Source organism: Micromonospora polyrhachis (assembly GCF_014203835.1).
Taxonomy (GTDB): domain Bacteria; phylum Actinomycetota; class Actinomycetes; order Mycobacteriales; family Micromonosporaceae; genus Micromonospora_H; species Micromonospora_H polyrhachis.
Window position 1 is genome coordinate 4,918,331 of record NZ_JACHJW010000001.1, and the last position, 55,647, is coordinate 4,973,977.

The 55,647-nt window shown below is 68.5% G+C and carries 59 protein-coding genes (2 of these 59 only partly in view); 41 read left to right on the forward strand and 18 right to left on the reverse strand.

The annotated features are described in order from the left end of the window. Positions 1-168: the 3' end of a DUF6328 family protein gene (locus tag FHR38_RS21650; protein ID WP_184536385.1), read on the forward strand. It extends 342 nt beyond the left edge of the window; only the last 168 of its 510 coding nucleotides appear in the window; the start codon falls outside the window, past its left edge; its stop codon occupies positions 166-168. Positions 169-315: 147 nt separating this feature from the next. Further along, positions 316-2,310 (forward strand): acyl-CoA dehydrogenase family protein, encoded by a 1,995-nt coding sequence (locus FHR38_RS21655; RefSeq protein ID WP_184536386.1) that lies wholly within the window; start codon positions 316-318, stop codon positions 2,308-2,310. Between the two features lie 84 nt (positions 2,311-2,394). Here the strand turns inward: FHR38_RS21655 and FHR38_RS21660 are convergent, their stop codons facing one another. Both FHR38_RS21660 and FHR38_RS21665 read right to left on the reverse strand, forming a co-directional pair. After that, positions 2,395-2,997 (reverse strand): hypothetical protein, encoded by a 603-nt coding sequence (locus tag FHR38_RS21660; RefSeq protein ID WP_184536387.1) that lies wholly within the window; start codon positions 2,995-2,997, stop codon positions 2,395-2,397. A gap of 61 nt (positions 2,998-3,058) precedes the next feature. Further along, a complete protein-coding gene (locus FHR38_RS21665) occupies positions 3,059-3,670 on the reverse strand; it encodes a CGNR zinc finger domain-containing protein (protein ID WP_184536388.1) in 612 nt (203 codons plus the stop codon). Positions 3,671-3,756: 86 nt separating this feature from the next. On the opposite strand from FHR38_RS21665, the gene FHR38_RS21670 reads away from it, so the two are divergent. From FHR38_RS21670 to FHR38_RS32920, 5 genes are read left to right on the forward strand one after another with little or no spacing between them, the layout of a single operon-like run. Beyond that, positions 3,757-4,380, forward strand: coding sequence for a hypothetical protein (locus FHR38_RS21670; protein ID WP_184536389.1), 624 nt, complete (start codon positions 3,757-3,759; stop codon positions 4,378-4,380). A 23-nt stretch (positions 4,381-4,403) separates the two neighbouring features. Then, positions 4,404-5,195: an AfsR/SARP family transcriptional regulator gene (locus FHR38_RS21675; protein ID WP_184536390.1), complete on the forward strand. Its 792-nt coding sequence runs from the start codon at positions 4,404-4,406 to the stop codon at positions 5,193-5,195. An 11-nt stretch (positions 5,196-5,206) separates the two neighbouring features. Continuing rightward, positions 5,207-5,401 carry a hypothetical protein gene (locus tag FHR38_RS21680; protein ID WP_184536391.1) on the forward strand — a complete coding sequence of 65 codons (195 nt, stop codon included), beginning with the start codon at positions 5,207-5,209 and terminating at the stop codon, positions 5,399-5,401. After that, positions 5,398-6,075, forward strand: coding sequence for a cupin-like domain-containing protein (locus FHR38_RS33295; RefSeq protein WP_221449112.1), 678 nt, complete (start codon positions 5,398-5,400; stop codon positions 6,073-6,075). Before FHR38_RS21680 ends, FHR38_RS33295 begins: the two co-directional genes overlap by 4 nt. Beyond that, positions 6,072-6,506, forward strand: a complete 435-nt coding sequence (locus FHR38_RS32920; protein ID WP_221449113.1) for a cupin-like domain-containing protein — start codon at positions 6,072-6,074, stop codon at positions 6,504-6,506. Before FHR38_RS33295 ends, FHR38_RS32920 begins: the two co-directional genes overlap by 4 nt. A 280-nt stretch (positions 6,507-6,786) precedes the next feature. Here FHR38_RS32920 and FHR38_RS21690 read toward each other — a convergent pair whose 3' ends face one another. The 6 genes from FHR38_RS21690 to FHR38_RS21715 all read right to left on the reverse strand — a co-directional run bounded on the left by FHR38_RS21690 (position 6,787) and on the right by FHR38_RS21715 (position 10,810). Further along, entirely contained in the window at positions 6,787-7,194 is a 408-nt protein-coding gene (locus FHR38_RS21690) for a Fur family transcriptional regulator (RefSeq protein WP_184536392.1), read from the reverse strand. Then, positions 7,191-7,490 (reverse strand): ArsR/SmtB family transcription factor, encoded by a 300-nt coding sequence (locus FHR38_RS21695; protein WP_184536393.1) that lies wholly within the window; start codon positions 7,488-7,490, stop codon positions 7,191-7,193. The genes FHR38_RS21690 and FHR38_RS21695 overlap by 4 nt, the downstream gene beginning before the upstream one ends. Positions 7,491-7,716: 226 nt before the next feature. Next, a complete protein-coding gene (locus tag FHR38_RS21700) occupies positions 7,717-8,592 on the reverse strand; it encodes a metal ABC transporter permease (protein WP_184536394.1) in 876 nt (291 codons plus the stop codon). Positions 8,593-8,594: 2 nt separating this feature from the next. Further along, entirely contained in the window at positions 8,595-9,380 is a 786-nt protein-coding gene (locus FHR38_RS21705; protein ID WP_184536395.1) for a metal ABC transporter ATP-binding protein, read from the reverse strand. Beyond that, on the reverse strand, positions 9,377-10,435 hold the full coding sequence (locus tag FHR38_RS21710) for a metal ABC transporter substrate-binding protein (protein ID WP_184536396.1): 1,059 nt from the start codon (positions 10,433-10,435) through the stop codon (positions 9,377-9,379). Before FHR38_RS21710 ends, FHR38_RS21705 begins: the two co-directional genes overlap by 4 nt. 117 nt (positions 10,436-10,552) lie before the next feature. Continuing rightward, the gene (locus tag FHR38_RS21715; protein ID WP_184536397.1) at positions 10,553-10,810 is read right to left on the reverse strand and encodes a hypothetical protein; all 258 of its coding nucleotides are present in this window, start codon (positions 10,808-10,810) and stop codon (positions 10,553-10,555) included. Between the two features lie 26 nt (positions 10,811-10,836). Between FHR38_RS21715 and FHR38_RS21720 the strand changes: the two genes are divergently transcribed. The 10 genes from FHR38_RS21720 to FHR38_RS21765 all read left to right on the forward strand — a co-directional run bounded on the left by FHR38_RS21720 (position 10,837) and on the right by FHR38_RS21765 (position 22,303). Then, positions 10,837-11,178 (forward strand): antibiotic biosynthesis monooxygenase family protein, encoded by a 342-nt coding sequence (locus tag FHR38_RS21720; protein ID WP_184536398.1) that lies wholly within the window; start codon positions 10,837-10,839, stop codon positions 11,176-11,178. A gap of 67 nt (positions 11,179-11,245) precedes the next feature. Further along, positions 11,246-11,746 (forward strand): Rv0361 family membrane protein, encoded by a 501-nt coding sequence (locus FHR38_RS21725; protein ID WP_184536399.1) that lies wholly within the window; start codon positions 11,246-11,248, stop codon positions 11,744-11,746. Positions 11,747-11,923: 177 nt separating this feature from the next. Then, positions 11,924-13,303, forward strand: a complete 1,380-nt coding sequence (locus FHR38_RS21730) for a glycine--tRNA ligase (RefSeq protein WP_184536400.1) — start codon at positions 11,924-11,926, stop codon at positions 13,301-13,303. A gap of 172 nt (positions 13,304-13,475) precedes the next feature. Then, positions 13,476-14,393, forward strand: coding sequence for a hypothetical protein (locus FHR38_RS21735; protein ID WP_184536401.1), 918 nt, complete (start codon positions 13,476-13,478; stop codon positions 14,391-14,393). 36 nt (positions 14,394-14,429) lie between these two features. Continuing rightward, on the forward strand, positions 14,430-15,341 hold the full coding sequence (locus FHR38_RS21740; protein ID WP_184536402.1) for a hypothetical protein: 912 nt from the start codon (positions 14,430-14,432) through the stop codon (positions 15,339-15,341). A 29-nt stretch (positions 15,342-15,370) separates the two neighbouring features. Continuing rightward, positions 15,371-16,180: a hypothetical protein gene (locus tag FHR38_RS21745; RefSeq protein WP_184536403.1), complete on the forward strand. Its 810-nt coding sequence runs from the start codon at positions 15,371-15,373 to the stop codon at positions 16,178-16,180. Positions 16,181-16,355: 175 nt separating this feature from the next. After that, entirely contained in the window at positions 16,356-17,492 is a 1,137-nt protein-coding gene (gene dusB, locus FHR38_RS21750; RefSeq protein WP_184540038.1) for a tRNA dihydrouridine synthase DusB, read from the forward strand. Between the two features lie 209 nt (positions 17,493-17,701). Next, positions 17,702-20,470: a pyruvate, phosphate dikinase gene (gene ppdK / locus FHR38_RS21755; protein ID WP_184536404.1), complete on the forward strand. Its 2,769-nt coding sequence runs from the start codon at positions 17,702-17,704 to the stop codon at positions 20,468-20,470. A 237-nt stretch (positions 20,471-20,707) separates the two neighbouring features. Continuing rightward, positions 20,708-21,064, forward strand: a complete 357-nt coding sequence (locus FHR38_RS21760; protein ID WP_184536405.1) for a VOC family protein — start codon at positions 20,708-20,710, stop codon at positions 21,062-21,064. A gap of 12 nt (positions 21,065-21,076) precedes the next feature. Continuing rightward, positions 21,077-22,303: a deoxyguanosinetriphosphate triphosphohydrolase gene (locus FHR38_RS21765; RefSeq protein ID WP_184536406.1), complete on the forward strand. Its 1,227-nt coding sequence runs from the start codon at positions 21,077-21,079 to the stop codon at positions 22,301-22,303. A gap of 201 nt (positions 22,304-22,504) precedes the next feature. Here FHR38_RS21765 and FHR38_RS21770 read toward each other — a convergent pair whose 3' ends face one another. Further along, positions 22,505-24,898: a M4 family metallopeptidase gene (locus FHR38_RS21770; RefSeq protein ID WP_312882326.1), complete on the reverse strand. Its 2,394-nt coding sequence runs from the start codon at positions 24,896-24,898 to the stop codon at positions 22,505-22,507. Between the two features lie 267 nt (positions 24,899-25,165). On the opposite strand from FHR38_RS21770, the gene FHR38_RS21775 reads away from it, so the two are divergent. From FHR38_RS21775 to FHR38_RS21825, 11 genes are all read left to right on the forward strand, one after another. Then, positions 25,166-25,468: an urease subunit gamma gene (locus tag FHR38_RS21775; protein WP_184536408.1), complete on the forward strand. Its 303-nt coding sequence runs from the start codon at positions 25,166-25,168 to the stop codon at positions 25,466-25,468. A gap of 81 nt (positions 25,469-25,549) precedes the next feature. Then, entirely contained in the window at positions 25,550-26,062 is a 513-nt protein-coding gene (locus FHR38_RS21780; protein WP_184536409.1) for an urease subunit beta, read from the forward strand. A 51-nt stretch (positions 26,063-26,113) separates the two neighbouring features. Next, positions 26,114-27,832: an urease subunit alpha gene (locus FHR38_RS21785; RefSeq protein ID WP_184536410.1), complete on the forward strand. Its 1,719-nt coding sequence runs from the start codon at positions 26,114-26,116 to the stop codon at positions 27,830-27,832. A gap of 153 nt (positions 27,833-27,985) precedes the next feature. Continuing rightward, entirely contained in the window at positions 27,986-28,552 is a 567-nt protein-coding gene (locus FHR38_RS21790; protein ID WP_184536411.1) for an urease accessory protein UreE, read from the forward strand. A 23-nt stretch (positions 28,553-28,575) separates the two neighbouring features. Then, entirely contained in the window at positions 28,576-29,256 is a 681-nt protein-coding gene (locus FHR38_RS21795) for an urease accessory protein UreF (RefSeq protein ID WP_221449115.1), read from the forward strand. Positions 29,257-29,277: 21 nt separating this feature from the next. Then, positions 29,278-29,943, forward strand: a complete 666-nt coding sequence (gene ureG / locus FHR38_RS21800; RefSeq protein ID WP_184536413.1) for an urease accessory protein UreG — start codon at positions 29,278-29,280, stop codon at positions 29,941-29,943. Then, positions 29,940-30,875 (forward strand): urease accessory protein UreD, encoded by a 936-nt coding sequence (locus FHR38_RS21805; RefSeq protein ID WP_184536414.1) that lies wholly within the window; start codon positions 29,940-29,942, stop codon positions 30,873-30,875. The genes ureG and FHR38_RS21805 overlap by 4 nt, the downstream gene beginning before the upstream one ends. Positions 30,876-30,902: 27 nt before the next feature. Further along, entirely contained in the window at positions 30,903-31,940 is a 1,038-nt protein-coding gene (gene yut, locus FHR38_RS21810; RefSeq protein WP_184536415.1) for an urea transporter, read from the forward strand. Between the two features lie 82 nt (positions 31,941-32,022). Further along, positions 32,023-33,774: an ammonium transporter gene (locus FHR38_RS21815; RefSeq protein ID WP_184536416.1), complete on the forward strand. Its 1,752-nt coding sequence runs from the start codon at positions 32,023-32,025 to the stop codon at positions 33,772-33,774. Between the two features lie 10 nt (positions 33,775-33,784). Next, on the forward strand, positions 33,785-34,558 hold the full coding sequence (locus FHR38_RS21820) for a YoaK family protein (protein ID WP_184536417.1): 774 nt from the start codon (positions 33,785-33,787) through the stop codon (positions 34,556-34,558). A gap of 68 nt (positions 34,559-34,626) precedes the next feature. Beyond that, positions 34,627-35,037 (forward strand): RidA family protein, encoded by a 411-nt coding sequence (locus tag FHR38_RS21825; protein WP_184536418.1) that lies wholly within the window; start codon positions 34,627-34,629, stop codon positions 35,035-35,037. Positions 35,038-35,215: 178 nt separating this feature from the next. Here FHR38_RS21825 and FHR38_RS21830 read toward each other — a convergent pair whose 3' ends face one another. Next, complete coding sequence (locus tag FHR38_RS21830) at positions 35,216-37,351, reverse strand: MMPL family transporter (protein ID WP_184536419.1); 2,136 nt, start codon at positions 37,349-37,351, stop codon at positions 35,216-35,218. Between the two features lie 350 nt (positions 37,352-37,701). On the opposite strand from FHR38_RS21830, the gene FHR38_RS21835 reads away from it, so the two are divergent. The 6 genes from FHR38_RS21835 (at position 37,702) to FHR38_RS21860 (ending at position 44,894) form a co-directional block, all read left to right on the forward strand. Further along, entirely contained in the window at positions 37,702-38,928 is a 1,227-nt protein-coding gene (locus FHR38_RS21835; protein WP_184536420.1) for a phospholipase D-like domain-containing protein, read from the forward strand. 343 nt (positions 38,929-39,271) lie between these two features. Then, the gene (locus FHR38_RS21840) at positions 39,272-39,811 is read left to right on the forward strand and encodes a PadR family transcriptional regulator (protein ID WP_184536421.1); all 540 of its coding nucleotides are present in this window, start codon (positions 39,272-39,274) and stop codon (positions 39,809-39,811) included. Beyond that, positions 39,808-40,533: an ABC transporter ATP-binding protein gene (locus FHR38_RS21845; RefSeq protein WP_184536422.1), complete on the forward strand. Its 726-nt coding sequence runs from the start codon at positions 39,808-39,810 to the stop codon at positions 40,531-40,533. Before FHR38_RS21840 ends, FHR38_RS21845 begins: the two co-directional genes overlap by 4 nt. A gap of 1 nt (position 40,534) precedes the next feature. Continuing rightward, on the forward strand, positions 40,535-42,325 hold the full coding sequence (locus FHR38_RS21850; protein WP_184536423.1) for an ABC transporter permease: 1,791 nt from the start codon (positions 40,535-40,537) through the stop codon (positions 42,323-42,325). Positions 42,326-42,497: 172 nt separating this feature from the next. Beyond that, positions 42,498-44,363, forward strand: coding sequence for a DNA primase (dnaG, locus tag FHR38_RS21855; RefSeq protein WP_184536424.1), 1,866 nt, complete (start codon positions 42,498-42,500; stop codon positions 44,361-44,363). A gap of 3 nt (positions 44,364-44,366) precedes the next feature. Further along, on the forward strand, positions 44,367-44,894 hold the full coding sequence (locus FHR38_RS21860) for a hypothetical protein (protein ID WP_184536425.1): 528 nt from the start codon (positions 44,367-44,369) through the stop codon (positions 44,892-44,894). Between the two features lie 74 nt (positions 44,895-44,968). Here FHR38_RS21860 and FHR38_RS21865 read toward each other — a convergent pair whose 3' ends face one another. After that, positions 44,969-46,042 (reverse strand): sugar phosphate isomerase/epimerase family protein, encoded by a 1,074-nt coding sequence (locus FHR38_RS21865; protein WP_184536426.1) that lies wholly within the window; start codon positions 46,040-46,042, stop codon positions 44,969-44,971. A gap of 169 nt (positions 46,043-46,211) precedes the next feature. On the opposite strand from FHR38_RS21865, the gene FHR38_RS21870 reads away from it, so the two are divergent. Together FHR38_RS21870 and FHR38_RS21875 are read left to right on the forward strand one after the other, a co-directional pair. Next, on the forward strand, positions 46,212-47,144 hold the full coding sequence (locus FHR38_RS21870; RefSeq protein ID WP_184536427.1) for an ABC transporter ATP-binding protein: 933 nt from the start codon (positions 46,212-46,214) through the stop codon (positions 47,142-47,144). A gap of 37 nt (positions 47,145-47,181) precedes the next feature. Beyond that, a complete protein-coding gene (locus FHR38_RS21875; RefSeq protein WP_184536428.1) occupies positions 47,182-47,583 on the forward strand; it encodes a carboxymuconolactone decarboxylase family protein in 402 nt (133 codons plus the stop codon). Positions 47,584-47,620: 37 nt separating this feature from the next. Here FHR38_RS21875 and FHR38_RS21880 read toward each other — a convergent pair whose 3' ends face one another. Both FHR38_RS21880 and FHR38_RS21885 read right to left on the reverse strand, forming a co-directional pair. Then, a complete protein-coding gene (locus tag FHR38_RS21880) occupies positions 47,621-48,397 on the reverse strand; it encodes a GntR family transcriptional regulator (RefSeq protein WP_184536429.1) in 777 nt (258 codons plus the stop codon). After that, complete coding sequence (locus tag FHR38_RS21885; protein WP_184536430.1) at positions 48,394-48,933, reverse strand: GntR family transcriptional regulator; 540 nt, start codon at positions 48,931-48,933, stop codon at positions 48,394-48,396. The genes FHR38_RS21880 and FHR38_RS21885 overlap by 4 nt, the downstream gene beginning before the upstream one ends. A 208-nt stretch (positions 48,934-49,141) precedes the next feature. Here FHR38_RS21885 and FHR38_RS21890 point away from each other — a divergent pair, with 208 nt between their 5' ends. Then, a complete protein-coding gene (locus FHR38_RS21890) occupies positions 49,142-49,762 on the forward strand; it encodes a GNAT family protein (RefSeq protein WP_184536431.1) in 621 nt (206 codons plus the stop codon). After that, entirely contained in the window at positions 49,759-50,367 is a 609-nt protein-coding gene (locus FHR38_RS21895) for an N-acetyltransferase (RefSeq protein WP_184536432.1), read from the forward strand. Before FHR38_RS21890 ends, FHR38_RS21895 begins: the two co-directional genes overlap by 4 nt. Before the next feature lie 71 nt (positions 50,368-50,438). Here the strand turns inward: FHR38_RS21895 and FHR38_RS21900 are convergent, their stop codons facing one another. Continuing rightward, positions 50,439-51,290, reverse strand: coding sequence for an SDR family oxidoreductase (locus FHR38_RS21900; RefSeq protein WP_184536433.1), 852 nt, complete (start codon positions 51,288-51,290; stop codon positions 50,439-50,441). 67 nt (positions 51,291-51,357) lie between these two features. Here FHR38_RS21900 and FHR38_RS21905 point away from each other — a divergent pair, with 67 nt between their 5' ends. From FHR38_RS21905 to FHR38_RS21915, 3 genes are all read left to right on the forward strand, one after another. Continuing rightward, positions 51,358-51,954, forward strand: a complete 597-nt coding sequence (locus tag FHR38_RS21905) for a TetR/AcrR family transcriptional regulator (RefSeq protein ID WP_184536434.1) — start codon at positions 51,358-51,360, stop codon at positions 51,952-51,954. Between the two features lie 193 nt (positions 51,955-52,147). Next, complete coding sequence (locus FHR38_RS21910) at positions 52,148-52,810, forward strand: TOPRIM nucleotidyl transferase/hydrolase domain-containing protein (protein ID WP_246446684.1); 663 nt, start codon at positions 52,148-52,150, stop codon at positions 52,808-52,810. A gap of 293 nt (positions 52,811-53,103) precedes the next feature. Then, a complete protein-coding gene (locus tag FHR38_RS21915; RefSeq protein WP_184536435.1) occupies positions 53,104-53,910 on the forward strand; it encodes an inositol monophosphatase family protein in 807 nt (268 codons plus the stop codon). A 50-nt stretch (positions 53,911-53,960) separates the two neighbouring features. On the opposite strand, the gene FHR38_RS21920 is transcribed toward FHR38_RS21915, so the two are convergent. The 4 genes from FHR38_RS21920 to FHR38_RS21935 form a co-directional block, all read right to left on the reverse strand. After that, positions 53,961-54,347 (reverse strand): VOC family protein, encoded by a 387-nt coding sequence (locus tag FHR38_RS21920; protein WP_184536436.1) that lies wholly within the window; start codon positions 54,345-54,347, stop codon positions 53,961-53,963. After that, positions 54,347-54,676, reverse strand: a complete 330-nt coding sequence (locus FHR38_RS21925; RefSeq protein WP_184536437.1) for an ArsR/SmtB family transcription factor — start codon at positions 54,674-54,676, stop codon at positions 54,347-54,349. The genes FHR38_RS21920 and FHR38_RS21925 overlap by 1 nt, the downstream gene beginning before the upstream one ends. Positions 54,677-54,823: 147 nt before the next feature. Next, positions 54,824-55,453, reverse strand: coding sequence for an FMN reductase (locus tag FHR38_RS21930; RefSeq protein ID WP_184536438.1), 630 nt, complete (start codon positions 55,451-55,453; stop codon positions 54,824-54,826). Beyond that, a protein-coding gene (locus tag FHR38_RS21935; RefSeq protein ID WP_184536439.1) for an LLM class flavin-dependent oxidoreductase crosses the window boundary here: on the reverse strand, positions 55,450-55,647 show its end. The gene runs 942 nt beyond the window's last position; only the last 198 of its 1,140 coding nucleotides appear in the window; its start codon lies beyond the right edge, outside the window; its stop codon occupies positions 55,450-55,452. Before FHR38_RS21935 ends, FHR38_RS21930 begins: the two co-directional genes overlap by 4 nt.

Genomic DNA, 55,647 nt, shown 5'->3' on the forward strand with positions numbered 1-55,647 from the left:
ACCGACTTTGTGCTGCCTCCGGCGCTCGCGTTCGTGCTCAGTGGGTTTACCGCGATCTGGTTCCTGACCTTCTGGGCGGCGCTCCCGTTTGCCCGTCGACGCCGGTGGACCGACGACGATGACGAGGCAGACGAGTGGAAAGACCCTGAGGTGGCGGCCGGCGACTGACCTGCGGGCCACACGATATCCGTCGGTGTCGGCGGGACAGGTTGATCCAGCAACTTGATTTGGTGGGACTACCCCTGGGTAACACCGGCGGAGTAGCGTTGTCCCATAGCAGCGCTGGCATCGCCGTACCCGGTCTAGGGGGTAGCCGTGACCACGACGCAGAACAATCAACCTGTCACCGATGGATCCGACGGGGTCGGGCCGTTGCCCGCCGAGGCCGGGCAGGTCTCGGAGAAGGAGGCCCGGCAGGTTGCCGAGGCTGCCCGCGAGGCCGAGTGGGGCAAGCCGAGCTTCGGCAAGGAGTTGTTCCTCGGCCGGTTCCGGCTCGACCTGATCGACCCGTGGCCGCAGCCCGACCCCGCAAAGACCGCCAAGGCCGACGAGTTCCTGGCTCGCCTCGACAACTACCTCCGCTCGGCGGTGGACGGCACCCAGATCGAGCGGGATGCCGCGATCCCGGACGAGGTCTTCCACGGGCTGGCCCAGCTCGGTGCCTTCGGCATGAAGATCGACGAGCGGTACGGCGGGCTCGGGCTGTCCAATCTGGACTACTGCCGGGCGTTGATGCTCACCGGCTCGGTCAGCCCGGCCATCAGCGCGCTGCTCTCCGCGCACCAGTCGATCGGAGTGCCGCAGCCGCTGAAGATGTTCGGCTCCGAGGAGCAGAAGCAGCGAATTCTGCCCCGGCTCGCGGCCGGGGAGGTCTCCGCCTTCCTGCTCACCGAGCCGGATGTCGGCTCCGACCCGGCCCGACTTGCCACCAGCGCCGAACCGACCGAGGACGGCACCGGCTATCGCCTCAACGGGGTCAAGCTGTGGGCCACCAACGGCACCGTCGCCACCCTGCTGGTGGTGATGGCCCGGGTGCCGGCGCAGCCAGCGGGCCCGGACGGACCGGCTCGCCGGGGCGGCATCACCGCCTTCGTCGTGGAGGGGGACTCGGACGGGATCACCGTAGAGCGGCGCAACGAGTTCGTCGGCCTGCGGGGCCTGGAGAACAGCGTGACCCGGTTCCACGACGTGATTGTTCCCAAGGAGAACGTCATCGGCGGCGAGGGCAAGGGGCTGAAGATCGCCCTGACCACGCTCAACACCGGTCGACTGTCGCTGCCCGCGATGTGTGTCGGTGCCGGCAAGTGGTCGCTGAACGTCGCCCGTGAGTGGGCCGCCGAGCGGGTGCAGTGGGGGCGTCCGGTCGGCGAACACGAGGCAGTCGCCACCAAGCTGTCCTTCATGGCCGCCACCACGTATGCCATGGAGGCCATGCTCGATCTGTGCTGCCTGCTCGCCGACGACGACCGTAACGACATCCGGATCGAGGCTGCCCTGGTCAAGCTCTACGCCAGCGAGATGGCCTGGAAGATCGCCGACGAGCTGGTCCAGATCCGGGGCGGGCGCGGCTACGAGACGGCCGATTCGCTGGCCGCCCGAGGTGAGCGACCCGCTGCGGTCGAGCAGCTGCTCCGTGATCTGCGGATCAACCGGATCTTCGAGGGGTCCACCGAGATCATGCATCTGCTGATCGCCCGGGAGGCGGTCGACGCGCACCTCTCGGTTGCCGGCGACATCATCGACCCGGATGCGGGGCTGGGTCGCAAGGCCAGGGCGGGTGCTCGCGCCAGCGCCTTCTACGCCAAGTGGCTGCCGACGTTGACGGTCGGTGCCGGGCAGAACCCGATCTCGTACGCGGACCACGGGCCGCTCGCCGGACACCTGCGGTACGTGGAACGGACCTCCCGCAAGCTGGCCCGGTCGACGTTCTACGCGATGTCCCGCTGGCAGGGCAAGATGGAGCGCAAGCAGGCGTTCCTGGGTCGGATCGTGGACATCGGCGCGGAACTGTTCGCGATGTCGGCGGCCTGCGTGCGGGCACATGCCGAGCGAGACGCCCGCCCCGAGGGACGGGAGTTGGCCGACCTGTTCTGTCGGCAGGCGCGGCTGCGCGTCGAGGCGCTCTTCACCGCGCTGTGGGACAACACCGACTCGATTGACGTGGTGGCGGCGAAGCGGATCCTGGCCGGCCGCTACGCCTCGCTGGAGGAGGGAGTGGTCACACCGCCGGCCGAGCAGCCCTGGGTCGTACCGTGGCAGCCCGGTCCGTCCACCGTGCCGGACGTACGCCGACGCATCCCGCCCACCTGAGAGCGCTAGCGGCTCGCCCCGGAGGATGCCGGCTCCCCGAGGGGTGTGGGCCGGCCACCCCGGCGTGCCGGCGCCGGCCAGGCGTCAGCCGTTACGTAGCCCGAGGCCACGTAGCTCCAGCGCGGCGAGATCGTCCACTATCGCGTCGTCGCCCTGCCGCCAGGCCCGTACCACGTCGGGATCGATCCGGGCGAGCTTGCGTAGGGGCTGGTTGGCCAGCGCGCGCAGGGCGAGCAGGTCTCGTCCGGCCGGAGCCGAGCGGAGGTGCGCGGCGGCGGTGGCCCGGCGGATCCAGCGCACCCGCAGCGGAAGCCAGCCGAACAGCACCAACCCGAGCGGGAACACCAGCACGGCCAGGGCGAGCACCAGGGCGAGTTCGCCGATCAGCTCCTGCTGGTCACGGCCGGCGTCGGCGAGCGTACGGGCGGCCCCAGCGGCCTTCTCGAACGGTGCGGTCAGGTCGTCACCGACCACCGGTACCCGGCCGACCTTGCCGCTTGCGTCTGCGAGATTCTCGGCGAGCCCGCCGCCGGCACCTTCCAGCTTCTGCCCGGGCAGAGCGAGTTTCTGGACCAGGTCGTGCAGCCACATCGCGCCCCGGATCCACAGGTAGACCCAGACGACGACGAGCAGGTCGGTGAGAAGCTGGCGGGTGGCGACGGGAAAACGGTCAGCATAAATCTTCACGTTCGACAGCGTGACACGGCGGATGGCTTACGGCATCGCGACGAGAAGCGACGCAGGAGTCTCAGTCAGGTTTGCGTCGGGCGGCGTAGGCCCGTACCTTGGCCCGGTTTCCACAGTCCGCCATGCTGCACCAGCGACGTCGGCCGCGCCGGTCGAGGAAGAGCCAGCCGCAGTCGGTGCCGGGGCAGGCCCTTATCTGGTGTCGGGCGGGTGTGCCGAGCAGGTCGGCGCCGGATCGGGCGGCGGCCAGCAGGGGAAGCGTCAGGCCGAGGTCGTCGGGGAGCACCCAGTGGGCCAGTCCGTCGGGGCCGGACGTCAGCACCGCCGCCGCGGCGGCCCACTGCGCCACCTCGGCAACCTGCCGGAAGGCGGCGGCATCGCCCGGGTCGAGCAGCACGTCGTGTAGCGCCGTACGCAACGAACGGATCGCCACCAGTACGTCGTGCGCCCCGGCCGGATCGTCGCGACCGTGTTCCCGGAGCCGGGCGACGGTGGCCGGGGCGAGCAGTTGGACATGGCCGGTCCAGACCGCCAGCCGGTCGAAGTCGCGCAACCATTCTCGGTTCGGGCTGGGTGGTTCCTCCCAGCCGGCCCAGGTGTTGCAGAGTTCCAGAGCGGGGTGCCCGCCGATCGGGGTGGGCATGGGATAGCCCGCTACCTCTACCCAGTGCATGCCGACAGTGTGCCTTGACTCGGCGAAACTAACCACTACTGTCGATGACACCGGTTGGCGTTCATCTACTGGTTAGGTGATGTGGCATGCGGTTGAAGAAAATCCTGAGTCGGTTCCTGCTCGCAACGCTGATGGTGCCCACGGCCCTTGTCGCCGTATCCGCCCCTGCCGTCGTACCCGCAGCTGCGATGGCGGCTCAGGACACCGGCCCCCCGCGCACACCGCCGCCCGGTCGGTGGGATCGGAGTACCGATCGGCCCGAACCCTGGCGTCCGTCGGTCCAGGAGGAATGGACCGCCCCGGCCGGCCGCTACTGTTCGTTCCCGCTGCACGTCCGCGTCGTCTCCCAGGACGTGCGGGTCCGGGTGCTCGCCCGGTACGCCACCGGTGCGGTCCGGCGCGAGGAGTACGCCGGCCCGCTGACCGTCGACTTCGTCGACGTCGACACCGGTCGAGCCGTACGCCGGGATGCGGGCGGCTCCGGACTACTCGAATACCGTCCGGACGGTCGGTGGCTGCGCTACACCATTGTCGGGCCGGCCGGATTCGGCTTCCGACCCGGGGACCACCACCCTCGGGGCTACTACATTCTCGACGGTCTGCACGTCATCTCAATCGACCCGACCGGCAGCCGTCGGTTGACGTTGGGGATCGGCCGACAGGACGACATCTGTGTCGCGCTCGGTGACCCGGCCGCCGGACCACGGTGACCGGTGCAGGCTGGTGGCGGGAGATGAGCGACCTGCAACTCCGCGTACTCGGGCCCCTGACCGCGTACCGCGACGGGGTGGAAGTGGCGCTCGGCGGCCGGCGGCAGCGCATGGTGCTGGCCACGCTGCTGGTGGCCCGGGGCCGGATGCTGCCCGAGGAACGCCTCCGCGATCTGGTGTGGAGCGACGGCGGACGTCTGGCCGGTCGGGCGACCCTGCACGGCTACGTGGCCGGCCTCCGGCGGGCACTCGAACCGGACCGGCCGATGCGCTCCCCGAGCAGGGTTCTGCTCCGGGAAGGACCCGGGTACGCGGTCCGGGTACCGGCCGAACAGGTCGACACGGAACGGTTCGCCGAGCTGGTCACCCATGGTAGGACCCTGCTGGACGGGGGACGACCGGCGGCGGCCGTCGGGGTGTTGACCGATGCACTCGGGCTGTGGCGTGGCCCGGCGTACGCCGACCTGGCGGGTGCCTCGTTCGTGTTACCGGAGATCGCCCGTCTCGACGCGATGCGCACCGTCGCCGCCGAGCTGAGACTGACCGCGATGCTGGCACTGGGCCGGCACCCCGAGGTACTGGGCGAGCTGCAGGCGCTCGTCCTTGAACAACCGCAGCGGGAGCGGGGGTGGGAACTACTGGCGGTCGCGTTGTACCGGGCCGGCGGAGGCGCGGCAGGTCACCGCCCGGGTCGGGCCGGCGGAGGCGCAGCACGTCACTGGCCGACCATGGTGGGTGCACCCCGCGCCGACCGTCGGTCCCAGTGGGATCCCAGCGGAGAACGGCACCGTCCGGCATACGACCAGCCACTGTGAGGGGAGAGGCCATGCCTACGCTTCGACCGCTGACCGAGACGGAACTGGAGTTCGAGGTCAACGTCAAGAACAACTACGTCGACTGCGTCGACCTGCCGAACGGACGTACCCGGCGACCGCTGCCCCTGCCCAGCGGGGGCGAATCCGCCGGAACGGCCGGGACGTACCACGACCGGCCGCCAGCCCGGCTGCCGGAGCCTCGGTGACCAGCGCGGTTGCCGGGGCCCCCGTGACCACCTCGGCCGCCGGGGCCCCCGTGACCACCTCGGCCGCCGGGGCCCCCGTGACCACCTCGGCCGCCGGTCCGGCCGGGCTCGCACCTCGGTGGCGGGCCTGGGTCGCCGAGAACCTGGCCCTCGGCGTGGCGGAGGGGGAGATCCGGGCGGCGTTGCTGGCGGCGGGACAGCCCGGGGCGGCGGTCGACGAGGAGCTGACCCGCGCTCCCGATCACCCCTACTTCCAGGCCTGCCTGAGGTTGGCCCGGGAGTACGCCTGGCTGGAAGCCCTGCTCGATTCCTACGGCGACCTTCGCTCCGCCGAGCTGTCCGATGGGCTGGAGCGCCGGGGCGACCTGTCCCCGGCCGAGTTCTTCGAGCGGTACTACTTCGCCAACCGTCCGGTGATCCTGGCCGGGGCGGTCGACGACTGGCCGGCCCGGCGGCAGTGGTCCCTGGCAAGCCTGCGGGACCAGTTGGGGAACGTCGAGGTCGAGGTGATGACCGGCCGGGACAGCAACCCGGAGCACACCTGGCAGCACGACACCCACCGGACCCGGATGGCGTTCGCCGACTACCTCACCATGGTCGAGACGGGTGGGGAGACCAACGACTACTACATGGTCGCGCGTAACGAGACTGGCAGCACGGTCTCCGACCGTTGACCCGGGACATCAGACCGGTGCCCGGCGTCATCGATCCGGCCCTGTTGCCGGAGACGGTGACCCTGCTGCTGGGGCCGGCAGGCACGGTCACGGGGCTGCACCACGACAACATGAACATCCTGTTGTGTCAGGTGATGGGTCGTAAACACGTCCGGCTCGTGCCGTCGTACCAGCGCACCCGGGTGTATCCCCGGGGCGGGACGTACAGCCACGTCGACGCGGCGCAGCCGGACCTCGACCAGCACCCGTCGTACGGGCAGGCGACCGTTCTGGAGGGAGTGCTGCAACCGGGCGACGCCCTGTTGGTGCCGGTCGGGTGGTGGCACTGGGTACAGGCCCTGGATATCAGCGCCACGGTGAGTCTGCACCACTTCCAGGTGCCCTCGGGCAACCACTACCTGCACCCGCCGCTGGTACGCGGCACCGACTGACGGGGGGGGCGGGGCAGTCGGAACGGGGGCACCGACGTCGGTGCCCCCACATCTGACTAGCCCTTGTCGCGTTCCGGTGGGGGATCCGGAATCTCGTCCATGGTCAGGCCGGGTGGGCCGGTCGGCGGTGGGTCACGTACGTCGGCGCTGTACCGCACACCCGGTGGGGCGCCCAGCGGAGAGCATCGGTGCGTCGACTGGGATCCGGCTGGGATCGTACGCGGAGGTTGGGCAGGGCCTCTTCCTATGCGGGACGCGATAGGAAGAGGCCCTGCCCAACTCAGGAACTGGCGCAGGTGGGGCAGGTGCCGAAGATCTCCATGGTGTGACTGACGTCGACGAAGCCGTGTCGGGCAGCGACCCGGTCGGCCCAGGTCTCCACGGCCGGGCCCTCGACCTCGACCGTACGACCACAGGCCCGACACACCAGGTGGTGATGGTGCCCCTCGCTGCACCGGCGGTAGAGGTGCTCACCGCCCGGTGGTCGCATCACGTCGATCTCGCCCGCGTCGGCCAGCCCCTGGAGGGTGCGGTAGACCGTGGTCAGGCCGACCCGTTCTCCCCGGTCCCGCAGCATCGCGTGCAGGTCCTGGGCACTGTGGAAGCCCTCGACCTCTCGTAGCAGCGCGCTGACGGCGCTGCGTTGCCGGGTGTTGCGTACGGCCGTGGTGCCCTCTCCAGTCGTCACTTCGCCTCCCCGGCGTGGCTGATCGCGTCGGCCACGATATGTGCGATGTGCTCGTCCACCAGGGCGTAGGCGATCTCCCGACCACGTCGCGATCCGTGCACCACACCGGCACCCCGCAGTACCCGTAGATGCTGGGAGACGAGCGGCTGGGGCGCGCCGAGCTTCTCCACCAACTCGTGTACGCAACGCTCACCCTGGGCGAGTTCGGTGACGATTGCGACCCGGATCGGGGCGGACAACGCGCGGAGTAGTTCCCCGGCCCCCTCGTACGCCTCGTATCCGTTACTGCTCGCCATTACGTAACGGTAACCAATTTGGTTTTGGTGCCGCCGACAGGATCCGGACGACCGTCGCAGCGAGTCTGGTGTCGGAGGCAGCGAGTCTGGTGTCGGAGGCGGCGGGGCGGGTGACGGTGACGGTGGGTCTGGTGAGGGTGACGGTGGGTCTGGTGAGGGTGACGGTGGGTCTGGTGACGGCAGCGGCGGTGGGACGGCGACGCCCCGCGTACCCGGTACCGGGCCATCATCGGTCCAGGACCACGTCCGGCGGCTCCAACTGGGTGGTGGCCTCGGTCGGTAGCGACCGTCGTCGGATGCTGCGCCACCCCGCCGTACCGAGCGCCACCAGCAGGAACAGCACGATCGCCAGGACGACGATGGTGGCCCCGGGAGCGGTGTCCAGGCTTCCGGCGAGGGTCACCCCGGAACCGGCGGCCAGCAGGCCCAGCACCATCGCCAGCGCCATGGTGGTACGGAACCCCCGGGTGACCTGTTGCGCGGTGGCGACCGGCACCACCATCAGCGCGCTGATCAGCAGCAGCCCGACCGCCCGCATGGCGATCGTCACGGTCACCGCGGTGGTGATCGCCAGCAACAGGTTCAGTGTCCGCACCGGCAGGCCGGAGACCCGGGCGTACTCCTCGTCGTGACAGATGGCGAAGAGTGCCGGACGTAGCACGAGCATGGCGATCAGCACCACCACACCGAGCACCGCGATGGTGATCAGGTCGGTCTGGGAGGTGGTGGTCAACGCCCCGAACAGATACGACAGCAGCGCCGAGTTGCTGCGGTTGTCGGAGAGCCCGACCAGCATCACACCGCCGGCGATGCCGCCGTAGAAGAGCAGCGCCAGCGCCATGTCACCGGAGGTGCGTCCCCGCTCCCGGAGCAACTCGATGACCACTGCGCCGAGCGCCGCGACGATCACGGCGGTGATCACCGGTGACTGGTGGAGCAGCAGTCCGACGCCGACACCGGTCAGCGCCACGTGCCCGATTCCGTCGCCGATCAGCGACAGCCGGCGCTGCACCAGGTAGATGCCGAGCGCCGGGGCGGCCAGGCCGATGATGAGCGCGCCGACCAGCGCGCGGATCATGAACTCGTACTGGAAGAGGCCCATCGTCAGCTCCACATCCCGGTCGGCTCGTCCGGTCCGTGCGGATGGACGTGGTCATGGTCGGGGTCCGCGTGATGGCCGGCTGGTTCCGGCACCGGTCCGTCGTGCGCGATCCGCCCCTCGTGTACGACCAGCGCCCGGCTGATCAGTGGTGCCAGCGGACCGAGTTCGTGGGCGACGAGCAGTACCGTGCCGCCCCGGGCGATGAAGCCGCGTAGCGCCTCGGCGAACGCGGCTTGGCTGGCCGCGTCCACCCCGGCGGTCGGCTCGTCGAGTACCAGTAGGTCGGGCTGCCCGGCCAGGGCCCGGGCGATCAGGGTGCGTTGCTGCTGGCCACCGGAGAGGGTGGCCACCGGGTCACCGGCCCGGTCGGCGAGCCCGACGGCGTCCAGTGCCTCGGCCACCGCCTCTCGGTCGGCGGCCCCGGCCGGACGCAGTACGCCCCGACGGGCCAGCCGGCCGGCGGAGACCACCTCGGCGACGGTGGCCGGTACGCCGCTGCCCGCCCCGATGCGCTGCGGGACGTAGCCGATCCGCCACCACTTGCGGAACCGGCGTAGTGGCGTGCCGAACAGCTCGATCGACCCGTTGCTGAGTGGGACGAGGCCGAGGATCGTACGGATGAGCGTCGACTTGCCCGACCCGTTCGCCCCCAGTACGGCGACCACCTCGCCGGCGGTCAGGGTGAACGAGACGTCCCGCAACACCGGGCGGTTGTCGTAGGCGACCCGGGCGTGGGTCACCGTCACGACGGGCTGGTCGGTGCCGCTCTGCTCCTGCTTCCCGATCATGAGCAGCCCAGCGCCTTCCGGAGCGCGGCGAGGTTGGCCCGCATCGCGGTGAAGTAGTCGGCACCGGCCTCGACACCTTCGATGGGGTTGAGGACGGCCGTGCTCGCCCCGACCTCCCGGGCGATGGTGTCGGCGACCTTCGAACTCACCTGGGTCTCGAAGAAGATGGTGGTGGCGCCGTGCTGCCGGGCCTCGGTGGCGACCTCGGCCAGCCGCTTGGGTGAGGGCTCGTCCTCGGGCGTCAGCCCGGAGACCCCGATCTGCTCCAGGTCGTACCGCTGGGCGAGGTAGCCGAACGCGGCGTGGCTGACCACGATCTCCCGGCGCTGGCAGGTCTTCAGCCCCTCGGCGTACTCCTTGTCCAGGGTCGTGAGGTCGGCCCGCAGCGTGGTGGCCCGCGCGGTGTAGTCGGCGGCGTGGTCCGGCGCGATCTTGCCCAGCCGCTCGGCGAGCCGGTCACCGATGGTGGCCAGCCGTTCGGGGTCCAACCAGACGTGCGGGTCCTTGGCGCCGGCCTCCTCTTCGTGGCCGTGTTCCTCGCCCTCCTCGTGGGTGTGCCCGGCGTCGCTGGCATCGAGCAGGGGCTGCACGGTGGCTACGTCGAACGCGCGGTCGGCGGCCTCTTGCTTGACGGCCTCGTCGACGGCCGGCTGGAACCCCTTGAGATAGACGATCAGTTCCGCGTCGACCACCTGGCCGACCTGTCCCGGGTTGAGTTCCAGGTCGTGCGGCTCGGCACCTGGCTTGGCCAGGCTGGTCACCCGGACGGCGTCCCCGCCGATCCGCTCGGTGACGAACTGCAACGGGTAGAAGCCGGCGACCACGTCGACCCGGTTCGGGTCCTGACCTGCGGAGTCGGTGGAGCAGGCGGTCACACTGCCGAGGGCGAGCAGCGCCGCCGCGACCGCCACCCCGCGTCGACGGCGCAGACTGGCAACACGCCAGCGGCCAGGGCTGGCAACGGGGATGTCTGGCTGAGTGGACTGGTGGTCAGGTGCAGGTCGGAGTGCGGACCGACGGGCGGATCGGGTGCGGGCAGCGGGGTGGATCTCCATGTGCTCAACTCTCCGCGCCAATGATAATGATTGTCAAAAACGCATGCTTGCATGAAAGAAGGGGCCCTTCTTATCGCTTCCTGTATAAGAAGGGCCCCTTCCTCACCCTGAAGCCGGTTAGAGAACCTTGACGAGGGCGGCTGCCGCCAGCAGGGTCAGTGCCAGCAGACGCACCGCGCGGGTCGCTGGCGGCTGCACCGGCCAGGTCCTGACCATCAGTAGGGCCAGCCCCGCCACCAGGGCCAGGAGCAGAGCACCGCCGATGATCCCCGGCGCGAAGAAGGCCACCAGCACCAGCGCCAGCGTGGCGAGGAACACGGTGGTCGGATTCAGCCGGGCGAGCCGGGCCAGGAAGGCGCTCTGCGTACGCTGCATCTCACGACTTTACGAGGAGGATGCGGGTGCTTGTCACGAATCGGTTCGTGGTCGAAGAGGGTGTCGCGGCGGACTTCACCGAACGAGCGCACACGGCGTTGGCCGCCCTCGCGGCCCGGCCCGGCTACCGGCGTGGACAACTGCTGCGTGCCCTCGACGATCCCCGGCACTGGGTCCTGGTCACCGAATGGGAGTCCGTGGGCACCTACCGTCGGGCGTTGGGGGCCTTCGATGTCAAGATTCACTCCATTCCACTGCTCGCGGAGTCCCTCGACGAGCCATCCGCGTACGAGTCGCTGGCCAGCGCCGAACCGAACGGCGAAGTGCGGGTCGCCACCAGTGACCGGGCCACGGAGCCGGGGCGGTGAGCGGGACGGGTGACGGTGCCATGGCTCGTCCCGAGCGCCGAGCCACCGAAGCACTACCCTTGCGCTCATGACCGTTTCCGGACCGACCGGCCCGCCACCACCGCCGCCCGGTCCCGGTGTCGCGCCCCCGTTCGCGGCACCCCCCACCGAGGGACGCGGCCTGCGGCGCTGGATCGGTCTGGGCGTGGGGGCCCTCGCCCTGGTGCTCTGCTGCGGTGGTGGGGCGGTCGCCGTGGTCGGGCTCGCCGTCTCCGGGACCCAGGCCGTCGACGAACAGGCCCGTACGGTCGTCGGGGACTACTTCGAGGCGTTGAAGAACCGGCGGTACAGCCGGGCGTACGACCTGCTCTGCGACGAGGACCAGCGGCGCGAGTCGGCCCGCGACTTCCAGCGACGGGTGTCCGCCGAGCCGGGGATCGCCGGTTACCGGGTCCAGCAGAGCATGCTCACCAGTGAGGTCGTCGTACCCGTGGACGTCACCTATACCGGCGGTGGTCAGGACAACCTGCGGGTCACCCTCACTCAGGACAGCAAGACCGGCAGCTTCGAGGTGTGTGGGGTCAGCTGACGGTACGAGGCCAGGCAGGGTCAGCTGACGGCACCCGGGTTGGGCAGGGGTAATCTCCTGGGCTTGGACCGTGGGTGGCCGTACCGTTGACTTCCCACGGTGGTTCCTGACCCGTACACCGGATCACATATCGGATCACGTCCGCGCCGACCGCCAGCCGGCGCAGGAGGAGAGTTCATGCCAGCCGACCGTATCGACGCCGTCGTCAGCCTCGCCAAGCGCCGCGGCTTCGTCTTTCCGTCCAGCGAGATCTACGGGGGCACCCGGTCGGCGTGGGACTACGGTCCGCTCGGCGTCGAACTCAAGGAGAACGTCCGCCGCCAGTGGTGGAAGACCATGGTCCAGCAGCGGGACGACGTCGTCGGCCTGGACTCGGCCGTCATCCTGGCCCGGGACGTGTGGGCCGCCTCCGGGCACCTCGACGCGTTCGTCGACCCGCTGACCGAGTGCCAGTCCTGCCACAAGCGCTACCGGGCCGACCACCTGGAAGAGGCGTTCGAGGCCAAGCACGGCCGGCTGCCGGCCAGCCTGGCGGAGATCAACTGCGCCAACTGCGGCGCGAAGGGCTCGTTCACCGAGCCGAAGATGTTCAACGGCCTGATGAAGACCTACCTCGGCCCGGTGGAGAGCGAGGAAGGGCTGCACTACCTGCGCCCGGAGACCGCACAGGGCATCTTCGTCAACTACAACAACGTCGCCACCGCCGCGCGTAAGAAGCCGCCCTTCGGCATCGCCCAGACCGGCAAGTCGTTCCGCAACGAGATCACCCCGGGCAACTTCATCTTCCGTACGCGGGAATTCGAGCAGATGGAGATGGAGTTCTTCGTCGAGCCCGGTTCCGACGAGCAGTGGCACGAATACTGGCTCCAGGAGCGGTGGAACTGGTACATCGACCTCGGCCTGAGCGAGTCGAACCTGCGGTTCTACGAGCACCCGAAGGAGAAACTGTCTCACTATTCGAAGCGCACGGTCGACATCGAATACAAGTTCATGTTCGGTGGGACCGAGTTCTCCGAGTTGGAGGGCATCGCCAACCGCACCGACTTCGACCTCTCCACGCACAGCAAGCACTCCGGTGTCGACCTGTCCTTCTTCGACCAGGAGAAGGGTGAGCGCTGGGTGCCGTACGTCATCGAGCCGGCCGCCGGTCTGACCCGGGCGGTGCTCGCCTTCATGCTGGAGGCGTACGACGAGGACGAGGCACCCAACACCAAGGGCGGCGTCGACAAGCGTACGGTGATGCGTTTCGACCCGCGGTTGGCTCCGGTCAAGGTGGCCGTGCTGCCGCTGTCCCGCAACGAGGCCCTCTCGCCGAAGGCGAAGGACCTGGCGGCCCGGTTGCGCCGGCGCTGGGTGGTCGAGTTCGACGACTCGCAGGCAATTGGCCGCCGCTACCGTCGCCAGGACGAGATCGGTACGCCGTTCTGCGTGACGGTCGACTTCGACACCCTGGACGACGACGCGGTGACCATCCGGGACCGGGACACGATGACCCAGGAACGCATTCCGCTGGACCGGGTGGAGAACTATCTGATCGAGCGACTCCCGGGCTGCTGATCCGACGGGAGCGAATGTCCGAATTGCAACGTGTTGGGCGCGGCCGGTACCTTCCGGCCGCGCCCAACACGTCTTTCCCGAAAGATCGGCAGATCCACCATTCGGACGATGTCCATCAGTTTGATCTTCGTGCGAACATTTTTCCCGTTGAATCTCACTACGGGGAGCGTTCATGTCGAATAAGTCAAAAGACGATCGGAGTCTGAGCCGTCGGGGACTGTTGCGTCGGGGGGCGACCGTAACGGCGGCAACCGCCGGTGCCGCCGTCGTCGGCGCGGCGGTTCTGCCCGGTGCCGCGCAGGCCGCACCTGGTGACGATCTGCAGATGGGCACGACCAACACCGCCACGCCGCAGACCACCACCCTGACCACCCAGACCGCTACCGCCTCCCTGACCCTGGCCAATTCCGAAGGGGCGCCGCTGCGGCTGGTGCCCGCCCCGACGGATGCGCTCTACGGCACTCCGCCGGTGCCGGAGATCGCCGGGACGGTCTCGGTCGACGAGTGGGAGGACATCTACCTTCCGTACCGCTCCACCATCGATCCGAACCAGGGGACGTACGCCAGTTGGGCCTGGACGACGGCATGGGCGACCACCTCCGTGGCTGTCCCGCCCACCCGCGTGGTCGACACCCGGGATCCGGCTCTGCGCGGGAACATCATCGCCGGCCTGGAGAACCTGGACTCGGCCGGCCGGATGAAGGCCGGCACGGCGATCGTGATCAGCCTCGACCCGTACGTCAAGGCGGGCTGGGCGATGAAGGGCAACGTCACCGTCACCGGCACGACCAGTTCCGGGTTCGTGACCGTCTGGGGTGTGGGCAGCCGGCCGGTGGCATCCAGCCTGAACTGGTGGAGCGCAGGGCAGATCCTGTCCAACTTCGTGTTCGCCGAACTTGGCATGGTCGACACCTTCAGCAGCGTTGTCGCGATCTACGCGGCCGCGCCGGCCCAGGTCATCCTCGACCTGACCAGCCTGGTCGTGAGCCACCCCAACCAGGTGCGGATCGGTGGGGCGGCGAACGCGGCGCAACTGCCCACGTTGACGACGAAGCGCGGCTCGGCCGGTGCTCCGAAGATCTCCAACTGACCTCATGCCACACCCTCACGCACGGGGAGAACGACCATGACCTCATCCGGAACCGAGCGCACGGCACGCCGCCGTGCGGTGCTGCGGACCGCTGCCACCGCCGCCGGTGCGGCGGTCGCCGCCACCGCGGCGACGGTGGCGAACGGCTCGCCAGCCTCGGCGGCCAACGGCGACCCGGTCAAGATCGGACAGCCGAACACCGGCGGATCGACGACGCTGCGCAGCAGCGCCGCCGGTGACCTGTCCACCCTGGAGGTGGCCAACCCCAACGGCACGACGTTGCGGCTGACGAGTAACCCGGTCAGCGCACCCACGCCGGGCGCACTGCACATGTCCCCCAGCGGCTTGGCCGTGGCCGGCGTCAGCCCGGGCGACAGCGTGGTCCGCTCGCAGCAGGTCTTCAGCACCGCGAACGCGACGATGCCGTGGCCGATCGCCCCGACCCGGATCCTGGACACCCGTACGGCGGCGGGACGGAGCCGCCTTCTCTGGGGGGCCGACGCGATCGACTCGTCGGGTCGGGCGGAGGCCGGTGCCATCCTGGCGGTGCACCTGAAGGACATCGTCAGCTGGGGCTACGGCATGTTGGGCAACGTGACCGTGGCGAACACCGCCCGGTCGGGTTTCGCCACCGTGTGGAGTGGCGCGGACGACGTCCCGGCTTCCTCCACCATCAACTGGTGGGGTGCCGGACAACTGCTCTCCAACGGAGTCATCACCCAGCTTGCCATGTGGGACGCCGACTACCCCGATTTCGTGGCGATCGCGGTGGCGAGCCCGGCGGTGGTGATTCTCGACGTGACGGCGCTCCTGGTGTATTCACCGGCGGACGTCGAACTGGGTAATGCGGCAGCGGCCAAGGCAGCCGGTGGGCGGGCCGCCTTCGGTTCGGGTGCGGCCCGTAAGGACCGTCCGGTGCAACAGGTGACGGCGAGGCGGCAGCGGTGATCGAGCGCGAGATCGAAGGGGAAGCCAGGATGAGCACCGAAGAGACGCCGACGAGCAGCCGCCGACGGTTGCTGCGGGCCGGAATCGCTGCCGGCGCCGGTGCCGGGGTCAGCATGGTGGCCTTCGGTAGCCCGGCCAGCGCGGACGCCGACCCGGTGCGGATCGGGCAGGACAACGACGCGGGCAGCGCCCGGACGACCCTCACGGGTGGTTCGGCCACTGCACCGGCGCTGGCGCTCACCAACCAGGGCAGCGGTGCCGCCCTGGTGCTGCAGCCCACGCCCTGGGAGAAGGTCCAGGACGCCGCGCTCCGCGGATCGCTGACCGCCACCCCGCAGGGTGACCTTCTGCTCAGTGGCGTCGACGGAACGGCCATGGTCAACTCAAGCCGGTGGGCCAACCACACCATGCCGATCACGCCGGTCCGCATCCTCGACACCCGGGAGGTGCCTCGGTCGTCCGCCTACGACCAGCACATTGTCGGTGGCCGGGCGAACGTCGACAGCAACGGCCGGCTGCGGGCCGGCACGACGATCCACCTGACGGTGCGCAACGTCCAGCCGGCGGCGCAGAATCAGGCAATCGCCGCATACGTGAATCTCACCGTGACGGGCACCGTCTCACCCGGTTTCCTGAGCGCCCACAGCTCGTCTGTTACCAGGTCGGCGGCGTCGTCGCTCAACTGGTGGGCCGCGAACCAGATCCTCTCCAACCTGGTGGAGGTGCAACTGGGCAAGCACAACGGCAACGAGTTCTCGTTCGCCATCTACGCCGCAGCGGCCACCTCCGTGGTGGTGGACGTGTCGGGTCTGGTGCTGACCGTGCCGCAAACACTGTGAGCAAGTAGCCGCAGATCGCCGTTCCGACGCCTTTCGGGGTTGCCGGACGGCGATCTGCCGTATGTACGACCGGTTGGTTGGTAGTAACCCTCGTCACCTCGGCGGCGTCCAGGCTCCGGCGGGTTGAGAGCTGCGTCGACCGGCATGGAATCCTCGAAGGGTGACCACCTCTGCGATGCCGCCAGCCGTACGCCCGCTGACCCTCGGGCAGCACCAGGTGTGGCCACCCGTGGTACTTGCGCCGATGGCTGGGATCACCAATGCCGCGTTCCGCCGGTTGTGTCGGGAACAGGGGGGCGGGCTCTACGTCTGCGAGATGATCACTACTCGGGCGCTGGTCGAGCGCAACCCGAAGACCCTCCGCATGATCGCCTTCGGCGCGGACGAGCACCCCCGCAGTCTCCAGCTCTACGGCACCGACCCGGAGATCACGGCGGCGGCGGTGCGGATGGTGGTCGAAAAGGATCTCGCCGACCATATCGACCTCAACTTCGGCTGCCCGGTACCCAAGGTCACCCGGAAGGGCGGCGGATCCGCGCTGCCCTGGCGGCGTCGACTCTTCGCCCGGCTCGTCCGGGCGGCGGTGGCGGCGGCCGCGCCGGCCGGGGTGCCGGTCACCGTCAAGATGCGCAAAGGCATCGACGACGACCATCTGACGTACGTCGAGGCTGGGCTTGCCGCCCAGGACGCCGGGGTGGCGGCGGTGGCGCTACACGGTCGTACGGCCGCACAGCGCTATTCGGGCACCGCCGACTGGGATGCGATCGCCACCCTCAAGCAGGCGCTGGACGTGCCGGTGTTGGGCAACGGTGACATCTGGGAGGCCGACGACGCGTTGCGGATGGTGGCGCACACCGGGGTGGACGGGGTGGTCGTGGGGCGGGGTTGCCTGGGTCGACCCTGGCTCTTCACCGATCTGGCGGCGGCCTTCGAGGGGCGTTCGGAGCGGCGACTGCCGAACCTCGGCGAGGTGGCCGGCACGATGCGCCGGCATGCAGAACTGCTTACGGAAGCTTTCGGCACCGAGCGGGACGGCTGTACGGACTTCCGTAAGCATGTCGCGTGGTATCTGAAGGGGTTTCCGGTGGGTAGCGAGTTACGCCGGTCGCTGGCCATGGTGGAGAGTCTCGCGGGGTTGAACGACCTGCTGGGCAAGCTGGATCCGGCCGAGCCGTTCCCGATCAGCACCCTCGGTCAGCCCCGGGGTCGAACGAATTCCCCCGGGAAGGTGTTCCTGCCGGACGGGTGGCTCGCCGACCGGGACAGCGACGACGTCCCAGCCGGGGCGGAACTGGACGATTCTGGCGGCTGAGTCGCCGCAGCCGTCGAGGTGGAAGCCGGGGCGACGTGCGTGATCCTGCGCGTGGAAGCGATCCCAGAAGCCGCCACGAACGGGGGAACCTGCATCGATTGTGCCCATTGTCACCGAACCTTGTCGAAGGCTGGTAAGGAACCCTACGCCGGGGTACGAAGAGACCACTTAACCCTCGTTCAGTGTCGGATCGGCGCGGGAGGCTTTCGGTGGCATCGCAGGAGACGGCGGGACACAAGTATGTGTACGACTTCGCCGAGGGCAACAAGGAACTCAAGGATCTGCTGGGAGGTAAGGGCGCCAACCTGGCGGAGATGACCAATCTCGGTCTGCCCGTCCCGCCCGGATTCACCATTACCACCGAGGCGTGCCAGGCGTACCTGGCCACTGGTGCGGAACCCGCCGGGCTGGGCGAGCAGATCGCCAGCCACCTGGCCGCCCTGGAGGCGGGGATGGGCAAGCGGCTGGGCGACCCGCACGATCCACTGCTGGTCTCGGTGCGTTCCGGGGCCAAGTTCTCCATGCCCGGCATGATGGAGACCGTCCTCAACGTGGGCCTCAACGACGAGAGCGTGCACGGTCTGGCCCGGCAGGCCAGCGGCATCAACTCCGGCGGCGGCACCAACTCGGCCAGCGGCACCGACTCCGCTGACGCGGCCGGGGCGGACCGCTTCGCCTGGGACTCCTATCGCCGGCTGATCCAGATGTTCGGCAAGACGGTGTGCAACGTGCCGGGCGAGGAGTTCGAGCACGCTCTCGATGCGGCCAAGCGGGCCAAGGGCACCGCCAACGACCTGGACCTCGACGGGACCGACCTGCGGGCGCTGGTCGAGGCGTACAAGAAGATCTTTGCCAAGCACACCGGGCGGGACTTCCCCCAGGAGCCCCGGGAGCAGCTCGACCTGGCCATCCGCGCGGTCTTCGAGTCGTGGAACGCCGAGCGCGCCGTACTCTACCGCCGCCAGGAGCGGATCCCCGCCGACCTCGGCACCGCGGTCAACGTCGTCGCCATGGTCTTCGGCAACCTCGGCCCGGACTCCGGCACCGGGGTCGCCTTCACCCGCGACCCGGCCAGCGGGGCGCAGGGCATCTACGGTGACTACCTGGCCAACGCCCAGGGCGAGGACGTGGTGGCCGGCATCCGCAACACCGTCCCGCTCCAGGAGTTGGAGCAGCTCGACAAACGGTCGTACGACGAACTGCTCGGGATCATGGCCCGGCTGGAGGAGCACTATCTCGACCTGTGCGACATCGAGTTCACCATCGAGCGGGGCAAGTTGTGGATGCTCCAGACCCGAGTCGGCAAACGTACCGCCGCCGCCGCGTTCGTCATCGCCGGCCAGCTCGTCGACGAGGGCCTGATCGACCTCGACGAGGCGCTGCACCGGGTCAACGGCGCGCAGCTCGCCCAGCTCATGTTCCCCCGGTTCAAGCTGGACCACGAGTTCCAGCCGGTGGCCAAGGGCATCGGTGCCTCGCCCGGCGCGGCGTTCGGCAAGGTGGTCTTCACCTCCGCCCGTGCGGTCGAACTGGCCGCCGAAGGTGAGCAGGTGATCCTGGTCCGCCGGGAGACCAACCCGGACGACCTCAACGGCATGATCGCCGCGCAGGGCATCCTCACCTCCCGGGGCGGGAAGACCAGCCACGCCGCCGTGGTGGCCCGGGGCATGGGTAAGACCTGTGTCTCCGGTGCCGACGAACTGGACATCGACGTTCCGGGGCGGATGTTCACCGTGGCGGGGCAGATCGTCCGGGAGGGCGACACCGTTTCCATCGACGGCACCACCGGCAAGGTCTACCTCGGTGAGGTGCCGGTGATGCCCTCGGAGGTGGTCCAGTACTTCGAGGGCAACCTCGACCCGGCCGAGACCGACGACGTGCTGGTCAAGGCGGTACACCGGATCATGGGCCACGCCGACGCCAAGCGGCGACTGGCGGTCCGTACCAACGCCGACACCGGCACGGACGCCGCCCGCGCCCGCCGGTTCGGTGCCGAGGGCATCGGCCTGTGCCGTACCGAGCACATGTTCCTGGGCGACCGGCGGGAGTTGGTGGAACGACTGATCCTGGCGCGGACCGAGGAGGAGCGGGAGACGGCACTGGCCGCGCTGCTGCCCCTACAGCGGGCCGACTTCGTGGAGATCTTCCGGGAGATGGACGGCCTGCCGGTCACGGTACGGCTGATCGACCCGCCGCTGCACGAGTTCCTGCCCCCGTTGGAGCAGCTCGCGGTGAACGTGGCGGTGGCCCAGGAGCGGGGCGAGGACGTGGCCAAGGAGGAGGCACTACTCGCCGCCGTCCGCCGGATGCACGAGTCGAACCCCATGCTGGGCCTGCGGGGCGTACGCCTCGGTCTGGTGATCCCCGGCCTCTTCGCCATGCAGGTACGGGCGATCGTGGAGGCGGCGGTGGAGTGCGCCCAACAGGGCGGTACGCCGAAGCCGGAGATCATGGTGCCGCTGGTCGGTGCGGTGCAGGAGCTGGAGACCGTACGCGCCGAAGCCGAGAAGATCATCGCGGAGGTGACCCGGGGCTGCGGCGTCGAGGTGCTGATCGGCACGATGATCGAGGTACCCCGGGCGGCGCTGACCGCCGGACAGATCGCCGAGGCGGCGCAGTTCTTCTCGTTCGGCACCAACGACCTGACCCAGATGGGCTGGGGCTTCTCCCGGGACGACGTGGAAGGTGCCTTCTTCTGGCGCTACCTGGAACTGGGCATCTTCGGCATCTCGCCGTTCGAGTCGATCGACCGGGACGGGGTCGGCCGGCTGGTCCGGATCGCGGCCGAGGAGGGCCGGGCCGCTCGGCCGGAACTCAAGCTCGGTGTCTGCGGTGAGCACGGCGGTGACCCGGAGTCGGTGCACTTCTTCCACGAGGTCGGACTCGACTATGTCTCCTGCTCGCCGTTCCGGGTGCCGGTGGCCCGGCTGGAGGCGGGCCGGGCCGCGATCGAAACGGCCGGTTCGGACAGCCGCTGAGCGGGTTGGCCGGTCGGCTGGGGGGAGCCGCGCAGCGGCCGGTTCGGGCAGTTGCTGAGCGGCCGGTTCGGGCAGTTGCTGAGCGGCCCGTCAGCTGGTTTGAGGGGCCGCCGAACTGGAAATGCCTGGTAGGCCGGGTCGACATGGTTCGACCCGGCCGTCGGGTCACCCGACGACGAACCTCGGCGTAACCTATGCGTCATTCGAATTCGCCGTTCCCCTCGATGGAGGTATCGGATGGGCAGCTTGTGGGAGAGTCTGGTTGTCGACGCCCAGGATCCCGCGCGACTGGCGCGTTGGTGGGCCGAGGCGCTCGACTACCAGGTCACCTACGAGACGCCCGACGAGGTGACGATCTGCCGTTCCACCGACGGGACGCCCAGCCTGACCTTTGTCCGGGTCACCGAGGCCAAGGGAAGCGCGAAGAACCGACTGCACATCGACCTACGCCCGATCGACCAGGAGGCCGAGATCGAACGGCTGGTCAACATGGGCGCCCGGCATGTCAACATCGGACAGTCCGAGGACGACCCGTGGACCGTGCTCGCCGACCCGGAGGGCAACGAGTTCTGCGTGCTGCGGCAGCGCGGATAGGCGGTTGGTGAGGTGACCAGCGAGCGTGACGCGCAGCGCCGGGTCACCGAAGTGCCAAAGGACACCGGGCACGGGCGCGGCCCGTACCAGCGGGACCGGGCCCGCGTGCTGCACTCGGCGGGTTTCCGCCGGTTGGCCACCAAGACCCAGGTGCACACCGCCGGCACCGACGACTTTCTGCGTACCCGGCTGACCCACTCCCTGGAGGTCGCCCAGATCGCCCGGGAGATGGGCAGCCGACTCGGCTGCGACCCGGACGTGGTCGACGTCGCCGGGCTCGCCCACGACCTCGGGCATCCACCGTTCGGGCACAACGGTGAGGCGGCGTTGGACGTGGTGGCACAGCCCTGCGGCGGCTTCGAGGGCAACGCGCAGACGCTTCGCGTACTGACCCGGTTGGAGGCCAAGGTGCTCGCCCCGGACGGTACGTCGGCCGGTCTCAACCTGACCCGGGCCTCGCTCGACGCCACCTGCAAGTATCCGTGGTCGCGCGAGCCCGGACGACGCAAGTTCGGGGTGTACGCCGACGACGCCGAGGTCTTCGCCTGGCTGCGCCGGGACGCGCCGGACCGGGCCCGTTGCCTGGAGGCGCAGGTGATGGACTGGGCTGACGACGTCGCCTATTCGGTGCACGACGTGGAGGACGGCGTGCACGGTGGCTACGTCGACCTTCGCCCGCTGCTGGCGGATGCGGACGAGCGAGCTGCACTCTGTGCCGACGTGGCGGCGGTCTATTCTCCCGAGTCCGCCGCCGATCTGGTCGAGGTGCTGACCGACCTGCTCGACGATCCGGCGTTGACTCCGCTGACCTGCTACGACGGTAGCCATCGGGCGCAGGTGGCGTTGAAACGTACGACGAGTGTCCTGACCGGACGGTTCGTGGCGGCGGCGGTGACCGCGACCCAGGAGCGTTCCGGCACTGAGCCGGTCCGTCGGTACGCCGCCGACCTGGTGGTGCCCCGGTGGATCCGGGCGCAGTGCGCCCTGCTCAAGGGGATCGCGTGGCGCTATGTGATGCGCCGGGCCGGTGCGGAGCGGCGGTACGAACAGCAGCGGCAGCTGCTCACCGAACTGGTGCACGTGATCCTGGCGGAGGCTCCGGCTACCCTCGATCCGGTCTTCGCACCACTGTGGCGGGCGGCCGGGGACGACTCCGCCCGGCTGCGCGTGGTGGTCGACCAGGTGGCCTCGTTGACCGATCCGGCGGCTGTGTCCTGGCACCGGCGACTGGCTGGTTGACCTCGAGCTGGCGGCTGGTCGACGTCGAGTTGACGGCTGGTCGACGTCGAGTTGACGGCTGGTCGACGTCGACCGGGTGGCCCGAAGGCCGACGCGCTCCACCGCCGGCAGCGCACCGATCATCGCTTGCTCGACGCGAACCGGCGGCCATCCCGTGGGGGATGACCGCCGGCTCAGGGGGTGTGGTGGTTCAGGGTCGGGTCAGGAGACGGTGAGGTTGGTGTCGTCGACGACGAAGGAGGTCTGTAGGGAGACGTCTTCGGTGGCGGTGAATCGGAGGGTGATGGTCTGGCCGGCGTAGCTGTTGAGGGAGAAGGTCTTCTGGCTGTAGCCGGTGGCCTTGTTGAGGTTGGAGTAGGTGGCCAGGGTGCCCAGGACGGTGCCGGCGGAGTTGAGGACCTGGACCCGGAAGGTGTCGTAGGCGATGCTGCTGGTGGTTTCGGTGGTGTCGATGTGGAGCCAGAAGTTCAGGTTGTAGGTGGTGCAGCCGGCGGGCAGGGTGACGCTCTGGGAGAGGGTTTCGGTGCTGGTGCGTCCGTTGCCGCCGAGCCAGGCGACGCGGGTGCCGCCGTGGGCGGGCTGCTGGGTGAAGGAGCCGATGGCGGCGGTGGTGCCGGTCCAGGGGCTGGTGCCGGTCTCGAAGCCGGGGTTACCGAGTTTCTGGCCGGGGCTGGGGCAGCCACCACCGGGTCCGCTGACAGTGAGGGTGTAGGTGGAGGTGCGGGTGGCGGAGGTGCCGGTGCCGGTGACGGTGACGGTGTAGGTGCCGGCGGGGGTGCTGGCGGTGGTGGCGATGGTCAGCGTCGAGGAGGCGCCGGAGGTCACCGATGAGGGGTTGAAGGTGGCGGTGGCGCCGGTGGGCAGGCCGCTGGCGGTGAAGGTGACGGTCTGGGCGGCGCCGCTGGTGGTGGCGGTGGCGACGGTGGTGGAGACGGAGCTACCGGGGTTGACCGTGCCGGAGGTCGGCGACAGCGAGACGGAGAAGTCGGGCCCCGTCGAGCAGGGCGAGTCGTTGCCTGCCACGTTGACCGCGGTCCAGGCAGCCTGCACCGCCTTGTACTCGGTGCCGCAGGTGCCGTACAGGTCGGTCGCGGCCCGCAGCGTGTACGCCCGGGCGGTGTTGGCCGGGTTGCTGGTGTTGACGTACGACGTGTTGGAGGTGAAGTACACGTCGAGCGCGCGGAACCAGATCTTCTCGGCCTTGCTCCGGCCGATGCCGGTGACGCCCGGTGCGGATCCGCAGATCGGCGAGGTGCCCCACTGGGTGTTACCGGTGCCCTCGGCGAGGTTGAAGAAGAAGTGGTTGGCCACACCCGAGGAGTAGTGCACGTCGACGTTCTTGGTGCTGGTCGACCAGCAGCCGTGTGAGCTGCCGTCCAACGTCGGGTTGTGCATGTAGCGCAGCGGCGTGCCGTCGCCGTTGATGTCGATCTTCTCGCCGATCAGGTAGTCACCGGGGTCGGAGGTGTTGTTGGCGTAGAACTCGACCATCGAGCCGAAGATGTCACTGGTCGCCTCGTTGAGACCGCCCGACTCGCCGGAGTAGGTCAGGCCACCCGGCACGACGTTCTCGGTGACGCCGTGGCTCATCTCGTGGCCGGCCACGTCGATGGCGACCAACGGGTTGGCGTTGCCCGAGCCGTCGCCGTAGGTCATCCGGGAGCCGTCCCAGAAGGCGTTGACGTAGTTGTTGCCGTAGTGCACCCGGCTCGGCACACCCGCGCCGTTTCCGAAGATGCCGTTACGGGCGTGCACGTTCTTGAAGTAGTCGTAGGTCTTGGCCGCGCCGTAGTGCGCGTCGACCCCCGCCGACTGCCGGTTGGAGTTGGTCCCGTTGCCCCAGGTGTTGTCCGGGTCGGTGAACGTGGTGCACGTCGAGGTGCCGTTGTTCATGTCGCAGGTGGAGCCGTTGCCGCGAACCGGGTCGATCATCTGGTAGGTCGAGCCGGACTGCGTGGTGTCGATCGTGACCGTGCCGGAGAAGATGCTGTTACCGGTGCCGGCGACGGCGTGGATCTCGTCGAAGGAGCCCCGGTACGCACCGGTGGTCGCATCGCTGATGACGTGCAGCTTCGACGGGGTCTGACCGTCCGGGGCCCAGCCGTTGACGACGGTTTCCCAGGCCAGGCGGCCGTAGCCGGAACTGGCGTCGACGATCAGCTCGGACTCGTCGACCGAGGTGATCTTGCCGGAGAAGTGCGCCTTGGCGGTCTTCACCGCGTCGGCCTTGCCCACCTTGGCGGTGGTGCCCAGCGTCAGCGGGGCGGCCAGGCTGACCGAGGTGCCGGCGTAGCTGCCGTTGGGGGCGGTGTGCACGACGAAGTCGCCGCCGTAGACCCGCAGTCCCTGGTAGGTGCGGGTGTACCGGACGTGCGCCGTGCCGTTCGGGTCGACCTTGGAGCTGTGCGCCGAGTACGACTCACCGGCGGCGGCCTGGACGGCACCGGGGTTCACCCGGAGTACCTCGTTGGCCCGGCCGACCGCGGACGAGTCCGCCGTTGACGCGGGTGGTGCCGCCTGTGCAGTGGATGTGACGCCGGCCAGCAGGCTGCTGGTGAGCAGCACGGCGCTGGCCGCAGCGATGGATCTCTTCACTCGTTCCTCCCCAGGAAGATTGTTAGCCATGTAGATATATCGATGTCAAGCGAGAAAGGGAAGAGGTGAGTTCGATTCGGAACCGCCTCGGCGAGTACGGCCGTTGGGTGATACGTCCAGCTTCTCTGGTTTGTCCGGCAACGCGGCATACGCGTTGTTACGCTGACCTCGCTGGACGCGTTCCGTTACCGCTCCAGCGGCTTTGTCGACGCTTGTGGAATCGCCGGAGCGGCGTGCGCGTCGATGACCGCGTGAAAGGGATAGGCCGTGCATCTTACCCCGAGAGAGTTTGACAAGCTCACCATTCTTTCGCTGGCGCAGATCGCGAATGCGCGTCGGGACAAGGGGATAAAACTGAACCATCCGGAGTCGGTTGCGGTCATTGCTGCTGCCGCACTGGAGGGCGCGCGCGAGGGCAAAACCGTCGAGGAAGTGATGCACGACGCGGCGCACGTCCTGACCAAGACGGACGTGATGGAGGGTGTCGCCGAAATGCTGCCCATGGTCCAGGTCGAGGCGGTCTTCACCGACGGCAGCCGACTGGTGACCATCCATTCGCCCGTCCAGTAGGCCCGATCATCCACCCCCGGTTGGCGCGGCGCCGTCGGCCCGGCGGTGACCAGGACACGGACCCATGAATGCGAGGACGAGATGGCGGAGCCCAAGCAGCACCCCGGACCCAACCACAAGCATCTGCGGCCGATCGGCGGATACGTCCTGTCCGACGAGCCGTTGGAGCTGAACGCGGGACGGCCCACCCAGCAGATCGAGGTCCACAACACCGGTGACCGGCCGATCCAGGTGGGCTCCCATTACCACTTCTATGAGACCAACCGTAATCTCGAATTCGACCGGGAGGCCACCTTCGGCTGGCGGTTGGACATTCCCGCGACCACTTCCATCAGGTTCGAGCCGGGCGACAAGAAGACGGTCCAACTCGTGCCGTTCGGCGGCCGCCAGCGGGTGTACGGATTCAACGGACTGGTCAATGGTTGGACCGGCCCGGGACCAATTCCGGGATATCAGCCGGACCGGTCGGAGGCGATTCATCAGGCCGAACTTCGTGGCTTCAAGTCGAGTTCCGGCAAGTCAGGCGGCGGCAAGTCGGGCAGCGGTCAAAGTGGCGGCCAAGGCAATGACAAAGGCAAGGGCAAGAACCAGTAGTCGGGCCGGTGACGGGATAGGCCGAGGCGGCACCAGGAGAGAGAGTCCACGATGAGCCAGATCTCCCGGCAGGAATATGCCGGAATGTATGGCCCGACCACCGGTGACAAGATCCGGCTGGCCGACACCGAGCTCTACATCGAAATCGAGAAGGACCTGCGGGTCCTGGGCGACGAGGTCATGTACGGCGGTGGCAAGACGCTCCGGGACGGTATGGGGGTCGACAACCAGACCAAGAACTCGGGCGGTGTGCTGGATCTCGTCATTACCAACGTGACGGTCCTCGACGCGACGATCGGCGTGGTCAAGGCCGACGTCGGGGTCAAGGACGGCAAGATCGTCGGCATCGGCAAGGCCGGTAACCCGAACACCATGGACGGGGTCACGCCGGGGCTGGTGACCGGTGTCGGCACCGACGCCATCTCCGGTGAGCACCTCATCCTGACCGCGGCCGGTATCGACCCGCACGTGCACATGGTCTGCCCGCAACAGGCGTACGCGGCGCTCAGCAACGGCGTGACCACCCTGTGGGGCGGTGGCACCGGGCCGAGTGACAGCTCCAACGGTGTGACCATCACCCCGGGCCCGTGGAACATCCACGCGTTGATGCGCGGCCTCGAAGGGCTGCCGATCAACGTCGGCATCCTGGCCAAGGGCAACAGCTCCGGGTGGGGACCGCTGATGGAGCAGTTGGAGGCGGGCGCGGCCAGCTTCAAGGTGCACGAGGACTGGGGCTCGCCACCGGAGGCGATCCGGGCCGCCCTCACCGTGGCGGAGATGTACGACGTGCAGGTCAGCGTCCACACCGACACGCTGAACGAAAGCGGCTACATCGAGGACAGCATCGCCGCCTTCGAGGGGCGGACCATCCACACCTTCCACACCGAGGGAGCCGGCGGCGGCCACGCGCCGGACATCATCAAGGTCGCCGGCCAGCCCAACGTCCTGCCCAGCTCCACCACGCCGACCGTGCCGTACGGCATCAACAGCCAGTCCGAGCTGTACGACATGATCATGGTCTGCCACAACTTCAACCCGAAGGTCCCCTCGGACGTGGCGTTCGTCGAGAGCCGGATCCGGCCGGAGACCATCGCCGCCGAGGACGTACTGCTGGACGAGGGCATCATCTCGATGATGTCCAGCGACTCCCAGGCCATGGGGCGGGTGGGGGAGACCTGGCTGCGGACCATCCAGCTGGCCGGCCAGATGAAGCGGGTCCGGGGCAAGCTGGCCGAGGACTCACCGGACAACGACAACTTCCGGGTGCTGCGCTACGTCGCCAAGATGACCATCAACCCGGCCATCACCCAGGGCATCTCACACGTACTCGGGTCGATCGCCCCGGGCAAGATGGCCGACCTGGTGCTGTGGGAGCCGCCCTTCTTCGGGGTCAAGCCCAAGATGGTCATCAAGAACGGCCAGATCCTCTGGTCCATCATGGGCGACCCGAACGCCTCCCTGCCCACCCCGCAGCCGGTCTACTACCGGCCCATGTACGGGACGCTCGGCTCGGCGCTCACCCAGAACTGCATCACCTTCGTCTCACAGGCCGGCTACGAGAACGGGATCGCCGAGAAGCTCGGCCTGCAACGCCAGATCATCCCGGTGTACGGCACCCGGGGGCTGACCAAGCGGGACATGATCCGCAACGACAAGCTGCCGAAGCTGGAGGTCGACCCGGAGACCTTCGCGGTCAAGGTCGACGGCAAACACGCCACCGTGCCGCCGGCCCAGAACCTGCCGATGAGCCAGCTCTACTTCTTCAGCTGACCGGCGGGCTGACCGGCGGGCTGACCAGCGGGGCTGACCAGCGGGGCTGACCAGCGGGGCTGACCAGCGGGGCTGACCAGCGGGGCTGACCAGCGGGGCTGACCAGCGAACGACCCCAAGGATGACCAGCGAACGACCCAAGGAGAGAACGACATGCTCGTGGAATCGGTGGTCGGTAACGCCCACGAACCCGACTGGGAGGTGCGGCTCAAGGCCGCCCAGGTGGACAGCCTGATGCTCGACCAGTGGGAGGCGCAGAAGAACCGGCTACGCAAACAGACCCGGGACGGCACCGAGGTGGCGATCTCCCTCGGGCGGGGCACCCGCCTGCGGGACGGGGACATCCTGTCCTGGGACGAGCCGACCACTACCGCGATCGTCGCCCGGATCGAACTCGGCGAGGTGATGGTGGTCGACCTCGGCGGACTCGACGGGCAACCCACCGAGCTGGCGATCCGCTCGGCGGTGGAACTCGGTCACGCCATCGGCAACCAGCACTGGCCGGCGGTGGTCAAGGGGGGCAGCATGTACGTCCCGCTCACCGTCGACCGCAAGGTCATGGACTCGGTCATGCGTACCCACGCCTTCGTCGGGATCACGCACGAGTTCGTAGCCGGTACCGAGGTGATCGCGTACCTCGCGCCGCACGAGGCCCGTCGCCTCTTCGGGGGCGCCGACGCCACCCCGCACACCCACCTGCCGTCCGCCAGCGCCAACTGATCAGGGGGCCGGCCGTGCGGACCATGTCGACGACCCTACGGACCCTCCAGTTCGGTGACTCGATGTTTCCGGTCGGCGCCTTCGCCTTCTCCAACGGGCTGGAGATGGCGATCCAACACGGCGTCGTCGGGGACCGGGCGAGCCTGCACGAGTTCGTCCGGACCACCACCCGCCAGGCGGCCAGCGGCGACGGGATCGCCCTGCTCGCCGGGCATCGGTCCACCGTCGCCGGCGACCTGGACGGGATCCGTCGGGCCGACGAGGCAGTGCACCTGCGCAAGCTCAACGAGGAGACCCGGACGATGACCGTACGGATGGGGCGCAAGCTCGCCGAGGCGGCCACGCACATCGTCGGCGACTCCCTGCTGGAGAAGCGGTTCCGGGATGCCGCCTCGGATGGTGTTCCGGTCACCTATCCGGTGGCGCTCGGCGTGCTCTTCGCCACCCTCGGCCTGACCGAGGAGGATGCCTTCGCCGCCCACCAGTACGGCGCGGCGGTGATGGTGCTCAGTGCCGCGATCCGCCTGATGCGGGTCGACCACCTCGACACCCAGGCGATCCTGTTCGCCGTCAACGACACGGCCGCCGCCGAGTACCGACGGGTGGCCGGGGCGGAACTGTCGGAAATGGCCACCTTCGCGCCGGTGGTCGACGTGCTGGCAGCGGCCCACGTACACGCGCATGTCCGGATGTTCATGAACTGAGAACGCAAGTGGGGGAGAGCTATGAAGACAGTGAGTCGGATCGGCGTCGGGGGCCCGGTCGGCAGTGGTAAGACCGCGATCATCGAGGCGGTGGTGCCCCGGCTGGTCGAGAACGGCCTGCGGGTGCTGGTGGTCACCAACGACGTGGTCACCACCGAGGATGCCCAGCACGTGCGCCGGGCGTTGACCGGGGTGCTGGTGGAGGAGCGGATCGTCGGGGTCGAGACCGGTGCCTGCCCGCACACGGCGGTCCGCGAGGACCCGAGCATGAACCTGGCCGCCGTGGAGGACATGGAGGCCAAGTTTCCGGACAGCGACCTGGTCCTCATCGAGAGCGGCGGCGACAACCTGACGCTGACCTTCAGCCCGGCCCTGGTCGACTACTTCATCTACGTGATCGACGTGGCGGCCGGCGACAAGATTCCGCGCAAGAACGGGCCGGGGATCTCGAAGTCGGACATCCTGGTCATCAACAAGACCGACCTCGCCCCGTACGTCGACGCGGACCTGTCCGTGATGGCGCGTGACGCCGAACTGATGCGCCGGGGCAAGCCCTTCGTCTTCACCAACTGCAAGACCGGCGAGGGGATCGACGAACTCATCGCCCTGGTCCGGCGCAACGCGTTGTTCGACGTGGAAATCCCCGTAGGCGTGGAAGTCCCGGTCGGCGTGGAAGTCCCGGCATGATCACGCTGGACCCGGACCTGCCTGTCCTGGACATCGCACCGGAACTGGCGCCGTACCACGACGAGCCGGCCCAACTGCCCAGCGGTGCCCCCGGCAAGGTGGGCGTGCTGCGGATGCGGTTCGAGCAGCGGGACGAACGGACGGTGCTCGCCGACCTCTACCGGCAGGCACCGCTGCTGGTGCAGCGGGCGCTCTACTGGGACGAGGCGATGCCGGAGATGGCCTGCGTCTTCATGCTTACCACCTCCGGCGGGGTGCTCCAGGGCGATCGGTTCCGGATCGACCTCGCGCTGGGCGAGGGGGCGCGGGTCCATCTGACCAGTCAGTCCGCCATGAAGATCCAGGAAATGGACGCGAACTACGCGTCCCAACTCCAGGACATCACCCTCGCCGACGGCGCCTACCTGGAATACCTGCCGGAGCAGACCATTCCCTACCGGCACAGCCGGTTCATCACGTACACCCGGGTTCGGCTGCCGGAGACGGCGACCATGCTCTACGCGGAGATCCTCGCCCCAGGGCGCAAGTACCACCGGGATGGGGAGATCTTCCAGTACGACCTCTTCTCCTCCACCCTGCGGGCGGCCCGACCGGACGGCCCGGACCTGTTCGTCGAGAAGTTCCTGGTCGAACCGGAGCGGTTCGGAGTGGACCGGGTGGGCGTGATGGACCAGTTCCACGTCTTCGCCAACGTCGTTCTGTTGACCGCTCCGGACTGCGCCAACCGGGTCTACGCCCAGACGACGCCGACGTGGGCGGAGGACGTACCGCTGGCGGCCGGCGTCAGCCGGCTACCCAACGACGCGGGACTGATCTACAAGGTGCTCGGTACGGAGACCGAACCGGTCCGAGCGAAGGTACGCGAGTTCTGCGCGCTGGCCCGCCAGGAAGCGGTGGGTCGACCCTTCGCGCCCGCCTTCAGTTGGCGTTGACGAGCCGGCACCTGGAGAGGAAGCCACATGGCCGACATCACCGCATCGTGGAAGCGGCTCGCCGACCGCAGCCCCATCGTCGAGTTCGTCGACGCGTGCCTGCGCGGCACGTCGCAGGTGATGCTGCAGAACAACCCGGTCACCGGCCTGGTGATCCTGATCGCCATCGCCGTCGGGGCGTTCGACAGTGGTCACCCCCGCCTGCTCGGTGGTGCGGTCGTCGGGGTGGCCGTCGGCACCGCGACCGCCATCCTGCTGCGCGCCGACCGGGACTCGCTGCGCTCCGGCCTGTACGGCTTCAGCCCACTGCTGACCGGGATCGGGGTGCTTCTCTTCCTCCGGGGCAGCGCAATGGTCTGGCTGTACGTGGTGTTCGGCGCGGCGGCCACCACGTTGGTGACGTTCGCGCTCAGCAACGTCATGAAGACCTGGGGGGCACCGGCGTTCACCTTCCCGTTCGTGCTGACCACCTGGGCACTGCTGATGGGGGCGTACCAGCTTGTCCGGCTGCATGTGAAGACATCGACCCCACCCGGGCTGCCCGGGCACGGCGGGGCGGAAGCGGCCTACCTCAGCGGCGACACCCCGCTCGGCATGCTGGAGGGTGTCGCCCAGGTCTATCTCATCGGCAGTTGGATCAGTGGAGTGATCATGCTGGTCGGGCTGGCGATCAACTCCCTGCGGGTGGCGCTGTTCGCGGTCATCGGCACCGTGGTCGCCGCGTTGATCGCGATCTGGTTCAGGGCCGGTGCCACGGACGTGGAGACCGGGCTGTGGAGTTTCAACGCGGTACTGACCGCCATCGCCCTGGGGGCGGTGCTGTTCAAGCCCTCCGTGCCGGCGGTGATCTACGCGTTGTTCGGCATCGTGGCCACCGTCTTCATCCAGGCCATGCTCGCCACCGTGCTGGCCCCGTACGGCATTCCGACGCTGACCGCGCCATTCGTCTTCGCCACCTGGCTGTTCGTCATCGCGAAGGAGAACTTCACCCCGATCCCGCAACACAAGTCCTATCGCGGCGGGCTGATGGCACCGCTCAAACCAGACGTCGGATCCAACCGTTGAGCCACGCCGGGAAGAACCGCTGAGCCACGTCGGATCCAACCGTTGAGCCGCCGGCCGGACCGGTGAGGAAGGGGGCAGGGGGATGCTCGCTCAGGCCGCGATCAGCGCCGGTGACACCGCCTGGGTGCTGATCTGCGCCGGGCTGGTGCTCTTCATGACACCCGGGCTGGCGTTCTTCTACGCCGGCATGGTGCCCAAAAGCAACACCCTGGTGATGATGCAGCAGAACATCATCGCCCTCGGGGTGGTCAGCATTACCTGGGTCCTGCTCGGCTACACCATCGCCTTCGGCGACGACGCCGGTGGTGGGCTCTTCGGCAACCTCGGACTCTTCGGGCTGCTGGACATCGGCACCCCGCCCGCCCCGGCGTTCCGGGTGGTCGCCGAGGGCGTCACCATTCCGGCGCTGGCCTTCGTGGCGTACCAGATGATGTTCGCGGTGATCACCCCCGCGTTGGCCACCGGAGCCACCGCCGGCAGGCTGAAGTTCGCCGGCTGGGCGGTCTTCCTCGCCATCTGGTCGATCATCGTCTACCCCCCGATCGCGCACTGGCTCTGGCACCCCGGCGGATGGCTGGCCAAACTGGGTACGCAGGACTGGGCCGGCGGCATGGTGGTGCACGCCTCGGCCGGGGCGGCGGTGCTGGCCCTGCTGCTCGTGGTCGGTCGACGGCGGAACTGGCCCCACACCAACACCCTGCCGAACTCGGTGCCGCTGACGATCGTCGGTGCCGGCATCCTCTGGTTCGGCTGGTTCGGGTTCAACGGCGGGGACGGACTCCAGGCCAACGGGGTCGCGGCGCAGGCACTCATCAACACCCACCTGGCCGCTGCGGCCGGGATGTTGATCTGGCTGCTGATGGAACGAGTGGAGGACGGTCATCCGACCGTGGTGGGGGCGGTCTCCGGCGCGGTCGCCGGGCTGGCCACGATCACCCCGTGCGCCGGCTTCGTCAGTACGCTCTCCGCGCTGGCGATCGGGGCGATCGCCGGTTTCGTCTGCCACACCGCGCTGCGGCTGAAGTACCTGCTCCGGCTGGACGACGCGCTCGACGTACTCGCCGTGCACTGGGTCGGCGGCATGCTCGGCTCACTACTGCTGGGCCTCTTCGCGCAGACCCAGGCCAACAAGCTGAGTGCGGACGGGCTCTTCTTCGGCGGTGGGTTCCGGCTGCTCGGCAACCAGGTGGTCGGCGTACTCGTCGTGGTGGTGTTCTCGTTCGTCCTGAGCTGGTTGATCGCCACCGGCATCGAGAAGACCATCGGGCTGCGGGCACCGGTCGCCAACGAGGGCCGACTCGACCAAAATCAACAAGGTATCGACGCCTATCATCTCGACCCCGTCTCCAGTCTGCCGGGCGGCGGCTCGCCGACCGGTGGGCCGGGCCCGCAACCGACCGTCGGCGGCACACCCGTACGGCCGAAGCCCGACCAGACCCGGTTGGTCACCGGGCTGCTGGACTCCGCGCTGGTGCACTCCGGCGACCTGCGGGACGCCTTGCAAGCTGCCGGAGCGGTCTCGATCGTGGTCTCCGAGGTGCATGTCTCGACCGTTCCCGTCCATCCGCAGGTCGTCCGGGGCTACCGGCGTGACCTTGAACTGGCCGGCCGGATCCGAGTGGAGGCGCTGGTGCCGGAGGCGGAGGTGCTGGCGGTGCTGGAGGTTTTCGACCAACTCTCGCCCGGGCATCCCGAGGGATTCGTCCAGGTCGCCGAAGCGAGCGACGACTTCCGTCCGGGACCAGGCGGCGGCCCGCCCGGCGCGGGCGGTCTCCCGTCCGGGCCAGGTGGCGGCCCGCAACCCGGCCCCCAACCCGGCCCCCGCGCCAGCTGACGCCGATTAGATGAGCGGTGGCGGGGGAGCCGGCTCGTCTCCGGGCGGCAGGGACCCCGGCCCGGCCTCCGGTGGTGACTCGGGCCGGTGGCAGGACGCGGAATCCGAGTTCCGTCAGCCGGTGCTTGCGTTGGCCCTGGCCACCGGGGTCGCCGGGTACGTCGACGCGTTCAGCCTGCTGCGCTACGGCGTCTTCGTCGCGAACCAGTCGGGCAGCCTCATCCACCTGGGGATGGGCCTGGCCGGGCACTTCCCGGTCTGGCCGGCGGCGCTGGCCTCGATCATCGGATTCGGCCTCGGTGGCGGCCTGGCCCATCTGCTGCGTCGCCGGGTCGAGTCGCATCGCCGTGCGCCTCCCGGCCCGCAACTGAGCGTCGTGATCGGAGTCGTACTGCTCTGGGCTGGGCTGGAGCAGGCTCTCGCCGTACGACAGTTCGGGCTTGCGCAGCGGGTTCCGCTTGCCGCCGTCGGTGCTGTCGGTATGGGGATGCTCGCGGTGTTGTTCGTCCGTACCGCCGGGGTGAAGACGACGACCACCTATCAGAGCGGCACGGTGCTGAACACCGGGGAGAACTTCGTCAACTGGCTGCTACGCAGTGACCGGCATCGTCCCAGCAGCCGGCGGTGGCTGCTGGGGTTCGTCGGCACCGGCTGCTATGCCGCGGGTGGGGGATTAGGTGCCCTGGTCACGCCGTGGCCGGTCGGAGTGTTCGTTGGTGCGGTCGTCGGGCTGGTCGTGCTGTTGGCGATCGTGCGTTCACCCCGGTTCGGGATGGTGGACTGATCGGCATCCCGCGCTGGTGCCAACGGAATCCGGCTGCGGACCGGTCGGGCCGGGGCCAGACTCACGGCATGACCGCGAAGATCACCAGAATCAACCCAGCGACTCTCCACGACAATCCCGGATATCACCATGTCACCATCGTCGAGGCTGGCAGGACGGCCTACCTGGCCGGCCAGTGCCCACTGGATCGCGCCGGCAACCTGGTCGGAGCGGGCGACCTGGACGCCCAGGTCGATCAGGTCGCCGCGAATGCCGCCGCCGCCCTCGCCGCGATCGACGCCGGCCCGGAACATGTCGTCCGGTCGGTGATCTATGTGGTCAGTAACGACAGTGTGGTGCTGGGTGACGTCTGGCGGCGGCTGACCGGATCGGTTATCGGGCCGGCACTAAGCACGGCCAGCACCCTGCTCGGCGTCGCGCAACTGGGCTACATCGGGCAACTCGTCGAGGTCGACCTCACGGTGTCCCTGCCCGACTGAGCCACGGTGGCCCCGGTCGGGTGAGCCACGGCCGCCAGTGAACGGCTGAACCACGGCCGCCCCGGTCGGGTGAGCCACGGCCGCCAGTGAACGGTATCGGGCCGGGGTGGCGACTCCACCCCGGCCCGATGCCGTTACTGCTGGTGCTGGGCGCGGCCCAGCACTGAATACACTGCTCCTACCGCTCGGCCATGGCCGGCTCTGGTGTCGACGCCGAGGCCGAGGTCGACAGTCGGCCCGGGTACCAGATCCTTGGCCCGATCAGCCGGAACAGTGCCGGGACCAGGGCACCCCGGATCAGGAATGTGTCGAGCATGATGCCGACCGCCATGGCGAACCCGAACTGCAACAGCGAGTTCAACGGCTGCGTCATCAGTACGGCGAAGGTGGCGGCCAGGATCACCCCGGCCGAGGTGATCACCCCGCCGGTACGGGTCAACGCCACCCCGATGCCGTTCGGGTATCCGTGTGTCGTCACCTCCTCCCGGATCCGGCTGGCGAGCAGGATGTTGTAGTCGACGCCGAGCGCGACCAGGAAGATCAGGCAGTAGAGCAGTACCCGGTCGTTGGTACCGGCCTGACCGGCCAGCGCCACCCAGGTCAGGCTCGTCGCGCCGACTGCGGAGAGCAGGGAGAGCGCAGTGGTGATCAGCAGGACCAGCGGGGCCAGGACCGCGCGCAGCAGTACGACCAGGACCACCAGGATGAGTACGGCCATCGCCACCGCCACGACTATGAAGTCCCGCAGATTGCCCTGCCGGTTGTCCAGGGCGTTGGCGCTCTCCCCACCGACCAGGACCGTGCCGTCGGGCAGGGCCGCCCTGGCGACCTCCCGTACCCGTTCGGTGCGGTCCAGAGCCGGCGTGCCGTACGGGTCGTCGCCGTAGACGACCTGGAGGCGGGCGACCTGCCCGTCGGCGGAGAGGGTCGGCTGCCCGACCTTGCTGACCCCGTCGACACTCTCGATGGCCGCGCCGACCCTGGTCGCCCCGGCGGTCGGGTCGCCGCCGCTGACGAGCACCGTGGTGGGGGCAAGTTGCCCGCCGGGGAAGGACTGGGTGAGGATCTGCTGTCCGCGCAGCGAGTCGGTGTCGCCGCGGAAGTCGCTGACCAGGTTGGCGTTCGGGGTGTAGGTGAGGAAGCCGAGGGCGAGCGCGCCGAGCACGGCGATCGTGCCAGCGGCGACCGGGCCGGGCCGGCGCAGTACCAGCGCGGAGATCCGACCCCACAGGGACCGTTCGCTCGGGATGCGCTCGGCGTGTTTCATCGGCCAGAACGCGGCCCGGCCGGAGAGCAGTACTGCGGCGGGCACGAAGGTGAGGCTGACCAGCAGCACGAAGAAGACACCGAGGGCGAGGAAGGAACCGAACTCCCGGGTGGCGGGTACCGTCGCCAGTAGCAGGGTGAACAGGGCGAGGATGACTGTTCCGCCGCTGGAGATCACCGGCTCGCCCACCTTGCGCAGGGCGAGGCGCATGGCCGCGTATCGGTCGGATGTGTCGGCCAGCTCCTCGCGGAACCGCATCAGTACGAACAGGGCGTAGTCGGTGCCGGCACCGAAGAGCAGCACGGTCATGATCGAAGCCGTCTGGGAGTCGATCTTGATGATTCCGGCGTCCGCCAGGACCGCGCCGACCGCGTTCGTCAACTGCAGAGCGACCCCGACGCCGAGCAGCGGGATCAGGGCCAGCAGTGGTGATCGGTAGATCGCCAGCAGGATGAAGAGCACCAGCAGCACGGTGAGGCCGAGCAGGATGAAGTCGGCGTTGCGGAAGACCTCGCTGGCGTCGGTGGCGATGCCGGCCGGGCCGGTGAGTCGGACCTCGGTCCCGGCCTGCCCCGGTCCCGCGATGTCACGGATCTCCCCGACGGTTTCGCCGAACCGCTCGTCGGTGCTGGGAAGTCCCCTGATCGGCACCAGGATCATGGTGGTGGTGCCGTCTTCCGAGCGCAGGGCCTGCGCTGCCGGCGCCGGCACGGTCGCGGTGGAGACCACGCCGGATACGCCCTTCGGGGCGTTCGGGCCGGACAGGGCCTCGCTGATCCGCTTCACCTCGGCCTCGTCGGCCGGCTGGAGCCCATCCGGATTGCGAAGCACGATGATTGCCGGTACGCCGTCCTGGTCCGGGAACTTCTCCAGTAGCAGGTCGCGTGCTTCGGCGGACTCCGCGCTGGGCGGTGGGGAGTTGGAACCGCTGTCCTGTTTGACCTCGTCGATGGTCGGGGTGAGGCGGGGCACGAGCCCGGCGAGGAGGATCCAGATGCCCACGACCAGCAGGGCCCGGGTCCGGGACTGGGCGACTAACTTGCCCAAGGCGGTCAGCATGAAAATTGTCCCATTCTATGGCGAGTGGCGCGTTTGTAGCTGGTTGGTGATCCTGTCAGCGTTGGCCGTGAGGAAGGTGGAGTCGGGTACGAACGTTACCGGGGCAGTTTTTCCCAACAGGATGTTGGTATCATGCCGACATGCTGTCGGCAAAGTGTCGTCGCCGGAGGTTGACGCAATGTTCGGTGGCACCCACTCCTCAGTGGCACCCACTCCTCAGTGGCGCCCACTCCTCGCCGGAGCGTGGCTCGACGGCGAACGCTGGAAGTTCCTCGTCGTACTTGCCGTGGCGTATGCCCCTGTCGTAGACACGAGGCATGTCACATAGAAAACGTCGAATGCGAAGCTTGCTCGGTGCCGTCGTGGCTGCACTGGTCACGGTCACCACCGCCGTGGCCGCCCCGGCTGGAGTGGCGGAAGCGGCCGAGACTCCCGAGATGGCGGCAACGTTCTCCGCGTACACCCGGTTCAACGTTCCCGCCGACAACGGCACCCGGGACCGGACGATCGAGGACGAGATCGTCGCGCTGACCGATGCCGTACCGACCGGCTCCTACATCCGGGGCGCGATGTTCAGCTGGACCTCGCCGGTGGTCGCCGAGGCGCTGGCCCGGGCGGCGGCCCGGGGCGTCGTCGTCCGGCTGGTGATCGACCGGGAGGGGGCCGGCAACGTCAACCTCGACCCGGCCAATGCCGCCATCCGTACGCTCAAGGCGGCGAACCTCGACGACCTGGTCTTCTGTGGAAGCTCCTCGTCCTCGGTAACCGGCTCCAGCGGATGCGTGGCGAACTTCAGCAACTCGATCAACCACAACAAGTTCTTCACCTTCTCGACGTCGGGAACGAAGAAGCGGGTCGTACTGCTGGCCTCGCAGAACCTGACCTTTTCCCAGAACAACCAGTTCAACAACGCGGTGGTGGTGCACGAGGACTACGATCTCTATGACCACTTCACCCGCTACTTCAACGAGATGCGGGCGCAGCGCAAGGACAACGACTTCTTTACCGCCGCCGACGGCTACTACAAGTCGCCGAACACGGCGGTGACTCTCTACCACTCGCCCCGGGCCAGCGGCGACACGGCACGCAACGTGCTCAGCTACGTGACCAGGTACGAGAGTGGCTGCTCGGTCGAGGTGGCCCAGGCGATGTTCACCGACCCGCGAGCGCTGGTCGCCACCGAGCTGCTGCGGATCGCCCGGCTCGGCTGCCAGGTCCGGATCGTCTACGGCAGCATGGGGGCCGACGTCCACGGCACGCTTCGTGGCTCGACCAACGTGTCGATGAAGAAGTACTACGACGCGGAGAGCGACAACTACGACGGCCGGGTCGTCACCGTGCACTCGAAGTACCTGGTCGTCAAGGGCAACTACAACGGCACCCCCGGCCGGACCATCGTCTTCACCGGCTCGCACAACCTGACCGGGCCGTCGCTGCGTAACCACGACGAGACGTTCGTCAAGATCGAGCATCCCACCGTCTCCGCCGACTACCGGGCCAACTTCGCCACGCTCTGGTCGCGGGCCAAGTGCGTCAACCCGGACAACGGCAGCTGCGCCTACTGACCGGCTACGCCGTCCGTTGGTGGTCACCGTCAGCGGCACCTGGCTCGACCGCGGAGCGGCCTGGCGGTGCCCTGACGTGGACGTAATGAACCTGGTCCTGAGTCACTTGCCCGGGAACAGGTGGTGCTGGGCCGCGCGGCGCTCAACACGCGGGGTTGACGGTGACGTCGTCGAACTCCCGGCCCCCAACGCCCGATGTCAGAGGTGTCGGGTCGTTTCGGGCGGACCACGTGGAACGTCATTTCGGTAGGTGGCCGACTGTCTCCGCCGTACCCGCTGGCGGGTTTGACAACGATATAGCTATCGGTTATCTATAGGCGACCTATTCGAAGGGTGTGCCTAGGTGCAGGACGTGGTGCTGGCCATGCTGGCGAAGGAGCCGGCGCACGGGTACGTACTGCGTAGCCGGATGCGTGACGCGCTCGGCCCGCTTGGTGAGGCGATGAACGCCGGGCAGATCTACGTGACGCTGGCCCGGCTGGCGAAGGCCGGGCTGGTGACTTCGGAACGGGCCGACGGCCTGCCGGACCGGCCCGACCGCCGGGTCTACGCGCTGACCCCGGCCGGACAGCAGCGAGTTGCCGCCTGGCTGGCCGAGGTGAGCTGGCCGAGGCCGGACCTCGCCGAGTTCCATCTCAAGCTGGTGGCCGCCGCGGCCGCCCGGCTGGCCGATCCCGTGGCCCTGGTCGATGCGCAGCGGCGCGAGGTGCTGCGCCGGCTGCGCGATGCCCAGCGGGCCGCGTTGGACCGGTCGATGGTTCCGGTTGCCGGGCTGCTGCTGGAGGGGGTCGTGCTGCGGTTGCAGGCCGACCTGAAGTGGCTGGAGGCATGCGAGCGCATGTGGACCGAGCGTGATCGGGCTGGACGGAAGGCGGAGGCATGACCGGATCGACGGTGCTGCGGGCGCGCGGGCTGACCAAGCGGTACGGCTGGAACAACACGCTGGTGCGCGCGGTGGACGAGGTCGACCTGGACGTCCCCGCCGGGCAGGCATTGGCGATCATGGGGCCCAGCGGCTGTGGCAAGTCCACGCTGCTGCATCTGCTCGGCGGGCTGCAACGCCCGAGCGACGGGCAGGTGTGGCTGGCCGGCCACCGGATCGACACGATGAGCGAACGGGCCCTGGCCCGGCTGCGGCGCCACCACATCGGCCTCGTCTTCCAATCCTTCCACCTCATGGACGAACTCACCGCCGTCGAGAACGTCGAGATGGCCGCACTGCTGGCCGGTCAGCCGCCCGGTCGGGCCCGGCGGCGCGCCCTGCATCTGTTGGACCGGGTGGGGCTGGCCGACCGCGCCGCGCACCTGCCCTCGGCGCTCTCCGGCGGCCAGCGCCAACGCGTCGCCATCGCCCGTGCGCTGAGCAACGAGCCGCTGGTCGTCCTGGCCGACGAACCCACCGGCAACCTGGACAGCGCCGCCACCTTGGAAGTGCTGCGGCTGTTCGAAGAGTTGCGCGCGGCGGGACAGACCCTGGTGGTGGTTACCCACGACGCCCGCATCGCGGCGGTCGCCGACCGGGTGATTGCCATGCGCGACGGTGCGTTCGCCGACGACAGCCGGTTCGCCGCCGCCACCGGTACCGTCTACGACGGGCGGCGCTGACATGGCTGGCCGCCTGCTGCTCGTCCTTCGGCTGTTGGTCCGGGACCTGCGCCGACGCCGGACCGAGACGGTGCTGTTGCTGGTCGCCATCACCACTGCGACCGCGACGCTGACCCTCGGTCTCGCCCTCAACGAGCTCGTCACCCGTCCGTACGAGCAGACCCGGGCCGCCACCGCTGCCCCGGACCTGGTGATGGAGCCGGGAATCACCGGCCCGGAGGCCCTGGCCGCGCTCGCACCGGTGGCGACCGCGCCCGGCGTCACCGGCCACAGCGGACCCTACCCCCTCGTCTTCAAGATGCTGACCGCCCGCGACCTGACCGTCCGAGTCGTCGTCGAGGGCCGGGACGCCGCCCCGGCAGTGCTCGACCGTCCAGCGGTGACCGACGGCACCTGGGTACGCCCCGGCGGCGTGGTCCTCGAGGGTGCCTTCGCCGATGCCCTCGGCGTGCACAGTGGCGACACGGTCAGTATCGACGGCCATCCGCTGCGGGTGGCCGGGACCGCGGTGACCGCCGCCAGGCCCACGTACCCGAACGTCGGGTGGCACCTACCGAGCAGCATCCTGCACGAGGCAGGCGGCCTGGTCTGGGTCGACCGCAGCGACATCGCCACGCTCGCCGGCACCCAGCCGCTGACGTACACCCTGAACCTGAAACTGGCCGACCCGCAGGCCGGTCTCTCGGTCTTCGGTCCGGAGCAGAGGAACCCCAGGTTCCGGGGCTGGCACATCAGGACCGGGCAGCAGGTCGCAGAGGTCAACAGTCGGCTGAACAAGAAGGCACAGGAGGCGCTGCTGGTCGGCAGTTGGCTGCTGACCGTCCTCGCGCTGGCCGGCGTCGCCGGCATCGTCGCGGGCCGGATCATCGGCCAGCGACGCCGGGTGGGGCTCCTCAAGGCCGTCGGCGCCGGGCCCGCCATGATCGCCGCCGTTCACCTCGCCGAGTACCTCGTGATCGGGCTGGCCTCCGCCGGTGTCGGTCTGACAGTCGGCTGGTTCGCCGCGCCGCCGTTGTTCCGCCCGACCGCCGGACTCATCGGATCCACCGGCCTCCACCCACCGCTGCGGGTGGTGCTCGCCGCCACCGCTCTCGCCCTCGGTATCGCCGTCGCGGCGACCCTGGTGCCGGTGGTACGCGCCGCCGCCACCACTACCATCCACACGCTCGCCGACGCCGCCACGCCACCCCGTCGTCGACGTTGGGTCATCTGGCTGTCCCGCCGGCTGCCCACCGCCCTGCTGATCGGGGTACGCATCAACGCGCGCCGGCCGCGCCGCGCCCGGCTCATCACGGTGAATACGCTGGTCAGCGCCGCGACACTCGCCGCCGTACTCATGGCACAGGTGCAGGATTACACTCCGGTCCCGCTCGGCTACTCGACGCTTCCCGACCGTCGCGAAGAGCGAATCATCCAGGCCATCCTCCTCATCGCCGTCGTGGCGTGCCTCCTCGCGCTCCTCAACACCATCGTGAGCACCTGGACCGCGGTCCTCGACGCCCGGCAACCGCTGGCCGTCGCCCGCGCGCTCGGCGCGACGCCCGGACAGGCCGGCACGGGCCTGGCCATAGCTCAGCTGTTACCCGCAATTCCCGGCGTCGCCGCCGGAATCCCCGTCGGCATCGGGCTCGTCCTGGTTCTCAGCAACGGCGATCTTCGGTACGCACCCGCCTCCTGGATGCTCGCCATGGCGCTCGGAGTCCTGCTCGCCATCGCCGTGCTCACCGCCATCCCCGCGATTGCCGCCGCACGTCGTCCAGTCGCCGACACCCTCCAGTCCACGCCGACCTGACGACCGTCAACGGCATTCACCTGTCAGCGGCCATACGACCGTCAACGGCATACGCCTGTCGACGGTATGTAGCCGTTCGTGGCGACCGAGTGGCACCGGCCGAAGAAGGCTGCCCCCATTGCCTTGAGATCCGTCCGGCAGGGCAGGATGTACGCCGGAGGGGGTGGCGAAGATGGCGGGCCGGGTTCGAGACGAGGACATCGCGCTGGTTCGTGAGCGCACCTCGATCGCCGATGTGATCTCCGAGACCGTCACCCTGAAGTCGGCCGGCGGCGGCAACCTCAAGGGTCTGTGCCCGTTCCACGACGAGAAGACTCCCTCGTTCACCGTGGCCCCTGCCCGAAATGTCTACTTTTGCCACGGCTGTGGATCCGGTGGCGACGCCATCAAGTTCCTGATGGATGCCGAGCACCTGACCTTCATCGAGTCGGTCGAACGGCTCGCCGGGCGGGCCGGTATCCAACTGCGTTACATCGAGTCCGGATCCGCACCGGCCCGTCAGCAGCCCGGTCAGAAGCAGCGGCTGGTCGCCGCGCACGCCGCCGCGGTCGAGTTCTACGCCGGCCAGCTCGGCACCGCCGAGGCCCGCGCAGCCCGGGAGTTCCTCGCCCAGCGCGGCTTCGACCGGGCCGCAGCCGAGCGCTACGCCTGCGGGTTCGCGCCGAACGCCTGGGACCAGTTGACCCGGCACCTACGGCAGAAGGGCTTCACCGCCCCGGAGCTGATCACCGCCGGCCTGGCCCGCGAAGCACGCTCCGGCTCGCTCATCGACCGGTTCCGGGGGCGACTGCTCTGGCCGATCCGGGAACTGACCGGCGACGTGATCGGCTTCGGTGCCCGTAAGCTCTTCGACACCGACGACGGCCCGAAATACCTGAACACCCCCGAGACGCCGATCTACAAGAAGTCACACGTGCTCTACGGCGTCGACCAGGCCAAACGGGAGATCGCCAAGCAGGGGAGGGCGGTCATCGTCGAAGGCTACACCGATGTGATGGCCTGTCACCTGGCCGGCGTACCGACCGCCGTGGCGACCTGCGGCACCGCCTTCGGCGCCGACCACATCGGCGTACTGCGCCGGCTGCTGATGGACACCGACGCCGTGGCCGGCGAGATCATTTTCACCTTCGACGGGGACGCCGCCGGGCAGAAGGCGGCGCTGCGGGCCTTCGAGGAAGACCAGCGTTTCGTTGGCCGTACCTTCATCGCCGTCAGCCCGGACAACATGGACCCCTGCGACCTGCGGCTGGCCAAGGGCGACATGGCCGTGCGCGACCTGGTCGCCCGCCGCGAGCCGCTGGTCGACTTCGCGCTGCGCCAGGTGCTCAGCCGGTACGACCTGGACACCGTCGATGGTCGGGTCGAGGCGATGCGTCGGGCCGCGCCGCTGGTGGCCAAGCTCAAGGACCGGGACAAACGCCCGGAGTACGTACGCAAGCTCGCCGGTGACCTCGGGATGGAGATCGAACCGGTGCAGCGGGCGGTGCTGGCCGCCGCTGCCGCCCCGACCAAGGGCACCGCCGGTGAGAAGCCCGCCCGACCGACCCCCGCCGCCCCGGCGGTGGACAACCCGCAGTCGCAGGTCGAACGCGAGGCGTTGAAGCTCGCCATCCAGGTGCCGGTGCTGGCCGGTCCGATGTTCGACGTGCTCGGGCCCGAGGTCTACCTGCACCCCGTACACGTGGTGGTGCGGCAGGCGGTGGCCGAGGCCGGCGGGGCGGCGGCGGCGGCCGGCGGTGCGGTCTGGATCGGCCAGCTTCAGGATGCCTGCACAGATCTGGCCGCCCAGGCGTTGGTGACCGAGCTGGCGGTCGAGCCGCTGCGCCTCGACGGTGAGCCGGACCCGCGCTACGTCTCGATCACCCTGGCCCGGTTGGAGTTGGGTTCGGTCAGCAGCCGGATCGCCAACCTGAAGTCGAAGGTGCAGCGGGTCAATCCGGTGGCCAACAAGGACGAATACTTCGCGCTCTTCGGCGAGCTGCTCTCCCTGGAGCAGCACGCGCGGGCGCTGCGGGACCAGGCGGCGGGAGGGCTGTAGCCGATGGGGATCTTCAACCGGCGGCCCAAGCTACCGGCCGACCGTCGGCCCCCGCTCGACCGGGACGAACGGGTGCTCGCCTGGGCGTCGGTTGCCGACGGTGACCAGGTCGTCGTGGTGACCAACCACGGCCTCTGGCTACCCGATGACGAGCAGCGGTTGGGGTGGCACGACATCCACAAGGCCACCTGGTCCGGGCGGGAGCTGTTGGTCACCCCGGCGGAGATGGTCGAGGAGCGGGACGACTACCGGGTCCTCGCCGACCGACCGTTCCGCACCTACCTCCTGCCCGACCCGGGCGAGGTGCCGCACCAGGTGCGGGTCCGGGTGACCCGCTCGGTGGCGTACACCGCGCACCACCAACTCCCGGGCGGGGGCGTCCGGGTGGCCGCCCGTCGGGTCAGTGGCGTCGATGGTCTGACCTGGACGGTGCGCTACGACCCCGGTACGGCGACCGACAGCGAGGCGGTGGTCGCGGAGACGGCCCGGCTGGTGGCGGCGGCCCGGAACGCGGCCAGCACCGACGACTGACGTCGCGTCGTCGGGTGCTGGCCAGGGCCGGTCTGGAATCGTCAGAAGGTCGGGTCGTCAGAAGCTTGGAGTCGTCAGAAGCGCAGCGCCTTCATGTTGTCGTAGCTGCGCCCCGCCGCACCGTAGACACCGCCCTGCTCAGGCGGGGTCGATCCGGCATTGTCCTGCTCCCAGATGTAGTGGTGTCGGTCGAGCGACCGTAGGCTCTTGAAGAAGCGTTCGAACGGCACGTAGCCACCCGGTACGCCGAACTCGGTCATTGACAGGCTGGTGCCCTCGGCATTGAGTACGCCGTCCTTGACGTGGAACAGCGGGAAACGCTCCTGCCGCCGGCCGAGGGTACGGATCGGGTCGAAGACGTCGGTACGGCTGCTCCCGCGCTCGTCGACGTACGTCTTGAACCGCACCTGCGCCTGGTAGGCCCAGAAGATGTCCATCTCGAAGTGGACGAGGTCCGGTTCGGTCAGGTCGAAGAAGTACTCGAGCCCGCGTAGCCCGCTGGACCGGGTCGGTCGGCCGGCGTCGTCCAGCGGCCCGACGTCGAGTAGGAAGTGGTATTCGCCGTCGTGGTTGTGCTGGTAGAACTTCAGTCCCCGGGACCGGGCCGCCCCACCGACGGCGTTGTAGCGGTCGGCCGCCGCCCGCCAGTCGGCGCGGTAGCGACTGCCGGTCGGCGCGTCGGCGGTGCCGATGTGCTTCATGCCCAGCATTTCGGCGATGTCGAGTTGCCGGGTCAGGTCGCCCCAGAGCGTGCCGAAGCCGATGTGCGAGCCGACCGCGCGTAACCCGTTGTCGTCGAGGATCTGCCGGATCGCGCGGATGTCGGCGTCGGACGGGTTACCCACGCCGTAGCCGGCGAACTCGATCTCCTTGAAGCCGAGTGTGGCGAGGGTGGGCAGCTTCTCCGCGAACGGTGCGGGGTCACTGCGTACGGAGTAGAGCTGGATGCCGATCTTCCCGACCGGCAGCCGGTTGCCCCGATGGTCGCGTACCGGGCTGTCGGCCGGTGCCTCGGCTTGTGCCTCGGCCACGCCGGTGAACGGGCCGGCGATGGAGATCGCACTGGCTGCCGCACACGCGGAGAGGCCGAGGAATCCGCGCCGGCTCCAGGGGTTGGTGTGCGGGGTGGGGGTGTCTCCTCTGCGCATGGCTTCCCTCCTGGCTCGATCCTGAGCCGGACCGTACCCGCAGGAAAAGCCATAAGATAGAGATTCATGCATTGAAGTTCTATCAATGGGTGGTGGTCTTTCGTTGGTACTGACGAAAGCTCCCGGAAACCCGGTGGGACAAGTCGGACGTCACGGCTAGGGTCCTCCCGTGACGACCGATAGACCCCTCATCCGGGCGCGTGGGTTGGTGAAGCGCTTCGGCGACTTCACCGCCGTCGACGGGATCGACATCGACGTGCCCGCGGGGGAGGCGTTCGGCTTTCTCGGCCCGAACGGGGCCGGCAAGAGCTCGACCATGCGCATGATCGGCTGCGTCTCGCCGCCGACCGACGGCGAGCTGACCATCCTGGGGATGGACCCGCGTCGCGATGGGTCGGCCATCCGGGCCCGACTCGGCGTCTGTCCCCAGCAGGACAGCCTCGATCCGGAGCTGACCGTCCGGGAGAACCTGACCACCTTCGCCCGCTACTTCGGCATTCCACGTCGGCTCGCCCGCGCCCGAGCGGGCGAGCTGTTGGACTTCGTGCAGCTGACTGATCGTGCCGACAGCAAGGTGGAACCGCTCTCCGGCGGCATGAAGCGCCGCCTGACCATCGCCCGGGCACTGGTGAACGAACCGGAGATCGTGCTGCTCGACGAGCCGACCACCGGCCTCGACCCGCAGGCCCGGCATCTGGTCTGGGAGCGGCTGTTCCGGCTCAAACAGCAGGGCATCACGCTGGTGCTCACCACGCACTACATGGACGAGGCCGAGCAGCTCTGTGACCGGCTGGTGGTGATGGACGGCGGGCGGATCGTGGCCGAGGGCTCACCCCGGGCCCTGATCGAGCGTTACTCGACCCGCGAGGTGGTCGAGCTACGGTTCGCCGCCGAGTCCCAGGAGGACTTCGCCGGCAAGCTCGCCGGCATCGGTACGCGGACCGAGGTGCTGCCCGACCGGATCCTGCTGTACGTGGCCGACGGCGACGCCGCCATGGCGCAGGTCCACGAGCGGGCACTGACCCCGGCCAGTGTGCTGGTCCGGCGGAGCAGCCTGGAGGACGTGTTCCTGCACCTCACCGGCCGTACGTTGGTGGATTAGTCGTTTATCCGGCAAGGCCTCGGGTATCGGCACGGCCATGACCACTAATGGCGACGAACAGTACGAGCGTGGGCTGGAGGCGCTACGACAGGCCGACGGCGGGGCCGGACAGCGTCTTCTCGATGCCCTCGCCGACGTCTCGCCCGAGCTCAGTCACCGATCGGTCGCCTGGTCGTACGGAGACCTCTACGTCCGGCCCGAACTGTCGCGCCGCGACCGGGAACTGCTGACCCTTGGCATACTCACCGGTCTCGGCGGGGCCGAGGTTCAGCTCGAGGTGCACGTCAACGGCGCGCTCAATGCTGGCCTGACGCCCTCCGAAATCGTCGAGGCGCTACTGCAGTCGGTGGTGTACTGCGGTGTGCCGCGGGCGGTCAACGCCACCCTCGTCGCCAAGAAGGTCTTCGCCGAGCGCAACCTGCTCCCGGTCCGCACGTAGCAGCCTGCCACGCAAGATCGTCTTGACCGGGTGACGCTCACTCATCGTTATCGCATGGGAGAGTGTATTGGATCTCGTACTGATGGCCGGCCTTGATGATTACGGCCACCTCGATCGGTCGCTCCCCATCGGTGTAGGCCACCCGTAGTTGCCGCAAGACAGGCATGTTTGTGGGGAGTCGCAGAGCGATGAACTCTTCGACTGTCGCCAAGCGAGTGCCTACCTGATCCACTGCGTGTCGTGGCGGTAGTCCGAGCCCAGTGAGAATGGCTGGCGTTCCCCCTTGAATCCTGTGTGGCGCGGCGAGAGGGGTGCCCCGCGCGAGCTCTACGGGGAAGTACAACCAGACCAGTTCTGCTGGCTCGTCGTTGAGCAGGAGGAGCTGGTGCCGCATGACGACCGGATCACCTGTGGCGATGCCGAACGCGGCAGCTACCTGTGCCGGAGCTGGTCGTTCGCCGACGGAAAGTAATTGACTGGATCCGCGGCGGTCACGTCGATAGGGATCAGTGATCCACGGGTACGGCTTGCCGGGACTGGTCGGGCGTGAATAATGGCTGGCCCGGACGACGTACGGCCGACGGCTCGTGGAGAACACGCCCCGCCCCGCTTGCCCCTCGATGAATCCCTCCTCCTTGAGGATGCGTAGGGCACGTTGCACGGTCTGGTTGGTGACCCCGTACTGCTTGACGAGCGCAGCGGTTGCCGGCAGTTGGTGACCAGGCTCGAGGTCGCCAGAGAGGATGAGGGCGCGTAGGTCCGATGCGATCTGCTGTTGCCGGTCGCGGACCCGGTCGCCGGGGTTGTCAGTCATACGACAGCCTGAGTCTGATAGGTGTAGCCAGCAGAGAGACGAGCAACCGCACGGGTGATCACGTATTCGACGGGAGTGCCGTTGGCATCCCGGCTGAGCCGATGCAGGACGAGCATCGGTTCCTGTTTGTTGACTTTCAGTGCCTGCTGGTCGATGTCGGTCGGTTGGTCAGCGGTGATGTGGTCGGTGCTGACTGTCGGTGTGTGTCCGAGCTGGGCGAGCACAGCGACGGCGCCGCCTCGGATTTTCCGGTCTTGGGCAAGGGGAGTGCCAGTGGCCAGTTGGGCCGGGTAGTAGGAGTCGGCAAGTTCGATGGGCTGGCCGTCTTCGAGGATGAGCCTACGTCGAACGACGACTTGGTCCTCGTCACCGAGATTAAGGGCCGCCCGGATGTGGTGGTCGGGTGTGAGGGTCTCGACGGCGAGGAGTTGTTGGGTGCCGACTCGGCCGCGGGATGCTGCATCGTTGGCCCAGGCGTCGCCGTGCCCTGGTGAGATGTAGGGGTCGGACGTGCTGGTCCAACGCGGGGTGGTCATCGTCGCTACCTCCAGTTTTTGGGCCCCCGATCATGGTGCCGGACGCGACTGATTTCTTTGCCTCCTCCGATTGAACTTACTGGCGGATCGTACTTGCAGCCTTACTACAGTCTGTATAAAGTTTTGCTGAGGGGCCCCTGCGCTGACTTGCCCCTGGCGAGGGGTTGGTGCAGAGGGCCCGTAGTTCACTCGAAGGAGATCGCCGTTGATGTCTGCTTCCACAGCCCTGGTCGATATCCGTACTGCCACGATGGACGACGGAGATCGGATTACTGGCCTGCTCACCGAGGGGTTCCTGGACGGGCCGATCGCCGCCTGGCTGGTCGGCTGGGAACGGGATCGACGTGCCGTGCTGTACGGGTATCTCGGTCTTCAAGTCGAACGCGCCCTGCGGTTCGGGACGGTGTACGTCACCGCCGACCTGTCGGCCGTGACTTGCTGGCTGCCCCACGCGGATGGTTGTACCTGCCCGCCGCACGGTCATCCCGTGCAGGTGATGGCAGCCTGTGACGGGTGGGCCGACCGGTTCTTCGTCCTTGAGGACAGCTTCGCCGCTCATCATCTGCCGGTACCGCACCAGCACCTTGGCTTCTTCGCGGTCGAACCCGGTCAGGAGACGCAGGCCAGGAAACTTCTCGACCACTGCCACAGGATCTTCGACGGGACCGGAGTGATCACGTACGTCGAGGCCGCCAACCCTGAGCGTCGGAAGCTGTACGAAACCCTCGGCTACCAGGCAAGCGACCCCGTCCAACTGCCGGAACTCGGCCCACTGTGGTGGCCGATGGTCCGCACCCCCACCAGCGACACGCCTGGCGGACAGCGGTGAACCGGCAGCGGGTCATCCGACGCGCCCGATACGTCGAGGCGACGATCATCGCCAAACTGGTCGCCACAGCCAGCCATGAGCTACCGATCGCCGCGTGGCTCGTGCCCGATGATCAACAGCGGATGATCGTCCTGACCGATGTGGCCCGGATCTGGGTCGAACACGCCCTGTTCTTTGGCGAGATCGAGATAGCCCTCCACGCCACCGGCGCTATCGCCGGGACCACTGTCTGGTTCCACCGTAACGGGCAGGTCCCGGCCCCGGCCGCCTACCGGCAACGTCTCACCGTAGCCTGCCGCGAGCACGCCGACCGGTTCATCAGCCTCGGAGCGGCCCTGGCCGCCCACCCACCTGACACGCCCTGTCAGCAACTCGCATTTGTTGCCGTCACCGATGACCAGACCGACAACGAAACCACCGAGCGGTTACTCGCCCATCACCACACCCGGCTGGACACGCACGACAGTTCCGCCTACGCGTTGGCCTGCAACGACAGCGATCGGGACCTGCTCAGCCGCTACGGTTACCAGCCTGGCCAACAGATCCACCTGCCAGGTGGACACATCGCCGTACCCATGTGGCGACCCGCCCCACCACAAGCCTGACGCCGGAAGCCCGGCACCTCGGGGTAGAACCGCAGTGCCTACTCCCGGCTCAGGTCGACGGTTCGGGATGGTCAGCGTGCCGAGGTGGGCACTCTGTTCGCCGCCAGGAACTCGTCGAACGTGCGCGGTGCCCGCCCGGTCAGTTCCCGTACCGTCGGAGTGACTTCGGCCATGCCACCGGACGCCATGTCTGCGTAGAGCCACAACAGGTCCGCCACGAACCATTCGGGCAGCCCCTTCGCCCGTAGGTCGTCGGCCGCCTCGGCGGGAGGCACATCCCGGAAGGGTACGCCGAGCTTTGCCGCGATCTCCCGGTGCGTCAGCGCCTCCGGGCCGGTGAGCGGGTGGACCGTGCCGGCGTCCTCCGGATCGTTGGTCAACAGTACGGCGGCGCAGGCGGCGATGTCGTACGCGTCGATGTAGGCGACCCGGCCATCACCGTACGGGCCCGCCACCGCGTTGTCGCCGACGAAGCCGCCCTCGCCGGTGAAGAAGTTCTGCATGTATCCGGTGGGTTGCAGGGTCGACCAGGTCAGGTCGGACGCGTGGAGATGCTGCTCGATCTCCCAGTGCGCCCGCACCGACAGCTTCGCCTCGGGGCTGGGCTGCCAGGCCGACACCTTGACCAGTTGCGTGACTCCGGCGGCGCGGGCCGCGTCGATGACGGTGATCTGTTGCCGGACCATCGGTTGCGGTCCCGCAACCGGCAGTGCGCCTCCGCTGTTGAGGAGCAGGCGGTCGACACCCTTCAGGGCAGCCGACACCGATGCTGGCTCGTCGAGGTCTCCCACGACAAAGTCACAGCCCAGCTTCCTGCCCTTGGCCTCGTCACGCACGAGAGCCCGGAACGACGCCCCGGTGTCGGCGAGGGCCCGTACGAGATGGCGGCCGATCGTGCCGGTCGCTCCGGTCACCAGGATCATGGGTTTCCTCCGAAGTAAGATGAGGTGCCCTCAAGAAGCTAGCAGTAAGTCGAGGACCACTCAAGTTATGTCGGAGTCATCACGACCGACGCCGGTACGGCGTCCCCGCGCGGACGCGCGGCGTAATCGCGAACGGCTGTTGGCCGAGGCCGAGGCTGTCCTGCGGGAACAGGGCACCCAGGCCTCGCTGGAGCAGATCGCCCGGCGGGCGAAGGTTGCCATCGGTACGCTCTACGCCCACTTCCCCAACCGCCACGCCCTGCTGACGGCGTTGCTGTCCGACCGGCAGGACGCCATCTTCGCCCTGGGCGACGAACTCCTGGCCGACCGGTCCACCCCGCCCGGTGAGGCACTGGACCGGTGGATGCGGGCCGTCGCCGCGCACGGCGCGACCTACAGCGGACTGGCCGACCAACTGTTGGGCAGCCTCGACGACGAGACGTCCGCGCTGCACCAGGCGTGCAAACGGATGTCGGAAGCCGGTGGGGCACTGGTCGAACGGGCCCGAGCCGCCGGGGTGATCCGGGCCGATGTTTCGGCGGACGACGTCTTCGCCCTCATCAGCGCGGCGGCCTGGCTGTACGGCAACCAGTCCGACCCCGGGCACGCCGACCGGCTGGCGTCGGTCATCTTCAGCGGCCTGCGGCCCGAGGACGGCGAGTAGCCGGCCACGGCGTAGCTCTGCGGTGTCGGGTACGGAGCTTGTCAACGAGATGAGCCGTTGTTAAATCCCTGGCCGACAGGTATGCGTATCGCCGATGATTGCGGTCACGGCCTGCCCCGGCGGGCCGACACGTCCGCTGCGGATGGCGCACCGCCCGACGACGCCCCGTGTGAGAACCAGACCGGGAGCCACCATGAATGTCGCCGAACGCCGTGAGCTTGCCCATAGGGCGCTCGATGGCTACGCCAGTGGTCCCGATGCTACGACCCTGGCGATGGACCGTGCCCTCGCGAAGGTCGACGACGCTGTGGCCATGGTGCTCGTCGAGGGCGTCAGCGACCAGATTGCACTGGAAACAGCCGCCGCAGGCCGAGGCCGGGACCTTGCGGCAGAGCGGATCGTGATCGTGCCGATCAACGGCGCACATGCGATTGGCCACTTCCTGGCGGGGTTGGGTCCGCTTGGCACCCGGATGCGACTTGCCGGCCTGTGCGACCTGCGGGAGGAGGAGCTGTTCCGGCGCGGCCTCGCCGCCCAGGTCGGCTCAATTCCCACCCGCGCCGATATGGAACACCTCGGGTTCTACGTCTGCGTCGACGATCTGGAGGACGAGCTGATCCGTGCCGTGGGAACCACAGAGGTAGAAGCCGTCTTCGACTCGCAGGGCGACCTCGGGTCGTTCCGCTCGTTGCAGAGCCAACCCGCCTGGCGCGGACGGCATCTCGAAGCGCAGATGCGGCGGTTTCTGAGTAGCGGCTCGCGCCGCAAGCTGCGCTACGCCCGGCTCCTGGTGGAGGTGGCAGTTGCCCGGGATGTCTTGCCTCGGCCACTCGATGCGCTGCTCGCCGCCGTTTGATCCACCTTGCGTCGCAGGCAGTCGGCCTCCGCGGCCGCAGTGATGAAGTTCCGACTGGTGATGTGGGTTCTTCCCTGGTAGGCGAGCGCATCTGGATGCTCGGGTCAGCCCGGCAGAGGTCGATGCGGCGGTTACCGCCCTCCTCGACGGCCGACCACCACACGAATACTGACAAGCGTGCGACAACGACCACACCAAGCTGCGCTTTCAGCGGCATGAGCGGATGTCCGCCGGCTTCGGCCCGGGATTTACGGTCTTGGGCACCTGTCTGCTCGGTACCTATCGTGTGTGTCATGTCGATCAACGACCGAGATCTGGTCATCGAGGCGGCCGAAGCCGGGGCTGCCGTCGTTCGCTCCCACCATGGGATGTCACTGACTCGTTTCGAGAAGTCTGGCGGGGACTTCGCCACGCCGGCCGACGTCGAAGCCGAGAAGGTCATCCTCGACGTTCTGCACGCCGCCCGGCCAGGCGACACCGTGGTGGGGGAGGAAAGCGGACGCACCGGAACCGGGGGAAACGGACGCGAGTGGCTGGTCGACCCGTTGTGCGGGACGCTGAACTTCGCCGTACGCAACATGCTGGTGGCGGTCAACGTAGCTCTGCGAACCGGGACGCAGGTCGTGGCAGCAGCTTCGGCGGACCCGTTCGCCGATGAGGTGTTCTGGACTGACGGTGCTGGCGCGCATGTGCGTTGCGGCGGCGTGGACAAGCGGCTCACCCCGTCGGCCGAGTCGAGTCTGGTGGACGTCAATCTCGATCCGCCGTTTCCCAATGAGCGAGTTTTCCGGGCCACCCGGTTACTTGCCGACCAACGGTTCATCGAACAGTTCCGCCCACGCGTCCTCTCCACCACCCTGGCGGTGGCCTGGGTCGCTGCCGGGCGACGTGCCGCCTACGTAACCGATGGTCGCCACCTCCACGACAGCGTCCATTTCGCGGCCGGTATCGCCCTCTGTCAGGCGGCCGGCTGCGTGGTGACCGGAATCGACGGGCAGCCCCTTCACGCCGGCGTCGGCGGCCTCATCGTGGCCGCCGACGAGCAGACGCACGCCGCTCTGCTGACGCTTGTCAAGAAGCAGCGTGCGATTGGGGACTGATCGACTGCCCCCGCCGGGGTCTGCCTCAGTGACGATGCGTGTGGGCCGGGTTAGCTGGCCTGCGCGATCTGGATCAGGTTGCCGCAGGTGTCGTCGAAGACCGCTGTGGTGACCGTGCCCATCTGTAGCGGCTCCTGGGTGAACCGTACGCCCAGGCCGCTCAGCCGTTCGAATTCGGCGCGAACGTCCTCGACCGCGAAGGACGTGTACGGGATGCCGTCGTTGACCAGCGCCTCCTTGAACGGCTTGACCGCAGGGTGTCCGTCCGGTTCGAGTGACAGCTCGCAGCCGTTCGGATCCTCGGGGGAGACGACCGTGAGCCAGCGTGCTTCGCCGAGGGGAATCTCCGTCTTCTTCACGAAGCCCAGTACCTCGGTGTAGAACCGCAGGGCCTCGTCCTGGTTGTGTACGAGAACGCTGGTGAGGTTGATGCGCATCAGTTCTCCTTCGTTTCACGGTTGCGCCAGCGATCGGTGAGGCGCTCCAGGGGGCTGGTGTCGATGTGATGAAACTTGTAGCGACCCTCGCGGTGACTGGTGACCAGGCCGGCCTCGATCAGTATCTCCAGGTGCTGGGAGATCGCCTGCCGGGACGAGCCGAGCTGGTACTTCATGGTCAGTCGGGAACAGATCTCGAACAGCGTCTGGCCATCGCGCTCCGTCAGTTCGTCGAGGATCTTTCGGCGGGTCGGGTCGGCCAGGGCTTTGAACACGGCACCGCCCCCGGCGGTGTCGCGCTCGGGCTCGGGCTCGGCGGTGTCACCCACCCTACGATGATAGGCAAGTATCGACTTGCCTATCAAGGCTGACAGGCGATGCGACGGCACCTACCGTCTCGTGGCTCGCGGGCCTGAAGCGTGTCCGGCAGATAGGCGTTCACGCGGATACCAGCTCACGGCTGGCGCACCCCGCACCTACTCGTTGGAGAGCAACTCCTCGAAGGAGGCCGACAGGGCGAACGGGTCGGCCGGCGGGACCGGCTCCCGCCGTACCATCTCCTCGGCCAGTTCCCGGCCCGCCCGCCGGATCCGACCGCGCAGCTCGCCCTCGACGGTGTCGGCGGCTGTCCTGTTGCCGGCCCAGTCGTCGGTGGCGGCGAAGACCGAGGTGGGCACCACCACCGACCGGAGATAGGTGAACATCGGGCGTACCACGTGTTCGAGGGCCAACGAGTGCCGGACGGTGCCGCCGGTGGCACCGAGCAGTACCGGTCGTCCGGCCAGCGACCCCTCGGGCAGGACATCGAAGAACGACTTGAACAGCCCGCTGTACGACGCGTTGAAGATCGGCGTGACGGCGATCAGACCGTCCGCGCCGGTCACCGCCTCGATGGTCGGCCGCAGTGACTCCGGCGCGAATCCGGTCAGGGTGTGGTCGACCACCTCGTGGGCGTGGTCGCGGAGTTCGACCACTCGCAGGTCCACGGTGACGGCCTGCCGGTCCAGTTCGTCGCGGGTGGCCGCGGCGAACTGGTCGGCCAGCAGGCGGGTCGACGACGGCTGGCTGAGACCGGCCGAGACCACGACCAGGCTGCGCTGCCTCATCGCGTGGCCCCCGACGGGGAGCCGGCCGCGCCGGCCACACCTGGGGTGCCGGCAACGGCCGCCGCGTCCCGCGCTGCCTTCAACGAGGCGTGCGTGGGGGCCTCCGGCACGTGCGCCGGCCGCAGTGCCGCGAACTCGCGGCGTAGCACCGGCACCACCTCTTCGCCGAGGAGATCGAGCTGCTCCAGTACGGT

Excerpts from the sequence above, each read along its gene's own strand:
- FHR38_RS21885 (WP_184536430.1), bottom strand. The coding sequence starts at position 48,933 with ATGACCACCCCGCGTTGGACCAGCACGTCCGACCCCTACATCTCACCA.
- FHR38_RS21675 (WP_184536390.1), top strand. The coding sequence starts at position 4,404 with ATGAGCGACCTGCAACTCCGCGTACTCGGGCCCCTGACCGCGTACCGC.
- FHR38_RS21790 (WP_184536411.1), top strand. The coding sequence starts at position 27,986 with ATGCTCGTGGAATCGGTGGTCGGTAACGCCCACGAACCCGACTGGGAG.
- FHR38_RS21835 (WP_184536420.1), top strand. The coding sequence starts at position 37,702 with ATGCGAAGCTTGCTCGGTGCCGTCGTGGCTGCACTGGTCACGGTCACC.
- FHR38_RS21705 (WP_184536395.1), bottom strand. The coding sequence starts at position 9,380 with ATGATCGGGAAGCAGGAGCAGAGCGGCACCGACCAGCCCGTCGTGACG.
- dnaG (WP_184536424.1), top strand. The coding sequence starts at position 42,498 with ATGGCGGGCCGGGTTCGAGACGAGGACATCGCGCTGGTTCGTGAGCGC.
- FHR38_RS21825 (WP_184536418.1), top strand. The coding sequence starts at position 34,627 with ATGACCGCGAAGATCACCAGAATCAACCCAGCGACTCTCCACGACAAT.
- FHR38_RS21845 (WP_184536422.1), top strand. The coding sequence starts at position 39,808 with ATGACCGGATCGACGGTGCTGCGGGCGCGCGGGCTGACCAAGCGGTAC.
- FHR38_RS21910 (WP_246446684.1), top strand. The coding sequence starts at position 52,148 with ATGAATGTCGCCGAACGCCGTGAGCTTGCCCATAGGGCGCTCGATGGC.
- FHR38_RS21920 (WP_184536436.1), bottom strand. The coding sequence starts at position 54,347 with ATGCGCATCAACCTCACCAGCGTTCTCGTACACAACCAGGACGAGGCC.
- FHR38_RS21865 (WP_184536426.1), bottom strand. The coding sequence starts at position 46,042 with ATGCGCAGAGGAGACACCCCCACCCCGCACACCAACCCCTGGAGCCGG.
- FHR38_RS21725 (WP_184536399.1), top strand. The coding sequence starts at position 11,246 with ATGACCGTTTCCGGACCGACCGGCCCGCCACCACCGCCGCCCGGTCCC.
- FHR38_RS21700 (WP_184536394.1), bottom strand. The coding sequence starts at position 8,592 with ATGGGCCTCTTCCAGTACGAGTTCATGATCCGCGCGCTGGTCGGCGCG.
- FHR38_RS21735 (WP_184536401.1), top strand. The coding sequence starts at position 13,476 with ATGTCGAATAAGTCAAAAGACGATCGGAGTCTGAGCCGTCGGGGACTG.
- FHR38_RS21695 (WP_184536393.1), bottom strand. The coding sequence starts at position 7,490 with ATGGCGAGCAGTAACGGATACGAGGCGTACGAGGGGGCCGGGGAACTA.
- FHR38_RS21760 (WP_184536405.1), top strand. The coding sequence starts at position 20,708 with ATGGGCAGCTTGTGGGAGAGTCTGGTTGTCGACGCCCAGGATCCCGCG.
- FHR38_RS21715 (WP_184536397.1), bottom strand. The coding sequence starts at position 10,810 with ATGCAGCGTACGCAGAGCGCCTTCCTGGCCCGGCTCGCCCGGCTGAAT.
- FHR38_RS21930 (WP_184536438.1), bottom strand. The coding sequence starts at position 55,453 with ATGAGGCAGCGCAGCCTGGTCGTGGTCTCGGCCGGTCTCAGCCAGCCG.
- FHR38_RS21785 (WP_184536410.1), top strand. The coding sequence starts at position 26,114 with ATGAGCCAGATCTCCCGGCAGGAATATGCCGGAATGTATGGCCCGACC.
- FHR38_RS21795 (WP_221449115.1), top strand. The coding sequence starts at position 28,576 with ATGTCGACGACCCTACGGACCCTCCAGTTCGGTGACTCGATGTTTCCG.
- yut (WP_184536415.1), top strand. The coding sequence starts at position 30,903 with ATGGCCGACATCACCGCATCGTGGAAGCGGCTCGCCGACCGCAGCCCC.
- FHR38_RS21745 (WP_184536403.1), top strand. The coding sequence starts at position 15,371 with ATGAGCACCGAAGAGACGCCGACGAGCAGCCGCCGACGGTTGCTGCGG.
- FHR38_RS21820 (WP_184536417.1), top strand. The coding sequence starts at position 33,785 with ATGAGCGGTGGCGGGGGAGCCGGCTCGTCTCCGGGCGGCAGGGACCCC.
- FHR38_RS21740 (WP_184536402.1), top strand. The coding sequence starts at position 14,430 with ATGACCTCATCCGGAACCGAGCGCACGGCACGCCGCCGTGCGGTGCTG.
- FHR38_RS21805 (WP_184536414.1), top strand. The coding sequence starts at position 29,940 with ATGATCACGCTGGACCCGGACCTGCCTGTCCTGGACATCGCACCGGAA.
- FHR38_RS21680 (WP_184536391.1), top strand. The coding sequence starts at position 5,207 with ATGCCTACGCTTCGACCGCTGACCGAGACGGAACTGGAGTTCGAGGTC.
- FHR38_RS21900 (WP_184536433.1), bottom strand. The coding sequence starts at position 51,290 with ATGATCCTGGTGACCGGAGCGACCGGCACGATCGGCCGCCATCTCGTA.
- FHR38_RS21890 (WP_184536431.1), top strand. The coding sequence starts at position 49,142 with ATGTCTGCTTCCACAGCCCTGGTCGATATCCGTACTGCCACGATGGAC.
- dusB (WP_184540038.1), top strand. The coding sequence starts at position 16,356 with ATGCCGCCAGCCGTACGCCCGCTGACCCTCGGGCAGCACCAGGTGTGG.
- FHR38_RS21875 (WP_184536428.1), top strand. The coding sequence starts at position 47,182 with ATGACCACTAATGGCGACGAACAGTACGAGCGTGGGCTGGAGGCGCTA.
- FHR38_RS21815 (WP_184536416.1), top strand. The coding sequence starts at position 32,023 with ATGCTCGCTCAGGCCGCGATCAGCGCCGGTGACACCGCCTGGGTGCTG.
- FHR38_RS21860 (WP_184536425.1), top strand. The coding sequence starts at position 44,367 with ATGGGGATCTTCAACCGGCGGCCCAAGCTACCGGCCGACCGTCGGCCC.
- FHR38_RS21665 (WP_184536388.1), bottom strand. The coding sequence starts at position 3,670 with ATGCACTGGGTAGAGGTAGCGGGCTATCCCATGCCCACCCCGATCGGC.
- FHR38_RS21780 (WP_184536409.1), top strand. The coding sequence starts at position 25,550 with ATGGCGGAGCCCAAGCAGCACCCCGGACCCAACCACAAGCATCTGCGG.
- FHR38_RS21880 (WP_184536429.1), bottom strand. The coding sequence starts at position 48,397 with ATGACTGACAACCCCGGCGACCGGGTCCGCGACCGGCAACAGCAGATC.
- FHR38_RS21730 (WP_184536400.1), top strand. The coding sequence starts at position 11,924 with ATGCCAGCCGACCGTATCGACGCCGTCGTCAGCCTCGCCAAGCGCCGC.
- FHR38_RS21850 (WP_184536423.1), top strand. The coding sequence starts at position 40,535 with ATGGCTGGCCGCCTGCTGCTCGTCCTTCGGCTGTTGGTCCGGGACCTG.
- FHR38_RS21915 (WP_184536435.1), top strand. The coding sequence starts at position 53,104 with ATGTCGATCAACGACCGAGATCTGGTCATCGAGGCGGCCGAAGCCGGG.
- FHR38_RS21905 (WP_184536434.1), top strand. The coding sequence starts at position 51,358 with ATGTCGGAGTCATCACGACCGACGCCGGTACGGCGTCCCCGCGCGGAC.
- FHR38_RS21710 (WP_184536396.1), bottom strand. The coding sequence starts at position 10,435 with ATGGAGATCCACCCCGCTGCCCGCACCCGATCCGCCCGTCGGTCCGCA.
- ureG (WP_184536413.1), top strand. The coding sequence starts at position 29,278 with ATGAAGACAGTGAGTCGGATCGGCGTCGGGGGCCCGGTCGGCAGTGGT.
- FHR38_RS21670 (WP_184536389.1), top strand. The coding sequence starts at position 3,757 with ATGCGGTTGAAGAAAATCCTGAGTCGGTTCCTGCTCGCAACGCTGATG.